Genomic DNA, 56,975 nt, shown 5'->3' on the forward strand with positions numbered 1-56,975 from the left:
CTGGTGCTGGCCTGGCGCAAGGGTCTGAGCTTGCACAGCCCACAGGATCTGCGCGGCGCGCAGGTGACCAAAATCGGCCATCCGGACGCCAAGGCCGCCATCTACGGCCGGGCCGCCGTGGCTTTTCTCAAAGGCAGCGGACTCATGCCCACGGTCAAGGACAAAGTGGCCATGTTCTCCACCGTGCCACAGGTCTTCTCCTATCTGGTTTCGGGTGATCTGGACGCGGGCTTTGTGAACGAGGCCATTGTACGCAAACAAGGCCAAAAGATCGGCGGCTGGATGGAGATCCGCAAGGATTATGAACCGCTGCTGCTGGTGGCCGGCGTGGTGCAGGGACAGGAAGACGCCCCAGGCGTGCGCGCCTTTATGGAATTTTTGGCCACGCCGGAGGCCCTGGCCGTCTGCCGCAAGCACGGCCTGCGGCCTGAAGCCCGCCCGTGAACGAAATCTGGGCTGTGCTCGGCACGCCGGAGGTCCGCTTCTCTCTGCTGCTGACCCTGCGCGTCTGCACGGCCTGTCTGCTTTTGCACGGCCTCACAGCCATCCCCCTGGCCGCCCTGGCCCAGAGCCCTAAGCCCGCTCTGCGCCGGGCGGTCAATTTTCTGGTGACCCTGCCGCTGGTCTTTCCGCCCATGGCCATGGGCTTTTTGCTGCTCATGTTTCTGGGCCGCAACGGCTGGGGAGGACTGTTGCTGTGGAAGACCCTGGGCGTACGCCTGGTTTTTTCTGAAGGAGGCATCATTCTGGCCGCCTGGTTGGCTGGTCTGCCCCTGGTGGTCAAGCCAGTGCAAACGGCCCTGGGCCATCCGGAGCTGCAGCGCCTGCGCCAGGCCGCCCGCGTTTGCGGGGCCGGACCCGCCTCCTGTTTTTTCCGCGTCACCGTGCCCCTTATCCGGCACGGGCTGGGCGCGGGCCTGTTGCTGGGCCTCACCCGCGCCCTGGGTGAGGTGGGCATGAGCCTCATGCTGGGCGGCAATATTGCAGGCCGCACCAATACCTTGTCCCTGGAAGTGTTCAACGCCGTCTCCAGCGGCGAATTTGAACGCGCCGGGCTGCTCTGCGCCTTGCTGGCCGTGGTCAGCCTGCTGCTCTATCTGGGCATGGATTGGTGTCAGCGCCGGACCTTCTGAGGGCCTTGCAGCCCGACAGGCGCAAAGACCCCGCGCCGGACGCCCTTGACGCCCCAAAACCAGAGGCGCAAGCTGGACTCCATCCAATGAAGGCGTCACGCGGCCACGGCCCTAGAGCAGTTAACGAATGAAATGAGCTAACTGCTCTGCAAGGATTTTCTTGAAAATCCTTGCCACAAAATGCGAGAAGGCAGGCTTTTGCCTGCCGTAAGCGAGCATTTCAAGTGTTAAATGCTCTAACGGACGGCACGGCCTGCAACCGAAACTGTCCAGACTTTGGAACGCGCGACACGGGGGAAACAACGAACCCGGAGCAGACGCAGGTCTGCTCCGTGAGGACGCGGGGGCGCGTTGTCACGGCCGTGCCGACGGCGGGTTCTGGAGGCGGTTTCCGCCATTTTACAACATCCACCGGTATTCAAAGGAGTTGTTTATGTATCTGCCTCCCGATCCCCAATGGCTGCGGGCTCTGCTCAACGAGGATTGTCCCGGTCTGGACCTGACCGTAGACCTCCTGCGCATAGGCGCACAGCGCGGGGTTATGACCTTTGCGCCCAAAGCGGACTGCGTGCTCGGCGGCGCGGACGAAGCGGCCTGGCTGCTCCGCGACCAGGGTCTGGCGGTCACGGCCACGGCCGGCAACGGCGCACGCCCGCGCGGCGGCGAAGTTTTTCTTACGGCCCGCGGGGCCGCCGCCGATCTGCACCGCTGCTGGAAGGCCTGCCAGAGCCTCATGGAATATATGAGCGGCATTGCCGGACGCGCCGCCCTCATGGTGGAGCGGGCCCGGGCCGCCAACCCGCGCGTGCAGGTGGCCGTGACCCGCAAAAACCTGCCGGGGGCCAAGCGCGTCTGCCTGGAAGCCGCCTGCTGCGGCGGGGCCACGGTACACCGCCAGGGGCTTTCCGACTCCATCCTCATCTTTGCCCAGCACCGCGCCTTTCTGGCGGACGGCGGCGCCAAAGCTCTGGCAGCCCACTGGGAACAATGGCGGCAGGCCATGCCCGAACGCAAAATCGCCGTGGAGGTGGACACGCCCGAAGAAGCCCTGCTGCTGGCCAGGGCCGGCGCGGACGTCATCCAGTGCGAGAAATTCCCGCTGCCCGTACTGACGGAAACCGTGCGCGCCCTGCGGGCCGCAGCTCCGGCCATCACCATTCTGGCGGCGGGCGGCGTTAACGGCGACAATGCCGCCGCCTATGCCGCCACGGGCGTGGACGTGCTGGTAACCACCTGGCCCTACTTCGGCCGACCTGCGGACATCAAGGTCGTCATGCGGGCTGCCTGCGGGGCAGAGTAGCTTTAACGCGCCCTCGCCCTAATCCAGAAAACCACTCTGACGCACCAATTCCTGACCGTTGGCCAGAGAGGGAATCAGGGTGACGGCCATGACGGCATAGCGCACGACCGTGGGTTTCAGGCCATAGCGGGGCAGCACAAAAATAAAAATGAAACACAGCCCCGCTATGGCAAAAACCAGCACATTGGCCTGCTGCGAAGCCCAGGGAATGCCCGCCAGATAGATAAGGGCGTACATTCCCCAGGCGGCGGCCATAGCGCAGAGAAAACACATGTTGTACGCCGGGTGCGCGTGCCAGCTTGCCCCGTAAGCGCCGGGCATGTCAGCGCGCCCTTCCGTTCAGTCCCAGGCCTACAGCGACCATAGAGGCGACATTACGCGCGGCCATGCGCAGGTTTTCTCCGCCTTCGGCCAATGCTTCATCAATGCTGCAAGGGCGGTACAGCACGCTGGTAACGGCGTCGATGCCGTGCGCGAAAACAGCGCCCACGTCGCTTCGCAGTGAACCGCCGATGGCAATAACGGGCTTGTTATGGCGTTTGGCAACGCGGGCCACGCCCACAGGCGTTTTGCCAAAGGCCGTCTGCCCGTCGATGCGCCCTTCGCCGGTGATGACCAGATCCGCGTCGCTGACCGCAGCGTCAAGCCCCACGGCCTCGGTGACGATTTCGCTGCCGGGGCGCAGACGCCCGCCCAGAAAGGCGTATATGGCGGCGCCCATGCCTCCGGCGGCTCCCGCACCGGGCATGTCCGCCATATTTACGCCCAGGTCGCGGAGGGTTATGGCGGCAAAGTTCCGCAGATAGCCGTCCAGCCGCTCCACCAGATCCGGCGTGGCGCCCTTCTGGGGGCCGAAAATGGCCGAAGCCCCGCGCGGACCGCACAGGGGGTTGTCCACATCACAGGCCACGTCGATCACGGCGTCTTGCAACCGGCTGTCAAAGTCGGACATATCAATGGCGGCCAGCTCACCCAAGCCTTGGCCAGTGGGCTCTATTTCCCGGCCGTCGGCCTTGAGCAGCCGCACGCCGAGCGCCTGCAGCATGCCGGCCCCACCCTCATTGGTGGCGCTACCGCCGATGCCGAGGATGAATTTGCGCGCTCCTGCGTCAAGGGCCGCGCGGATAAGCTGCCCCGTGCCGTAACTGGTGGTATAGAGCGGATTGCGCTTGGCAAGCGGCACAAGCCCAAGTCCGCTGGCGGCGGCCATTTCAATAACCGCCGTAGAGCCGTCGCCCGTCAGGCCGTAGCCGGCTTCGACGGGCGCCCCCAAGGGGCCCTTGACCGTCACGGTCTCGCGGCGGCCCTTGGTAGCCGCCACCATGGCGTCCACGGTGCCCTCCCCGCCGTCGGCCACGGGCACGGCAACAAAAACGGCGTCTGGAAAGATTTCACGGAAACCCTGTTCAATGGCCGCAGCCACTTGCACGGCTGACAGACATTCCTTGTACGAATCCGGCGCGATGACGATTTTCATATCTGTTCCTTGTGGAAAAGACAGATTGGCGGGAAGGGGCCCGTGCGTGTGTTTCCCGGTCCGGGGAGGAGACCGGGAAACAGGCTTACAGGAACATGGAAAGCAGCAACGTGCCGATAAGACCAAGCACTGCCGCTATGGTCGTTCCGGCGGTATAGGTAGCGTACATGGAGCCCATGGGAATGCCAAGGGACTCCTTGACGAACCAGAAGCCGGAATCTGTGACGTGTGAAGCGCCGATGGCCCCGGCGCCGATAACCAGCATAAGGGAAGCCAGGGGGGGCGTCTCTCCCCGGAAGGCCCCTTTGTCTTTGCGCCGATTTCTCGCTACAACAAGGCGGCACCCCTATGCCTTGACGGGAGGACGGCATGCTGACCAGCGATAAAAAAATATGTGTGGCCATGGCGGCGGGACGGGAAATCTGCCTTACGCCGGGCATGGGCAACCGGCACGGCCTGGTGACCGGGGCTACCGGCACGGGCAAAACCGTCACCCTCCAGACCCTGGCGGAAAATTTCAGCCTGCTGGGCACGCCTGTTTTTATGACTGACGTCAAAGGCGACCTGGGCGGCCTGAGCCAGGCCGGGCAGCCCACGGGCGGCATTGCCGCACGCGTGGCGGACCTGGGCCTGCGGGACAAGGGCTATGTCAACCAGGCCTATCCTGTCTGCTTCTGGGACGTGACCGGACAGCGCGGCCACCCCCTGCGCGCCACAGTAAGCGATATGGGCCCCCTGCTGCTCAGCCGTCTGCTGGACTGCAGCCCCGTACAGGCCGATGTTCTGCACTTGGTCTTCCGCATGGCCGATGACCAGGGCCTGCTGCTGCTGGATTTCAAAGATCTGCGCAGCATGGTGGCCTACGCCAGCGAAAACGCCGCTTCCTTCCGCAATACCTACGGCAATGTGAGCGCGGCCAGCATCGGGGCCATCCAGCGCGGCCTGCTGCGCCTGGAGGAAGAAGGCGGGGACAAATTCTTCGGCGAACCGGCCCTGCGCCTGGAAGACCTGCTGCTCCAGGATCTGCGGGGGCGCGGCCTGGTTCATATTCTGGACGCGCGGGAGCTCATGCAGCGGCCCCGCCTCTACGCCGCCGTGCTGCTCTGGCTGCTTTCAGAGCTGTTTGAGCAGCTGCCCGAAGTGGGCGACCCTGAAAGACCGCGCCTGGTACTGCTCTTTGACGAAGCCCATCTGCTGTTTGACGACGCGCCCGAAGCCCTGCTGGACAAAATGGCGCAGGTGGTACGGCTTATCCGCTCCAAGGGCGTGGGGGTCTATTTCAGCACCCAGAACCCTCTGGACGTGCCGGGCGCAGTGCTGGCCCAACTGGGCAACCGGGTGCAGCACGCCCTGCGCGCCTACACGCCGCAGGAACAGAAGGCCCTGCGCGCCGCAGCCCGGAGCTTTCGGGAAAATCCGGCCCTGGACCCCGAAGCGGTCATCCCGCAACTGGGCACGGGCGAAGCTCTGGTTTCCTTCCTAGACCCCAGGGGCAAGCCCGGCATGACGGAGCGGGCCCTCATTCTCCCGCCCGAAAGCCGGGTGGGGGCCGTTACGGACGCGGAACGGGAAGCAGTACTGCGGACCTCGCGTCTGGCAGGCCGCTATGATGCGCCCCTGGACCGGGAATCGGCCTACGAACGGCTGGAGGCCCACTTCCGACAAAAAGAGGCGGCCGTCCGGCAGGCGCAAGCGGCCAAAGCGGCGGAAAAGCAGGCTAGGGAAACAGAAAAACAGGAGCGCGAAGCGGAACGCCGGGCCCGGCGCGAAGCCAGAGAAAACCCGGATCTGGGCGATGTGGTCAGCGATTTGTCCCTGCGCATGGCCCGCACGGTCAGTACCACCATCGGCCGGGAAATCGGCAGAAAAATTCTGCGCGGTCTCATGGGCGGCATTCTGGGCTCGCGCCGCTGAAGCGCGCGCCCCTAGAGCATTTAACACTTGAAATGCTCGCTTACGGCAGGCAAAAGCCTGCCTTCTCGCATTTCGTGGCAAGGATTTTCAAGAAAATCCTTGCAGAGCAGTTAGCTCATTTCATTCGCTAACTGCTCTAACGTCCGTCGGCCCTCAGACGCATAGGGGCAGCACGTCCCTGGCTGTTGGCGGCAGTCAGCATACTGCCTTTTTGTCCTGCGCAGTTGCTTGTAATTTTTTTAACAACCCCGTTATACATATAACAAAATAAAATTATTACCTTATTCCCATCCATCTTCCCCTTTTGCGCCTATAGCCCCCACCACAGCCCTTTACTCCCCCGCACGGCAGGCGTATTTTTTTCTTGTGAAAAAAATATCAATTCATCAGGCGCCCAGGATCTGCCCTGCGCATATCCTGGACGCCCGGTGAAATAAGGAGGAAACCATGTGGGATGAGGCTTGCGACTACAATGCGGTACGGGAACTGCGCGTCAAGACTACAGCATACCTGGGCGTGGGCGCCATTGACAAGCTCGACGACATTCTGGCCCAATTCCGCCAGGAGGGCATCAACGCCCTGCTCTGCGTCACGGGCGGGCATGCCTACAAGGTCACGGGCGCCTGGGACAAGCTGGAGGCAGCGGCTTCCCGTCAGGGTATGGCCTTGGCCCTGTACAATAAGGTGACGCCCAACCCCACTACCGACAGCGTGGACGAGGCCACGGCCCTGGGCCGCGCACGGGGCGTGGGAGCGGTCCTGGCCATCGGCGGCGGCAGCCCCATCGACTGCGCCAAGAGCGCCGCCATTATGCTGGCCTATCCGGACAAGACCGCCGAAGACCTCTACTGCTTCCGCTTTACGCCTGAAAAGGCCCTGCCCATCGTGGCCGTCAACCTGACCCACGGCACGGGCAGTGAGGTCAACCGCTTTGCCGTGGCCACGGTGACGAAGCTCAATTATAAGCCCGCCATTGCCTACGACTGCATCTACCCGCGCTACGCCATCGACGATCCGGCCCTCATGGCGGCCCTGGCCCCAGACCAGACCCGCTATGTTTCCATTGACGCCGTCAATCATGTGATAGAGGCGGCCACCAGCACGGTCTCCAACCCTCTGGCCGTGCTGCTGGCGCGCGAAACCATCCGCCTGGTGCACACCTGGCTGCCCAAGGCGCTGGAAAATCCGGCCAACCTCAGGGCGCGCTACGAGTTGTGCTTTGCCGCCCTGCAGGCGGGCGTAGCCTTTGACAACGGCCTGCTGCACTTTACTCATGCCCTGGAGCACCCGCTGAGCGCCGTCTGCCCGCAGTTGGCCCACGGTCTGGGCCTGGCCGTACTGCTGCCCGCCGTGATTCTGGAATGTTACCCGGCCCGCCCCGGCCTGCTGGCCCATATCCTGCAGCCCTTGGCCCCCGACCTCCAGGGCGTGCCCGCAGAGGCCCACGAAGCCGCCCGTGCCGTGGAAGCCTGGCTCGCGGCCGTGGGCGTACCTCAGAAGCTGGAGGACATAGGCGTGCAGGAAACAGACGTGCCCCGCTTCTGCGACCTGGTGGAACAGACCCCGTCGCTGAGCCTGCTGCTCTCCGTGGCTCCGGTCAAGGCCTCCAGGGAGCGCGTGGCCCGCATCTACACCACCTCGCTGCGTCCACTGGCCTGACAGCCCGGAGGCGCGCAGCATGACAAAGGGGGCCGAAAGGCCCCCTTGCACTTGCGCCTCCACGGTGGGCGTCTGCGTAGGCAACCGCCAGGGCTTTTCAAAATTGAAATGCCCTAGAGTAGTTAACACTTGAAATGCTCGCTTACGGCAGGCAAAAGCCTGCCTTCTCGCATTTCGTGGCAAGGATTTTCAAGAAAATCCTTGCAGAGCAATTAACTCATTTCATTTGTAAACTGCTCTAGCGCCTGTACTGCTTGCGCCACTCATCCAAAAAAAGCAGGCCGGCTTCGGCTTCGTTCAGTACGCCGCTGCGGGCCCGCAGGGCGGCCACCACATCGGCAAAGCCCGCGTGGGGGCCCAGGCCCAGGCTGTGCACCATATTTTGCAGCCCTGCCGCTAGGTCTGGCGGCAGGGCTGCAGCGCCGCAGTCCGCCGCCTTTGGGGCCTCCGCCTCCGGCCAGGGGCCCAGGCAATCCGCCACAGCCGCAAGCAGGGTTTCCATGCGGCGGGCGTAGGTGTGCTCCGCCAGCACGCGCTCCCGGCCGCGCTGGGCTATGGCCCGGCGTTCTTCGGGGTGGGCCAGGTAATAATCAATGCCCAGCAGCATTTCCGGCAGGGAGGTGAAAGTGGCCAGCTCTCCGGGGGCGAACAATTCCGGCAAAAGAGCGCGCGCGTCCACCAGCTGAAAGGCCCCGGCGGCGGCCAGCTCAAAGGTGCGCGGATTGACAAAGTCACCCTGGGCGACCACATCCGCATCGCTCACGCTGGAATGCAGATTGAGGTTCACGCGGGTGGCGTTGTAGATTTTGACGCACTCCTCCTCCCCGATACGCGCGCCCTGGCGCTGCAAGTGCGGGGCAAGCAAGGGCTCGTTCTCCCAATCCGACCCCCAGATCCTGAAATCCCGCCCCACCAGGCTGCGGAAGGCCCGCCGCCGGTTGGGGTACCCCGCGCCCAGAAAGCCGATGTCCGCGCCGTATTCCCGCTGTTCCTCCGGGCTGAGTTCCTGGGGACGATGAAACTCCGGCAGAGCCGCCAGGGGCAGGTACAGGGCATTGGGCTGCCCCGCCCCGGCCAGCAGGGAGAAAAAAGGCGCCTTCTGGATGACCGCAAACAGGTCGTAAAGGGGAGCAAAGGCCCGCCAGTACTCAAAGACCTTGTAGTCCTCCACAAACCACATGGCCGTGCGCACCCCGGCCCGGCGCAGGCGCTGCAGCAGCCCGCGCCCCAGCGGGGCCTGGGCCAGAGCCAGCACCAGATGGGGTTCCTGCTCCCGCACCATAGCCCAGACGGCTTGCGAAACGAACTGCAGAAAGGCGTTTTCCAGCTGTCCGGCCGGGGCCGGGGCCAGCCCCAGACCGCGCACGCCGGTAAAGGCCGGGTACAGCAGCGGCGCGTCAAATACGCGCACCTGATGCCCCAGACCGCGCAGAGCGGCGGCGCAGTAGCGCCCGATGGGCAGAGATCCTCCGTACATGGGCAGCACCACAAGAATGCGCAACGACGTGGCGGACATCAGCAATACCTCCCTGGCGGCAACATCCAGCCCGCATCCGGGGCAAACCATTCCGGCGCGGGCGTATTCCCCTGTTCCGACGCATCCGGCAGCCGCAGACGCCGGAACAGCAAGGCCCGCCAGTGCGCCCGCGCTGCCGCGTGGGCGTCCTCACCGGCCAGCAGATCCAGACGGCCGCCCAGAACGTCCAGCCCTGTGCGCCAGACCTGCAGCCCCGGCGGCGGGGGCGGCACGGGCCCGCCCCGCAGCACAGCGGCCACGGAGCGCAGCACGTCCGCCGACGCCAAAGGTTTGCCGCAGGCCGTGCCCCTGGGACAGGGCGCGGACTCCAGACACGGCGCGCAGGGCAAAGCCGCCTGCCAGACATGGTGCCCCGGACCGTAGGGGCCGGTTTCGTGCGCCCAGGCCGAGGAGAGAAAAAAGGCCAGCACCGGCACGCCAAGGCGCGCGGCCAAATGCATGGTGCCCGTGTCTGGCGTGAGCAGCAGGTCCAGGCCAGTCAGCGCCGCCGTCAGCCCCGGCCAGTCCGTTTTGCCGCACAGGTCCCGGACGCGCTCCTGCACCTGCGTCGGCAACAGACGCCGCAGCCGCCGGGCGGCGGGCTGTTCCGCCGCCGTGCCCAGCAAGAACACCGCAGGGCCGCCCAACAGGCGAAAAACCGCCGGCAGCAGCTGGGTCAGCATCGGCAAAGACAGGGAACGGCGGGCTTCCCGCCCTGCCAGCACTACCCCGATGCCGCCGCCCCCCGGCAGGGGCCGGGGATTGACGGCTGCGGGCAAGGCCGGCTCCGCGCAGAAATGGCCCCAGAAGTCCACCAGGTTGAGGGGCGTTTCCGCCCGCCGGGCGCTCAGCCCGAAACCCAGGGCGGCCCAAGGCGAACGCAGCAGGCCGCCCGGCGTGGGCCGGTAGCCGTGTACCTGCTCCGGCGCGAAAACCCGACAGAGCGCCGCCGTCAACCCGGAATAATTGCAGTTGTAAACCGCCGCATAGTCCTGCCGCCGCCACTGGGCCAAAACTTCTCGATTGCGCGCCAGGGCCGCGCCCGTGGGCCGCCCGTGCAGGGCCAATTCCCAGACCTGGGCAAAGGGATAGAGCAGCCGGGCCAGAGGGGCCAAGCCCGCGTCCACGGCCAAGTGTGTTTCTCCCTGCGCCTGCAACCCGCGCAACAGCCGCCCGCTCTGAACCAGATCGCCGAAGCGCGCCGCCTGCAATACCAAAAATGCCGCCATGTCGCCCCACCATGGAACAGGTTGGAGGAGTTGCTTTTGCTGCGGAAAGGGGCGGCAAAAGCGCCCCACCTCCGCAACTTCTTTTATTTTCTGAGCACAGGCCGGGCATCCCCGGTCCGGAAACGCCCGGAAGAACGCGGCCCGTTCACGCTTGCCGGGCGCAACGCCTTTTGCACAAAAGAACTCTGCGCTGCGCGACTTCAGGGCAAGGCCGCGCCGTGGGCGGCAACCTGGTCGCCGCCGCGTTCCTGCAGATAGCGCCGCAGGGCCACGGCATTGTTGCACTCCACATCCTTGGCCGCATACAGCAGGACCAGCGCGGCGTGCCGGGCCAGCAGCCCCCGCAGTTCTTCCAGGGCCGCGCGGGCTGGGGCGTCGGCGTCCAGCTCCTGAAAATACCGCTCCTGGAAGGGCTCCCACCGGGCCCGGTCGTGGGCGAACCACTGCCGCAGGGCCGTAGAAGGGGCCAGCTCCTTGAGCCACACGTCCCAGGGCGCGCCGACGCGGGCCACTCCGCGCGGCCAGACCCTGTCCACCAGGACGCGAAAGCCCGCTTCTGGACCGGGCCGGTCGTACACGCGGGCAAGGGTTATCTGCACCATGCATTCCTCCGGGCAGGGATCCTGCCATTTTCTGCCGCCCGCGTCCGGGCGCTCGGAACCGGGGCCGCGCTCCCCACCACGCCTCCGGCCTCAGCGCCCCAGCACCAGCTCACGCAGACAGGCCGGGTCCGGGCAAAGCCAGTCCGCGCCGGCTTCCTGCAGCTCTTCACGGCTGCCGTAGCCGTAGAGCACGCCCGCACAGGCCAGGCCCACGCTGTGCGCACCCGCCACATCATATTTGCGGTCGCCCACCATAAGACCCGTGGCCGGGTCCGTCATGCCGCAAAGGGCGGCGGCGTAACGCAGCACCTCCGTCTTGCCCGTGCGGCGGCCGTCCAGCTCCGCGCCCGCCACCTGGCTGAAATAACCGTCCAGGCCGAAATGCTGCAGAATGCGACGGGCGAAAGGCTCCGGCTTGGAGGTGGCCAGGCAGAGCATGCGTCCGGCTTCCTGCAAGGTGCGCAGCAGGTCCTCCACGCCGTCATAGACTTTATTTTCGTAAATACCCGTAACCGTGTAATATTCCCGATACAGGCGGGTGGCCTCCCGCGCCAGGTCCGGATCCCCGCCCAACAGCTTGCCGAAGGATTCCTGCAAAGGCGGGCCGATGAGCGGCATAAGGGCTTCCGCTTCCGGCACGGGACGCCCCATCTGCCGCAAGGCGTACTGCACGGAGCGGATGATGCCCATGTGGGAGGCGGTGACGGTGCCGTCCAGATCAAAAAAAACATACTGCCACAAGGATTCCGGGCCGGAGGTCGCAAGGTTGCGCACAATGTTCTCCTGATGCGGCAGGATGGGCCGGAGGACCGCGCCGCAAGAGGGGCGCGCCCGCCGGGACCGGGCCGCAGAAATTGGGCCGAGGAATTGGGGGCTGCACGCCCCGGCCGCCTCAACGTCCGGTAAAGGGCGTGTGCCGCCCTGTGCCGTCCACGCCGAAGCGTCCATCCAGGGCGTGATTATCCCCCGGCACGGTAAAATAGCCGTCCGTGGTGCGCCGGGGCTCGCCCATGCGCAGCAGTCGGCTCACGGTCACAAAGCTGTAGCCCTGTGCTCGCAGGGCAGCCACCACGCCCCGCAGCAGCGCGGCCGAACCGTGGGGCACACGGTTGGCATGGAACAGCAGGATAGACCCCGGACGCACCCGCCGGGCCACTTCCAGCGCCTGCTTTGGCGCGCTGTTGTCCCCACCCCCTTCGGCCACCACATCCCACTGTACCACGGTCAGCCCCAGCCCGGCCAGCAGGTCCAGCGCCTGCGGCGAACAGCGGCCATAGGGCAGCCGAAAGAGCACGGGCACGGGCGGGATGGAAGGCTGCGGGCCGCCGACGGCCCGCGCCGCCGCCAGCGCGTCTTCGCGCAAAAGCTCGTACTGCGCCTGGGTCCAGAGCACCTGCGCCCGCATGCCCTCCGGCGAAAGCAGGGCAAAATTGCCGTGGCTCCAGGCATGGTTGCCCACCTCAAACAAGGGCTCCGTCAGCACTTGCCGCACCCGCGCGGCGTGGGTGCGCATCCATTTGCCGCCCATAAACAATGTGGCGGGCAGCTTTTCGGCCCGCAAAAAGTTGATAATGGCCGCGTTGTAGCCCGTGGTGACGGTGTCCAGCTCGCAAAGGTCGAAGGTCAGGGCCGCCACCTTGGGCCCGTCCGGCAAGGCCACCCGCCGGACCATGCCCACGGCGGCGGGGTCCGTGGGCAGGGGCGGCAGCATGTGCAAAGGCTCGCGCCGCTTCGGCGGACGGCTGTCATTGGGCAGGGCCCGACGCTGATCCCAGGGCTGTTCCGCCCAGGGGTCAACAACGACGGGCGCGGCAGGGGACGCCGCCACGGGCGCTCCGGCCGTTGCGGCAGAGGCGACAGGGGCAGCCCCCGCCGCAACGGACCAGAAGAACGTGCACAGGACCGCCGCCACGGCCCCCAGCGCCTTCATGGACGTCGCCTACGGGGCCACCGGCGCGAGGGGCATATCCGCCGGGGCGCTCAGGGTCAGTTCGTGCCGCACTGTGGCCTTGCCCCCGGCAGGGGCTTCCAGCTCCCAGACCAGCCGGTGTTCAGCGGGTTCTTCCTTGGCCTGGGGGGTGTTTTTGGTGTTCAGGCGCACGTCCTTGTCCACAATTTCGGGCAAGGGGCGTTCCAGCCGCACGGGCACGGCCTGTTTACGCGCGTTGATGATTTCGTAGGTCCAGGCCCAGGTCCAGGTACGGGTCTTGCCCACAAAGCCGCTTTCGCCGCGGCCCCGGCTGTCTGCCGTCACGCGCAGGCTGACGCGCGGGTCCGGGCCGAAAAAGAGTTCTGTGGTTGCGCCGCGCGGCTGGAACAGGCCGGAGCCCACCCGCTGCCCGTCCATGAAAAATTCCGCCGCGCCGTCGGGCCAGGCCGTGCCCGCAGGGGGCGTGGCCTGCGCCCGCAGCCAGACCAGGCCCTGCCCGCCGGTAGGCCGGGCCACCCACTGCAGGGGCGTCTTCCAGACGTCCTCCGCCAGCAGCAGGCGCGTCTTGCCCTGGTCCAGGCCGGGGGTTTTGGGCGTCCAGACGGCATAAACCCCGCCCGCGTCGTGGCGCACAGGGGCGGCGTCCGCCTTGGCGGCCCCCACCACCGGAAAGCTCAGCGTCTCACCCGTGCGGAGCGCGGCCAAAGGCTGGGGCTGGGGCCGGGCCTCCACTACCCAGCGCGGCAGGGGCGCGGGTTCGCGCGGGCCGGCAGCGCCATTGGCCAGGGTCAGCCGGGCTTTGCTCCAGTCCATGCCGGAATACTGCCAAACTTCGGCCAGCAGACGCACCTTTGTCTTGGCGTCCCTGACCGCGTCTGGCGTGGCTTCAAAGGTATACACGGGCCGCCAGCCGCAATTGGGAAGGCTGTAGCTGTAGCGCACGGGCAGGGCCGTTTCGCTCACCGGCGACTGCAGGACCACGGACACCAGCTGCCCCAGATCCGGAGCCTGGGGCAGTTGCTTAAGAGCCTCTTGCGCCAGGGTCAGACGGTATTCCAGATCGGCCTTTTCATAAGACAGGTTGGGCAGGGTATCACTCAGGCGCTTGTCGCGTTCGGCCAATTCCTGCACGGAAAGGCCGCGCGTGTCGCCCTGCCAGAGGGCCAGCCGAGCCTTGACGGCCTCCAGCTTGCCGGCCAGCGCGCGCACGCCGTGTTCCAGTTCCGCCCGCTGTTTGCCCAGCGCGCCGCCGGTCGCCAGCGGCAAGGGGCTCGTACTCCAGCTGGTCAGCACCTGCCCAGGCACGCGCACGTCCAGATCCCGCGCGCCACCGGGCAGGACGAACTGCAGCACGCTGCGGCCATTCTCTGTAAGGACGGGGGCCGTATGCGCCACCTCCAGCAGTGCGCCGGAAGGCGACAACAGCACGCTGGCGGGCGGCGTGGGGGCCGTGGGGCTTTCCACGGCAAAGGCGGGTGCGGCCCAGAGGAGCAGCGCGGCCAGGCCGCACGCAATGCGGCCCAGCGGGGAGCGGGCGCGACCGTTGCCGGGCCTTTGTGAGGGGAACAGGTGGGTCATGACGTTTCTCCTGTACGCCGCCGGTCCGGGCCGCGCCCGAAGCTCAGCGGGTCAGCTTGCGGAACTTGGGACGGTGGGGCGTGTCCGCTTCCTTACCAAGGCGCTTACGCCGGTCGTCCTCATAGTCCGTGTAGTTGCCTTCAAAAAAGACTACTTCGGCATTATCTTCAAAGGCCATGATGTGCGTGGCCACGCGGTCCAGGAACCAGCGGTCGTGGCTGATGACCAGCACGCAGCCCGCGAAGTTGTCCAGGGCGTCTTCCAGGGCGCGCATGGTGTTCACGTCAATATCATTGGTGGGTTCGTCCAGCAGCAGCACGTTGGCCCCGGATTTGAGCATGCGCGCCAGGTGCAGACGGTTGCGCTCTCCGCCGGAGAGCACGTCCACCTTTTTCTGCTGGTCCGCGCCGTGGAAGTTGAAGCGCGTGCAATAAGCCCTGGCGTTGACCTCGCGGCCGCCCAGGGTCACGGTTTCGCGGCCTTCACTGATGAGCTCGTACACGGTCTTGCCGGGGGTAAGGGATTCCCGTCCCTGGTCCACATAGGCGAAGCGCACGCTTTCGCCCACGCGCAACGTGCCGGCATCGGGCTGTTCCCGTCCGGCCAGCATGTTGAAAAGCGTGGTCTTGCCCGCGCCGTTGGGCCCCACAATGCCCACAATGGCTCCCGGCGGGATGACGGCCGTAAGCCCGTCCATAAGCACCCGGTCGCCCAGACTTTTACGCACGCCATCCAGCTCAATGACGCTCTTGCCCAGGCGCGGTCCCGGCGGAATGTAAATTTCAAGGTCGGGCGCGCGGCGTTCGCTTTCGTGGGAGAGCATAGCCTCGTAGGCATTGAGCCGGGCCTTGCCCTTGGCGTGCCGCCCCTTGGGCGACATGCGCACCCATTCCAGTTCGCGCTGCAGCGTTTTCTGGCGCTGGGCCTCGGTTTTGTCCTCATTGGCCAGGCGCTTCTGCTTCTGCTCCAGCCATGAGGAATAGTTGCCCTTCCAGGGGATGCCCCGGCCCCGGTCCAGCTCCAGAATCCAGCCCGCCACGTTGTCCAGAAAATACCGGTCGTGGGTCACGGCAATGACCGTGCCGGGGAAGGACGAAAGGTAGCGCTCCAGCCAGGCCACCGAGGCCGCGTCCAGGTGGTTGGTGGGTTCGTCCAGCAGCAAAATGTCGGGGTTCTGCAGCAGCAGCCGGCAAAGGGCTACGCGACGGCGCTCGCCGCCGGAGATGCGGTCCACGGGCATATCGCCGGGGGGGCAGCGCAGGGCGTCCATGGCCATTTCCAGCCGGGAATCCAGATCCCAGACGTTTTTGGCGTCCATGAGCTCCTGCACCTGCGCCTGACGGGCGATGAGGGCGTCCATTTCCTCCGGTTCCATAGGTTCGGCGAAACGAGCATTGATTTCTTCAAATTCGCGGGCAATGGCTACCAGGTCGGCCGCGCCCTCTTCCACCACTGCGCGCACGGTGCGCGTTTCACCGGCCAGAGGTTCCTGCTCCAGGTAGCCCAGGCTGTAGCCCGGGGCCAGCACGGTCTTGCCCTCAAAGGCCTGGTCCACCCCCGCCAGAATTTTCAGCAGGCTGGATTTGCCCGCTCCGTTGAGCCCCAGCACGCCGATCTTGGCCCCGTAGAAGTAGGAAAGGGAAATATCCTTCAATACTTCGCGTTGGCCGTGGCGTTTGCTGACGCGGATCATGGAATAGATGATCTTGTCCGGTTCGTTGCTCATGATGCTCCCTGTTTTCCGTCATCCGCCGTCCGCACGGGCGCGGCAGCGGTTTTGCCGACCATAGCCGCAGGCGCGCGCTTTTTCAAGGCCGCCGGAGCTTTGACTCCCGCGCCGGGCTGTGCGACTCTTGGGCGATGGCGGGCCGTGGCGACCCGACCCCATCGGGCCGAAGCGCGTTGGCAGCGCCCGCAGGACATACCCTTTTGCAGCAAGGAGCACACTATGAATAAGGAAGTGGTCAGCACCGCCGCAGCCCCCGCCGCCGTGGGGCCGTACAGTCAGGCCGTCTGCGCGGGCGGACTGATGTTTCTTTCGGGCCAGATCCCCCTGGACCCCGCCACCGGCAAACTGGCGGAAGGCGACGTGGCCGCCCAGACGGCCCAGGCCTGCAAAAACGTCATGGCCCTGCTCAAGGCGCGCGGGCTCGACGCCGCCCAGGTGGTCAAAACCACGGTGTTCATTACAGATATGAAGGACTTTTGCGCTGTTAACGAAGTCTACAAGCAATATTTCACCGCGCCCTGCCCGGCCCGCTCCTGCGTGCAGGTGGCCGCCCTGCCCCTGGGCGCACAGGTAGAAATAGAGGCCGTGGCCGCTCTGTAGGGGGCTCTGCGGCCGCGCGCGGGGCTTGCCATTTGGCCCCGCGTGCCCCATACTACGGCAGTATGGCCTACAGGGACCAGCAAGGCGGCAGCGATGAAATCTTTGGACGCAGCGCCCGCGCGCGGCTTTGTGCGCAACGCCCAGAAAGACCTTCTCCAGCACAGTCTGGCCGTCTGGCCACGCCGGGAACACCAGCTGCTGGAGGTCAACTGCGGCGACGGCGTTTTTTTGCCCCTGCTCTGGAACTGCGGCTTTGACGTCACCGCCACAGAACGCGCCCCGGAACTGCGGGCTGCGGCCTGCGCCCGCCTGGGCCCGCGTGTGGAAGTGCTGGCCGCCGCCGCCGACCACCTGCCCTTTGAGAACGACGCTTTCCACTGGTGCGTACTGCACCTGGACGCGGCAGCCCTGGCCGACACGGCCCCAATGCTGGCCGAAGCCCTGCGCGTCACGGCCCGCGGGCTGGCCGTAACCTTCTGGAATGCAGCCTCACCGGCCTACGCCGTGCACCGTCTTACGGGACGCAAACAGCCCTGGCCCGGCACGGCCCGCTGCTGGTGGTCGCTGTGGCGCCAGATGCGCAGGCTGGCTGCGGGGCGCCTGCACGGCGGCAGCGCCCTGGTCCTGCCGCGCGGCTTCTGGCGAGGGGGCTGCTGCGAGGCCGTACAACGCGGCTCTGGCCCACGCTGGCTGCCCCTGGGGGCCTGGGGCGTCATCCGCCTGGACCTGGCCCCGCCCGGCCGCGTCACGCCTCTGCCTTTGCGGCTCAAGCCCGGCCGCCTGCCCAGGCCGGAACCGGTTATGGAATATGGCCCCCGCACGTCCCTGCCCTCCAACCCCCGGACGCGCACACCATGAAGCTGCCCCACCTGTCGCCTCCGGCTTTTGTCCACGATGCCGCCGCCGTTGTGCGGCGGCACCTTCTGCCCCTGACCATTGCGCTTACGGTGCTGGTGACGGCCCTGGGCGGCTATATCGGTTGGAATTACTGGCAGTTCCGTCAGACGGCCGCGCATGCCTTTGAAGAATTAAAGGGCGCCCTGCACCCGGCAGACCTGTCGGCCCTGGCCAACCTGGTGGATTTCAACGCTCTGGGCAACCAGCTGGCCGTGGTGGCGGCGCAGAGCTATCCCTTCGCGCGGCCGGGGCCGGCACAGATCACCGACCTGAGCGACCTGATCCAGACGGCGCTGCTCCGCCAGGCCCGGATCAAGGAAGAGCCCCTAAAGGAAACTCCGGACCTGGCCCAGCGGCTGAAAACGCCGCTCTATGTGCTGCCGCAGGACTTTTACACCCAGCTGGCCGCGAGCTGCAGCCTGCAGACAGCAGGCGATACCGTCGCCCTGGTGCGGGCCACCGTGCACCACCCTCTGCTGGACCGCACGTTTACCCTGCTTATGGAACTGGAGCGCACCCCTGTGGAGAGCTGGAAAATCCGCCGTATTGTCAACAGCGCTCAACTGGTGCGGGAGTTCCGCGCCGCGCAGCTGGAACGCATGGCGGCCCGGCGCAAGAAGGTGGAGGAAAAAAACGCCGCCGTTACCGCGCGTTTTTACCAGGATTTTCCTATTCAGGACTGCACGGCCGAGGCGGGTACGCTTTCGGACGGCAAGACGCTGCTGCTGGTGCTGCACCTGCGGGCCCGCAACAACGGCGCCACGCGCGTCAACAACATGAATTTTGAGGCTGCGGTGCTGGATCTGGACGGGCGGGAACTGCTGCGCCGCCAGTGCAACGTCGTACAGCCCACCCCCCCCGGCGAAGCCCTGGACCACCGCTGGACCATAGAACTGGACGCCGCAAGCCCCACGGGGCAGAACGTGCGCGCGGCGGGCGCACTGACCTGCAGGCCTATCTGGAAGACCTTAGGCCTGGCCAACGGCGAGGTGCTGCATATCACGGATCTGCCGGACCAGGAGGAAGAACTGCGCTGATCGCGGGTGCGCGTCGCCCCATTGCCGCAGAGAGGACGCCGGCCCGTCACCGGGGCGGGCCACCCTGACGGAGCGGACGGAACGCGGCTTTTATTTTTAAAGGCGGGGCAGCGCGACTTTCCTCCCGCTGGCTTCTGTGCCATACTCCATGCCGCCCGGCGCGCCGGGCCCTTACCGCCGCCGCGCAGGAAAGCCCCCGGCAACAATCAAATTTTCAAGGAGCTGTCAACATGTCGGGCCTCAGCCGTTCCATCCACCTGACGGTGCACATCCATAAAGACCCGGCCGCCATGGCCGAACGCGCGGCCCACATTCTGGCCGCAGCCTGCGAAGAAGCCGTGGCCGAGCGGGGCGTGTTCAAAATCGCCCTTTCGGGCGGGCAGACGCCCATCCCCCTCTTTCGCCTGCTTTCAGGCCGGGACTGGGCCGACCGCCTGCCCTGGGACAAAATGACCTTCTTCTGGGTGGACGAACGCTGCGTCAGCCCCGAACACCAGGACAGCAACTATGGCCTGGCCCGCCGCGAACTGCTGGGGCATGTGCCCGCCACCCACTTTTTCCGCATGCGCGGCGAAGAAGATCCCGTGGAGGCCGCCCGCAAATACGAACAGCTGCTGCGCACGGACTTCAGCCTGGGCCCGCAGGATCTGCCCCGCTTTGACTTCATGCTGCTGGGCATGGGCGAAGACGGGCACACGGGCTCCATCTTCCCCAACTCTCCGGCGCTGGCCGAACGCAAGCGCCTGGTCATTGACCAGTATGTGCCGGAACGCAAGGCCGACCGGCTCACCCTGACCCTGCCGGTCATCAACAATGCCCGCTGCTGCATGTTCCTGGTTACGGGCGGCGAAAAACACGACGTGCTCTCCCGCGCCCTCAACCTGCTGGCCCAGCCCACGCTGCCCGCCCAGATGGTCCGGCCAGGCTTCGGCGACCTGATCTGGGTTGTGGACGAAGCGGCCGCCACGGGCGCGTAGCCTCATTGCCGCACAAAAATAACGGATGGGGCCGCAACCGGCCCCTTCCGGCCCCCACCCTCGCGCAACCCTTCTGGCCAACCTCCCTGGCCAACCCCTTTGGACCTGTCGCCTCTTACGGCCCCACCGCCGGTGCCGGTCAGTGCCGTCCCGTACAACGGAACCGGGCCGGAAGGCTGCTTCCGGCCGCCACGCAACGCCCGCCGGGCTTGCAGAGCCCCCATACACAGACCGCCCAACAAGACCTTGGCGGACGCACCGCCTTCCAGATTCAAAAAAAATAATCAAATATTTCCCATATATTACTGAAGAAGTTGGCGCGGGGCGCGGGTTTGCCGCACATGCCGCAGCCTTGAAAAACCCGCTCCGTCGCGCTATGGTGCTCCCTGTCAAAAGGATTTTTGCCTGCGGCCCCAAAACAACCGCAGACACAGGGGCGGTCCCCAAACCCGCCCCGTTTTTTGTGCAAGAACGAACAAGACTATGGACGCAAAAAAAATTATCAAAGAAACAACACTGTTCCTTTGAGCCTTGGAAGGCTTTTTTGCGGACCTGCATTGACAGAACGGTATTCTTTTGAAACTTTCTAGACATTGAAAGCGCTCGTGAGCTTAATAGGGAATCCCGTGTAAAGCGGGAGCGGACCCGCCGCCGTAAGCCGCTGTAAACGCCGCCTTTCCTCGTGCGCCACTGGATTTTTTCCGGGAAGGCCGAAGGGCGGCCGGCAAGCCGGAAGACCTGCTTTCAACCCACTATCCCCCCTGGCAACGGGCCTTTGCCAGAGGCGAAGAAGAGCCGTCACGGCGGGGAGCTCTTCCTCCCGCCCGCACCATGCGGACCGGACTTTTTTCATGGCTCATTCATTTGGGAGCGTGTGCATGCCCGCCTGCATCATCAAACGTGACGGCACGGAAGTGCCGTTTGATTCGGTCAAAATTCTTAACGCCATTACCAAAGCCAACAAGGCCGTGGGCGGGGAGGACATGTCCCCCACGGACCTGCTTTTCGTGACGGAAAAGGTCTGCAAAAAACTGGAAGACCGCGACCTCAAACATGTGGAAGAAATCCAGGACGTGGTGGAAGAAAGCCTCATTCAGTACGACTACGCCAAAACCGCCAAGGCCTACATCCTCTACCGCGCCGAGCATACGAAAATCCGCAATGCGGAAACGTATCTCATGGACATCTATAAAAAGCTGACCTATTCCCCGGCCCTCAAAGAGGACATCAAGCGCGAAAACGCCAATATCGACGGCGACACGGCCATGGGCACCATGCTCAAGTACGGCTCCGAGGGCTCCAAATTCTTTATCGACAACTACATCCTGCCCAAGGACGCCTCGGCCGCCCACATCAACGGCGATATCCACATCCATGACAAAGATTTTTACATGCTCACGGAAACGTGCTGCCAGATAGACCTCATCCCCCTGTTCAAAAACGGCTTTTCCACAGGGCACGGCTACCTGCGCGAGCCCAATTCCATTGAAAGCTACTCAGCCCTGGCCTGCATCGCCATCCAGGCCAACCAGAACGAAATGCACGGCGGCCAGAGCGTGCCCCACTTCGACTTTGCCATGGCTGGCGGCATTATCAAAACCTTTCGCAAGGAATACAGCCGCGCCCTGCGCGCCTATGTGCGCATTGCCGCCGGGCTGGACGCCGAAGCGGCCCGCGAGCTGGTGGAGACCCTCCAGACCGGGCTGGGCGAAGGCCCCCGCATGGGCTCCATTGAGGACTACGGCCGCCGCATGGCCGCGGCTGCGCCGGACCAGGCCGAAATGCTGGCCAAGGCCCACGCCTACGCCGCACAAGAGGCCCTGCGCTATACCGACCGCCGCACCTACCAGGCCATGGAAGCCCTCATCCACAACCTCAACACCATGAACTCCCGCGCCGGCGCGCAGGTGCCCTTCAGTTCCATCAACTACGGCACCGACGTTTCCGCCGAAGGCCGCATGACCACCAGAAACCTGCTGCTGGCCACCAAGGCGGGCCTCGGCAACGGCGAAACCTCCATCTTCCCCGTGCAGATCTTCAAGGTCAAGGAAGGCGTCAACTATAATCCGCAAGACCCCAACTACGATCTTTTCAAGCTGGCCATGGAGGTTTCCGCCCTGCGACTCTTCCCCAACTTCAGTTTTCTGGACGCGCCCTACAACCTGCAGTACTACAAAGCGGGCGACTACAACACCGAAGTAGCCTACATGGGCTGCCGCACCCGCGTGCTCGGCAACGTGCACGACAAAAATCGCCAGACCACCTGCGGCCGCGGCAACCTCAGCTTCACTTCCGTCAACCTGCCCCGTCTGGGCCTCGAAGCCCACGGCGATGTGGACCGCTTCTTCGCCCTGCTGGATGACAAAATCGACCTGGTCTTCCGCCAACTGCTGCACCGCTTCAAAATCCAGTGCGCCAAAAAAGTCCGCAACTACCCCTTCCTCATGGGCGAAGGCATCTGGATCGATTCGGACAAACTGGACTGGGACGACAGCATCGGCGAAGTGCTTAAGCACGGCACCCTCACCATCGGCTTTATCGGCCTGGCCGAAACCCTCAAGGCCCTCATGGGCGTGCACCACGGCGAAAGCGAAGACGCCCAGGCCCTGGGCCTCAAAATCATCGGCCGCATGCGTCAGCGCTGCGACCAGGAGTCGGAAAAAACCGGCCTCAACTTCACCCTCATCGCCACCCCGGCCGAAAGCCTCAGCGGCCGCTTCGTGGCCCTGGACAAAGCCCGCTACGGCAGCATCCCCGGCATTACAGACAGGGACTACTACACCAATTCCTTCCATGTACCCGTGTACTTCCCCATCAAGGCCTTCAAAAAAATCCAGATTGAAGCCCCTTACCATGCCATGACCAACGCCGGCCACATCACTTATGTGGAACTGGACGGCGACACCTGCAAAAACCCCGAAGCCTTTGAAAGCATCATTCGCTACATGCACGACCAGGGCGTGGGCTACGGCTCCATCAACCACCCCCTGGACCGCGACCCCGTCTGCGGCTACGTGGGCGTCATCAACGATTGCTGCCCCCGTTGCGGCCGCAAAGAAGGCGAGGGCGTAAGCCTTGATAAGCTCAACCAACTGCGCAGAAAATACCCGCACATGCCCCATTGGGACTGATGCGGCCGTCCCCTCCGGGCAGGGCCCAGGGGACGCACATACCCTACCCTCACCCTTAGTGCAGACCAAGGAGAATACATATGCTGATGAAATCGCGCTTGTTCGAGGAAGTAAAACCCGCCCAGAAACTCGTGGGCCAGGGCCTGGGCTTTGAACGCACCCGCCGCATCACCGGTTACCTCGTGGGCACCCTCGACCGCTTCAACAACGCCAAACGCGCCGAAGAACGCGACCGTGTCAAGCATGCCTGAACCACACGCAGCGCAGCCCCTACGCCTCTCCGGCATTGTGGAGGAATCCATAGTGGACGGGCCGGGGCTGCGCTATGTGCTCTTTACCCAGGGGTGCCCGCACCATTGCAAAGGCTGCCATAACCCCCAGACCCACAGCTTTGAGGGCGGCTTCCTCTTCACCGCCGAAGCCGCCCTCGACCAGATGGGCCAAAACCCCCTACTGGCCGGCGTCACCCTCTCCGGCGGCGAACCCTTCTGCCAGGCCAACGCCCTCTGCCCCGTGGCCGCCGGCGCCCACGCCCTGGGCAAATCCGTGGTCACCTTCACGGGCTACACCTTTGAAGAACTCCACCGCCGCGCCGCCGCCGACCCCTGGACGGCCCGCCTCCTGGACCTCACCGACCTGCTCATCGACGGCCCCTATGTGGAAGAACTGCGCGACCTGGAACTCCAGTTCCGCGGCAGCTCCAACCAACGCCTCCTGGACCACGCCGCCCGCGCCCGCCTGGCGGCGAAGCTGTAAGGGGGAAATTTGGATTTTGTGGGGGGAAGGGAACTTTTGTGAACAAAAGTTCCCTTCCCCCCACGCCCCCCATCCTTCAAAAAACTTTTCTCCTCAGCGCTGCAGGCATCCCCCTGAACGGAAAACAGCAAGAGCGCGATGGGGATTGCTGGACCGCGCCCTTCTTGCAGGGGCGTTCCTGCCCCGACCAAGAGAAGTCCGGCGCATAACCTGAAGGAAGAAAAAAGGGGAATCACGAGATGCATTTTATTCCCTGGCAAGGAAAAAGTCTGTGCCGGGGCGGGGATAGTACGCTTTTGGTACAGACCCGGTCCGGCGCGGGCTCTTGCGCCGCCAGGGGGCAAAAGACGCTGCCAACCCGGCGCGGGGATAGTACGCTTTTGGTACAGACCCGGTCCGGCGCAGGCTCTTGACGCCRCCAGGGGGCAAAAGACGCTGCCAACCCGGCGCGGGGCGGACTTTGTTCCCTGGCAAGAAAAAAGTCTGCGCCGGGGCGGGGATAGTACGCTTTTGGTACAGACCCGGTCCGGCGCAGGCTCTTGACGCCGCCAGGGGGCAAAAGACGCCCCGCGCCGACCATCTAAAAAAAATCTTGAATATAACCCCAAGCTGGGCCAATATGCCGCCAATGCGGTTCGAACTCTTTGTAGCCCTGCGCTACCTCTTTTCCAGGCGCAAGCAAACCTTCATCTCGGTCATCTCGGTCATGTCCATTTTGGGCGTGGCGCTGGGGGTGGGCGCGCTGGTGGTGGTGTTGGGCGTGTACAACGGCCTGACCACGGACATGCGCGACAAAATTTTGGGGGCCAATGCGCACGCCATTGTGCTTTCCTATGTGCCTTCGGCCTTTGAAAACGCTCCGGATCTGCTGCAGCGCGTGCGCGCCGTAGAGGGCGTTACCGGGGCCACGCCTTTTATTTATACGGAGGTCATGCTTTCCGGCGCGGGGGGGGTCAAGGGCATTGTGCTGCGCGGCATAGACCCGCAGAGCGCGCCTTCGGTGCTCTCCATGCTGCGGCAGATGCGCGCGGGCTCGGTGGACAATCTGCAGAAAAAGGACGACGCGCCCGGCATTATTGTGGGGGATGAGCTGGCCAAACGCCTGGGCCTGGGCCTGGGCAGCCGGGTCAACCTGCTTTCCCCTTCGGGGCAGAAGACGGCTTCGGGCTATGCCCCGCGCATCCGGCCATTTGCCGTGGCGGGCATTTTCAAAACCGGCATGTTTGAGTACGATTCCTCCTTGGCCTTTGTAAGCCTGGCGGCCGCACGTGACGTGCTGGGCCTGCCCGAAGGCTACCTTTCCGGAGTGGAGATCACTGTAGCCGACCTTTTTGCAGCGGACAAAACCGCCGCCCGCATCGGCACGGAGCTGGGCTCGCCCTTCTACGCCCGTTCCTGGATGGAAATGAACGCCAACCTTTTTGCGGCGCTCAAGCTGGAAAAAATCGGCATGTTCATCCTTCTGGCTATGGTGGTGCTCATCGGCTCCTTCTCCATTGTCACGACCCTGGTCATGCTGGTTATGGAAAAAACGCGGGACATTGCCATAATGATGTCCATGGGGGCCACACGGGGCATGATCCGGCGCATCTTCATGCTGCAGGGCAGCATCATCGGCGTCATCGGCACATTGCTGGGTTACGCCATGGGCCTGAGCCTGGGTTGGCTGCTCAAGCGCTACCAATTCATCAAACTGCCGGAAAATGTCTACACCCTGGACCACCTGCCCATCAGCATCAGTCTCACGGACGTGCTCATTATCGGCGCAAGCGCCATGCTGCTCTGTTTTCTGGCCACCCTCTACCCGGCCCGCCAGGCTGCCCGCCTGGAACCGGCCGAAGCCTTGCGGTACGAATAGCATGGGCGCTCTCTACACTTTTTCACACGTGGGCAAAACCTTTGCCGCGCCCGGCGGCTCTCTGGAAATTCTCAAAGATATCAGCCTGACGGTAGAAGAAGGCTCCACCATGGCCATTGTGGGGGCTTCCGGTTCGGGCAAGAGCACCCTGCTGCACCTCATGGGGGCCCTTGATTCTCCCACGACGGGTGCGGTATGCTTTGACGGTGCGGACATGGCCCACATGAGCCCGGACCAGAAGGCGGCCTTCCGCAATCGGACGTTGGGCTTTGTGTTTCAATTTCACCACCTGCTGCCGGAATTTTCGGCACTGGAAAACGTCGCCATGCCGGCCATCATCGGCGGCCGGTCGCGGGGCGAAGTGCTGCCCCAGGCCCGCGCCATGCTGGAACGTGTGGGGCTGGCCGAGCGCCAGGAAAGCAAAATCGCCACCCTCTCCGGCGGCGAACGTCAGCGCGTGGCTCTGGCCCGCGCTGTGCTGCTGCGCCCGCGCGTACTTTTGGCCGACGAACCCACCGGCAACCTGGACGAAACCACCGGGGCGCAGGTGGGCTCCCTTATGAACGAACTCAACCGCGAACTGGGCATGACCCTGGTGGTGGTGACCCACAATCGGGAACTGGCCGCGGGTATGGGCAGAATCCTGGAACTGAAAGCGGGGAATCTGTATGAAAAAACGTTTGCCTGAGCTTCTTGCCGTCTCCTGCCTCGCTTTACTGGCTTGGACGGTGCTTGCGCCCCATGCGGCCAGGGCGGCAGAGCCGCCCTTGGTACTGGTGCTGCCCTTCCAGGTCAATGCCGGGCCGGACATGCCCGACGCCGCTGACCATGTACCCCAGGCCATTGCCACCCAGATGGAACAGCACGGCATGAAGGTGGTGCCCCTGGCCGCCGCCGCACAGCTGCAACGCAAGAACGGCGAGACCATTGACCTGGCCGCGGCCCGCGCCCTGGGGCGCGAGGCCGGGGCCACGCTGGTGGTCTATGGCAATTTCAATCAGCTGGGCAACGGCTTCAGTATGGACACGCGCCTGGTGCCCCTTAACGGCGCGGCCGTGCCCGCGGCTTTTGAGCGCAACAGCCTGCTGGCCCTGGACGAGTGTGCGGCTACTCTGGCCACGCGCGCGGCCCAGCTTACCGGGGCGGGCGCATCTGCAGCGCCAACCGCGACAGCCGCGCCCGCAGACGGTGGCCCGGACCTGGTGCCCATGAGCACGCCGGCTGCGGCCAAGGGCGGCATTGCCGACGTGCAGGTGCGCGGCATGAACGTTATGGACCCGGACACGGTGCTCATGCGCCTGACTATCCGCAAGGGCGACACCCCGGACGCCAACGCCATCAACGAAGAAGTGAAGCGTATCTGGGATATGGGCTACTTCAGCGACGTACAGGCTGCCATGGAAGGCAACGTGCTGGTCTTTACGGTGGTGGAAAAGCCGCGCATTGACAACATCCAGGTGGAAGGCTCCAAGGATATTGACAAAGACGACGTGCTGGCCGCCATGGGCACCAAACCCGGCAGCGTGCTCAACGAGCAGGTGCTTTCCGACGACTTGCAGAAGGTTACGGAGCTCTACCGCAAGGAAGGCTACTACCTCGCCAAGGTCAACTACCGGCTGGAGGACCGCCAAGGCGGCCGTGGGGCGGTGCTTATCCTCACCGTGGAAGAAGGCCACAAGCTCTACATCAAAGAAGTGAAAATCGACGGTCTGGAAAAGCTGGACCGCGGCGATCTGGACAAATACATGGCCCTGAAGCCGCGGGGCATTTTTTCCTGGCTTACGGGCACCGGCGTACTCAAAGAAGAGTACCTGGAACGCGATACCAACGCCATTGCAGCTTATGGCCTTAACGAAGGTTATATCGATATCCAGGTGGGCGCGCCCACAGTGGAATACAAGGACGACGGCATCCACATCACCTTCACGGTGCATGAAGGACCGCGCTACACAGTCCGGAATGTGGTTTTTGCGGGCGACGTCATCGACAGCGAGGACAAGATGCTTCAGGTCGTCAAAATGGACGACTGGAAGAAGTCCAACAAGTATTTCTCGCTGACGGTCATGCAGGAGGACTCCAAACGCCTTACGGACTACTATGCCGATTACGGTTACGCCTTCGCCGAGGTGGATACCCGCCTCATCAAGGCCGATGACGGCAGCGATCAAGTGGACGTGGGGTATGTGGTCAACAAAAAACAGAAAGTCTTCATCCGTCGCGTCATGGTGGAAGGCAACACCAAAACCCGCGACAACGTCATCCTGCGTGAAATGCGCCTGGGCGACGGCGATATGTATGAAGGCGCCAAACTGCGCCGCTCCAACGAGCGCCTGAACCGCCTGCGTTACTTCTCCGCCGTGGATATGGACCTCATCCCCACCGAAAAAGAAGATGAGGTGGACCTCAAGGTGCGCGTTAAAGAAAGCAACACCGGGGCCATCATGGGCGGTATCGGCTATTCCAGCTACTATGACGTGGGCGTGTCCGCCTCCATCATGGAGCGCAACCTCTTTGGCCGCGGCTACCTGCTGCAGCTGCAGGGCTTCTTCTCCTGGCGGCGCACTTCGGGCGTGCTTTCCTTTACCAACCCGCGCCTCTATGACACGGACCTTTCCGTGGGCAACGACCTCTACTACACCCACGACTACTGGGACGATTTCACCAAGGACACCATCGGCGATACGATCCGTCTGGCCTACCCCATCGGCGAATACACCTCTGTGGGCCTGTCCTACCGTCTGGAGCGCTACGAACTCTATGACGTGGACGACAACGCCTCACCGTACATCAGCGACTACAAGGGCATTAACTGGACCAGCGCCGTTTCCGGCCGCATCCTGCGCGACACCACGGATAACAAGGAACGCCCCACCAAGGGCACCATTGCCCGGCTTTGGGCCGAATACGGCGGCGGCGGCCTGGGCGGCACGGACAACTTTGTCAAGGCCGTGGCCGACTGGCAGGGCTTCTGGTCCTTTAACCCGCAGAACACCGTGCATGTGCGCGGCCGCCTGGGCGGCGTCTTCCAGAACACCAACGACAAGGTGCCTGTATTTGAACGCTTCTGGGTCGGCGGTATGGATACCATCCGCGGTTATTCCTACTCCGACATTTCGCCCCGCGACTACAAATACCAGGGCGAACAGATCGGCGGCGACCGCATGGGCGTGGCCAACGTGGAATACATCTGGACCTTCCAGAAAGATCTGGGCCTGGCTCTGGTGCCCTTCTTCGACGCGGGCTTCAATATCGACAGCAAGACCATGGGCAACGACCTGGACAAGTACTTTGTCTGCTCCACGGGCCTGGAGCTGCGCTGGCGTTCACCCATGGGTGACCTGCGCATAGCCTACGGCGTCCCCCTGGTGCAGGATTATGACAAGGAAATGGAATCGGGGCGCTTTGAATTCAGCATGGGCCAGTTCTTTTAAAAAAAGGTTATGGCACGCTCGGTTCAGGGCCTTGCAAAATTGCAAGGCCCTGAACCGGCCTGACGCCTGCTGACGACAAACGGCGCGGATCATACGATCCGCGCCGTTCTTTTTGTTCCGCCCAGGTGCGCCGTCACAGGCTGCGGCCCGTCACTCCGGGCTCGTCCCGTTCAAAACACGCCCATCACTCAGGGCACCCCCGGCGTGGGCTGCAGAAAAAAGTTTTTTGCAAGGGCGGAGGCATGGGGGAGGAGAAACTTTTGTTCACAAAAATTTCCCCTCCCCCATATTCTCATTTCCCCGCCTACCGTCTAATACGTTGTGGCGGCGGCGCGTTCCAGACGGGCGAGGGTTTCGTCCCGGCCCAAAAACGCCATGATTTCATTGAGGTGTGAGCCGCCCATAAAACCCATGAGGGCCGTGCGCAAAGGCGGCGCCACGGCTTTGAATTTGAGGCCGTTGTCAGCCACATAGGCGTTGAGGGCGGCCTCAAGGTTTTCAGCGGAAAAGGGTTGGCAGGCAGCAAAGATGGGGGCCAGGGCACGCAAATGAACCCTGCCGGCTTCGATCAGGTGTTTGGCGGCGTCCTTTTCCACGTATTCCAGCTCTGCCGCGGGCAACAGCAGGGGGCGGAAGCTCTGGGCCAGGGTTTTAAGGTTGTTGGCCCGTTCGCGGAACATGAGGCAGAGGGGTTCCAGACGCTCCTGAGGCAGGTCGCCCAGGCCGGTTTCGGCCACAAAGGGGGCGGTAAGGCGAGCCAGCTCATCCAGGGGCATGGTGCGCATGAAATGGGCATTGCACCATTCGAGCTTGGCGGGGTCAAAGGCGGCGGCGGCGGGGTTAAGATTGGAGCCGTCGAAATAGGCAATGAGTTCTTCTTTAGAGAAGAGCTCCTGATCGCCGTGGGACCAGCCCAGGCGCACCAGGTAGTTAACCAGGGCCTGGGGCAGCAGGCCGTCCTGTTTGTACTCGATGACGGCGCGCGCGCCGTGGCGTTTGGAGAGCTTCTGACGGTCGGGGCCAAGAATCATGGGCACATGGCCGAAGCGCGGCACGGGCAGGCCCAGGGCTTCGTAGATGAGGATCTGGCGAGGGGTGTTGGAGACGTGATCGTCGCCGCGAATGACGTGGGTGATGCCCATGCTGTGATCGTCCACCACCACGGCCATGTTGTAGGTGGGCATGCCGTCCGCACGGCGAATGACCATGTCGTCCAGCTCGCTCACGTCTACAGCTATACGGCCTTTGACCATATCGTCAAAGACCACTTTGCCGCTGAGGGGCGTTTTAAGGCGCACGCAGCGGCCTTCGCCGGGGCCCAGGTCGCGGGTGCGGCAACGGCCGTTGTAGCGCGGCTTGCGGCCGGCCTGGCGGGCTTCTTCGCGCATGGCCTCCACTTCTTCGGGCGTGCAAGAGCACCAGTAGGCGTGGCCGGCTTGCAGCAGCTTGTCCACATAACTGTTGTAGAGCTCGGTGCGGTTGGTCTGGTAAACGGGCTCGCCGTCCCAGTCCAGGCCCAGCCAGCGCATGGAGGCCAGGATGGAGTCGGTGTATTCCTGCTTGGAGCGGAGGAGGTCCGTATCCTCTATGCGCAGGTGAAAGCGGCCATTGAAATGACGGGCCAGCAGCCAGCAGAAAATGGCTGTGCGCGCGCCGCCGATGTGCAGATGTCCCGTAGGGCTGGGGGCGAATCGGGTTACCACTTGGGTCATGACGTTATCCTTGCTGAAGAATGGACAGGTTCACCGTTACAACGACGCTCAGCAACGGCGGCGCGCCGCGCAAGCGGCGGTCGCAGCCTGACGCAACCGCGCGACGGCGTAAGAAATATTTTCTGAAGGGCGGTCTTCGGCCCGGACAGGCGAAGTAGGCACAGGCCGCCGCCTGTGTCAAGCATGGTCGCCTGTGCCCCGCCCAAGTGCGGCGCTGCTTGCCCCCGAAGCCGCACCGGAACCTGAGTTTGAAGCTGGGGCTGCGCTCCTTCCCGAAGCTGCGGCCAAACCCGCACGCGGGGTGGGCGGCATAATGCGGGCCAGGGCACGGGTCAGATCGTCCACCTTGAGGGGCTTGGTCAGGTGGGCGTTCATGCCGGCCTCGCGGCTGCGCTCGGCGTCACCGCGCATGGCGTAGGCCGTCAAGGCCACAATAGGCACCTCCAGAGCGCGGGGCAGGCCGCTTTCACGGATGCGCCTGGTGGCCGTGTAGCCGTCCATGGTGGGCATTTGCACGTCCATAAGGATGGCGTCGATCTCCGCGTGCCGGGCCTGCCAAAGATCAAGGGCCTCCTGGCCGTTGACTGCGGCGAGGCAGGTGACGCCCATGCCCGAGAGCAGCACTTCCAGGATCTCGCGGTTGATGTCGCCGTCCTCGGCCACCAGCACGCAACGTCCGTGCAGACGGGCGGCGTTGGCGGCAGTGTCGCCCGCATCACCTGCGGCCGCGGCCCGCGCCAAGTCGTCCGCGCATGGGGCAAAGGGCAGCTCCACCCGAAACACGCTGCCTTTGCCCGGTTCGCTCTGCACGCTGATGGCCCCGCCCATGAGGTCAGTAAGTCGGCGGCAGAGGGCCAGACCCAGGCCCGTGCCGCCAAAGCGGCGGGTAATAGAGGTATCCGCCTGCATAAAGGGCGTAAAAATGCGGGAGAGCTCTTCCCGGCTCATGCCGATGCCCTCGTCGCTGATGGAACAGCGTATCCACACCTGACCGCCCTGGCGGCGCAAAAAGTCCAGAGAAATACAGACCCGGCCTTTTTGAGAAAATTTGACGGCATTGCCGCCCAGGTTGAGCAGAATCTGTCTGAGGCGCAGGGCATCGCCGGTGAGAAAGGCAGGCAGACGCGGGTCCATATGGCTTTCCAGGCTGACATGATTGGAGGCCCGCGGCCGCAGCAGCACCATAACGGCCTCCAGCTCCTGCGCAGGGCAAAAAGGCTGCTGCTCCAGCTCCAGCCGGTCGGCTTCTATTTTGGAAAAATCCAGCAAATCGTTAACAATCTGCAGCAATGAATCGCAGGTGCCGTAAATTTTTTCCACATAATCGCGCTGCTGGGGGGTAAGGTCTGTATTGAGCACCAGGTGGGCCATGCCCATAATGCCGTTCATGGGGGTACGGATCTCGTGGCTCATGTTGGCGAGAAAGATACTTTTGGCGGCATTGGCGGCCTCGGCGCTTTCCTTGGCCTCGCGCAGCACGCGCTCGTTCTGGCGCTGTTCGGTTTCGTCGCTCACATAGCCGGTGACGCGGGCTCCCCCCTTGCCGCCGGTCACTTCATAGACCAGGGCGCACCAGCGCAGGCCCCGGCGGGGATGCACCACGCGCAGCTGCAGGTGGATCTGTCGGCCGGGCAGCCAGTTGTCGGGGTTGCAGAGGACGCGCCAATCGGCCCTGTCTTCGGGCAGGATGCGTTCGGTAATGGTGGCCAGGCGCTCTTCTGGCCCGGCGCCTTCGTGCAGGCCGAACTGTTCGTAAAAAACGTCGTTACCCGTGCAGTCCACCTGCCCGTGGACGCTGCGCATTTCAAAAACGCCCAGCCAGCCCAGCCGACAGGCCAGAGAAAGGCGCAGCAGGCTCTCGCGCAGGGCCTGGTGGGCGGAGTGCAGCTCGCTCATATCCTGGTGGTAGCCGGTGACGCGCACCAGGGGATCGTCGTCGGCAGAAACGCGCCGCCCGCCGCAACGCACGTGCACCACGCCCCAGCGGGGGTGGTTGTAGGGGTAACGCACTTCGTGCATGCGGCTGTCACGCCTCAGGTCGGTCAGGGTGGCTTCCACCGAGGCGCGGTAGCGGCTGTCCACCCGCTCCAGCCAGAAGCGGGCGCAGGCTTCGGGCGTCATGCCCGCGTCCGCACCCAGCAATCGGCAGGTAACGCCATCAGCGCGCAGGCGCAAAACGCCCGTACGGGTATCAAGCTCAATGATCCACAGCCCCACATTGGCAGCCGTAAGAGCCTCCCGCATCCAGGCGCTGTCCTCTTGCCATTCCTGCCCGCCGTTTTCGGCCATCCGTTATACTCCTCAGGGTGGAAATGGTACTATATCGATTTTGTTTCCGCAGCACAATCGGTGCGAGGCCGCGGACGTTATCATATATTCACTGTTTTGACGCCCGGTTGCCACGCCCGCCCCTGCCCTGCCCTTGCGTTGAGGGGCCGGGAGTGCTAGGCAGGACTGGCAAAAATGGAGAGAAAAAATATGCACGCAGCTTCAGTTGTGATCAAGTATGGCGGGCACGCCATGACCCAGCCGGACCTACAGGCGGCCTTTGCCGCCGACCTTGCCCAACTTGCCGCCCAGGGCATGGACTTTGCGCTGGTGCACGGGGGCGGGCCGCAGATTTCGGCCCTGCTGGACCGCCTGCACATTGCAAGCCGCTTTGTAGACGGCCTGCGCGTTACGGACGCCGCCACCCTGGAAGTGGTGGAAATGGTCCTCTGCGGCCAGGTAAACAAGGCTGTGGTCAGCGAACTGGCAGGGCACGGCGTGCGCGCCGTGGGCATTTCCGGCAGGGACGGCGGGCTGTTGCGGGCGCGGGTACAAAGGCCGGAGCTGGGCATGGTGGGCACGGTGGAAGGGGTGGACCCTGCCCTGGTGCGTTGCCTGCTGGCGGCGGGCTTTGTGCCGGTGGTGGCGCCCCTGGCCAACAGCCCCGAGGGGCAGGCCCTGAACATCAACGCCGACACGGCCGCCGGGGCTCTGGCGGGCGCTCTCAAGGCGGAGTATTTTGTACTGGTTTCGGACGTGCCCGGAGTGCTGGACGCCCAGGGCCGGCTTATCCCCAGCCTGAACCGGCAGGAGATTGCAGCCCTGCAGCGCGAAGGCGTCATCAGCGGAGGCATGATCCCCAAGGTGCTGGCCTGCCTGGACGCCCTGGACGCGGGCTGCCAGCGCGCGCTTATCCTTGACGGCCGCGCGCCCTCCAGCCTGCGGCGCTACCTGCTGGACGACGCGCCCCTGGGGACAGTGGTAGCCTAGGGGCAGTTTCCAAGTGCGGCTGTTTCGGCGGGACTTCAGCGGCCGCGCCGCACCCACCAGGCTTCGTCCACCCCGCCGTGCCACCAACGGTTGTGGTCCGCGCGCAGCACGGCTTCCGCCAGTTGTCTGGCCGACGGGGTGTGCAGCCGCTGCACAGCGCTTTTGAGCCAGTCCGCCGCAAAGGCATTGCCCTTATCGAGCTCTTCTTTCAGGCTGCAGATAAGGTCCAGCTGGTCCGCATCGTGAGCCAGGGCGGCTTCGGGGCTTTGGCGGGCCTCCAGCTCGTCCCAGAGGGGCAGCAGGGCGTCTTCCAGGCCTGTGCCCGCCAGGCAGTCCTCCAGAGCGCGGCGCGGCTCCAGGCGGGCATAGCGGTGGTTCACATAGTTGAGGTCGCCCGTGCGGGCCTCGTGCAAATCGTGAAACAGGCAGAGCAGGGTCACCCGAGCGGGGTCGGCCCCGGCCAGACGCGCCAGCACATAGCCCAAGGCGCTGACCCTGTAGGAATGCTCCGCCACGCTCTCGCCGCCGCTGCCCAGGAAAGCAAAACCCGAACGCGGCGTTCGCCGCAACATGCCCAGCTCGTGACAAAAATCCGCCAACCGATCCCAGCGGGCCCCCTCCGGATCCGGCGGGGAGTTTTTTTCTTCGCTCATGGTTTTCCTTTTATTCCATCCCGTATTTGCGCAGCTTGTTGTGCAGGGTGGCGCGTGTAATGCCCAGTTGACGGGCGGCCTCGCTCTTGTTGTCACCGGTACAGCGCAGGGTTTCGCCTATGGCCCGGCGCTCCAGCTCATCCAGGGGCAGGCCCGCCAGGGCGCCCACGGCAGCGGAAGAGGCTTCTTCGGGGGAGGCGGCTTCAGTAATGGCGGCGGGCAGCTCGCGGCGGGTGATCAGGTCGCCGTTACAAAGGATGACGGCACGCTCCACAGCGTTTTCCAGCTCCCGCACGTTGCCGGGCCAGGCATAGCGCAGCAGGCTGTCCACGGCCTGCGGAGAGAAGCCGCGGATGCTCTTGCGATTGCGCCCGGCGAAACGCTCCAGAAAATGGGCCGCCAGCACAGGGATGTCCTCGCCTCTGTCCCGCAGGGGGGGCACCTCCAGACTGATGACGTTGAGCCGGAAGTAAAGATCCTCGCGAAAGCGCCGACGGGCCACTTCTTCGCGCAGGTCTCGGTTGGTGGCGGCCAGCACGCGCACGTCCACAGTAAGGGGCGCGTCCGAACCCACCCGCTGCACCTCGCCTTCCTGCAGCGCCCGCAGCAGCTTGGCCTGGAGTGGCAGGGGCATTTCACCAATTTCGTCCAGAAACAGCGTGCCCCCGTTGGCCTGGACAAAGCGCCCTTCGCGCCGCCTGTCCGCCCCGGTAAAGGAGCCCTTTTCATGACCAAAAAGCTCCGACTCCAGAAGATTTTCTGCCAGGGCCGCACAGTTGACCGTCACCATGGGCTTGTCCGCCCTGGCGCTGCCGCTGTGCAGGGCGCGGGCCACCAGTTCCTTGCCCGTGCCCGATTCGCCGGTGATGAGCACCGTAGCCTCAGTGGGGGCCACGGTGGCGATGGTTTCCTGCATGGCCAGCATGGCGGGGCTGCGCCCCAGAATGCCCGGCCGGGCCGCCGCTTCGCTCAGCTGGCGGCGCAGTTCGCGGTTTTCCACGCTCAGGCGGGAATGCTCGATGGCCTGCCGCAGGGTGTGGCGTAAGATCTCGAAATCCAGGGGTTTGACCAGATAGTCGTAGGCCCCCAGGCGCAGGGCCTCCACCGCTGTTTCCACAGAGGAATAGGCCGTCATGAGCACCACCGGCAAGGCCGGATTGTACTCCAGAACACTTTTGAGAGTATGGATGCCGTCCATTCTGGCCATGCGCACGTCTGTGAGCACCGCGTCAAAGGCCCGCTCCCGCACCAGGTTCAGGGCCTCGTCGCCGTCTGCGGCCTCGCTCACCGCATAGCCCCAGGAACGGAGCATGGTGCGGAGCATGCCCCGATGGGCCTGGTCGTCATCCACCACAAGGATGCTGTTGCTCAAAACCTGTCTCCTTGTGGGGGCGGCGGCCGCACGGCAAACGTGCGCCTGCGGCCGGGGCGTTTACGTCCCCGCCGCATCGGAGGTTCCGCCCCCCAAGTCTTTTCGCCCGCAGTGCGGGCGTTCAGTCCCGCCGCCGGCGGCGGCGCTCTACAAAGGACTGCGCGCCCTGCGGCGCGCAGGACAGCCAGACGCGAAAAATGGTTTCGCCCGGCTGCCCCTCCCTGGCCAAGTGGGAGCTCACGCCGATTTCGCCGCCGTGGGCCTCCACAATCTTATGGACCATGGCGAGGCCCAACCCCGTGCCCTGCCCTTTTGTTGTAAAATAAGGATCAAAAATGTGCGGCAACTGCCGGGGCACAATGCCCGTACCCGTATCGCGCACCATAAGGCAGACGCGCTGCCGGCTCCGGCCCACGGCCAGGGTAAGCACGCCGCCCTGAGGCATGGCGTCCAGGGCGTTGAGACAGAGGTTAAGCAGGGCCTGGCCCATGCGTTCGGGGTCCACCAGAGCCAGAGGCACGCGCGGGGCCTTGCGGCAGACAATTGTTACGCCGCGCTTTTCCGCGTCCTGTCGAATAAGCTGCGCAACGTGCTCCACCACAGCTTCCAGGCTGACGGGGCGGGGGCAGACGTCGCTGGGCCGCGACAGGCCGATGAGGTCCATGATGACGCGGTTGAGCCTGTCCACCTCGCTGACCATGACCAGTGCAGCCTCGCGGTCTTCGCTGCCTTCGGGAAAGCGCTGGCCGAAGTAGGTGGCATACCCCTTGATGGAGCTCAAAGGATTGCGTATCTCGTGGGCCACGCCCGCCGCCAGATTGCCCACGGCGGCCATTTTTTCCTTGCGGCGGACTTCTTCTTCCAGCCGGCGCACTTCGCCTTCAGCCCGGCGCTGCCCCAGGCGCGACTCCCGCGCCCGTTCGGCGTAGTACAACGCCAGCAGACAGGCCAGGCCCACCAGCAGCGTAACGGCCGCCAGCATGGCAATGTAACCCCGGTTCTGACTGCGGGTCATCTCAAAAGGTGAGATGTCCAGCCCCAGAAAAATGATGGGCAGAGACGGCCCGCCGACCGCGTGCGGCAGTCCCGGCGAAAAACGGCGATAGACCACAAAAACGCGCTGCCCTTCCATGTTCATGACCCGCCAGCGGGCCTGGGCGTCGACGTGGAGCTCCCGCATATGGGCCTCATCCATCTCAGCCCCGTCGGCTTGCAGGATTTCGCCCAGCCGGGCCCGGTAGCTGTGGGCCACAATGGTGCCGTCCGGCATGGTCACGGCCACGAAATCGATGCCGGGGCTGTCGGCCATTTCTTCCAGCAGCGCCTGCAGGCGCACGCCCACCTCGCTGCGCAGACCGGAACGCAGAATATTTTCAAAGGCCATGATCAGAGAGGAACCTTTCTCGGCCAGCAAACGCGCCATGCCCGCCTCGCTGCGTTCCAGCGAAAGAAAGGCCAGCAGGCCGATCATCATGGCCAGCACCACGGCAGCGGCACTGAGCAGCAGCACCACGGGAGCGCGGCCGGGCCACGGCGGTATGGGGCGGGTTTCGCCCTGGCCGCCCGCAACGGAAGAGGGCTCTTTGACGCTGCACATACCGGGAGTATAGCCTTACAAGGCGTCGCTTGTCACCAGAGCATATGCGCGCTGCGGCTGTGCCGCCGCAAAGGTTGCGGCAAGCCAGCGGCAACGCCTGCCGCAGCTGCCGCCGGAACAATGACGCAGCGCCGTTGCCGCCGCCGAACGGCCTCAGGGCAGACATTACGGCAGAACTTTACTGCAGGGCAGCACAAACATGCCGCTACGCCACCAGAAAACTCAATATTGGCGCATTTTTTGCATATAAAATGAACAAACCGCCGCGCCCGTTTCCTGCGGGAGTGGAGCGCGGCAATGTATACACCTCTCCGATTGAGGTCAGGTATGCTCAAAGCCTGTTTTGCCCTCTGTGTGCTCGCCACTCTGTACCTGCCGGACGCTGCGGTAAACCGGCAGGCCTCAGATCCCGTGGCCGCCGTCAGCCAGTGGGAAGCCTCCCCAGTTCCGGGGCTGGGCTCTTGGCTGGAGGGGCTTTCTCCGGCCCAGCGCATCCCGGCGCAGCAGGTGGTGGAAGACTACCTGCCCCGCGTACAGGCTCTGCGCCAGCGTATTTTGCTGAAAAAAAATGAACTGGCCCAACTGCGCTACGACCTGGAAACCCCTCCGGACACCCTGCCCAAACTGGGGCGCGAACTGCAGTTTCTGCGCGACGAACTGCGCACCCTGCTGCTGCACGCTGATGCGGACATGCGTCGCCAGGCCGGCGTTTCTCTGGGTACGCCCCTAAGTCGCGGCTGCGGCATGGAAGTTTCCGGTCTGCCGCCCATGCCGGGCCAATAAACCAATCCGGCACCGCGCTGAAAAAGATTGTCTTTGAGAATAGCCCTCTCAAAGGCAATCTTTTTTTGCCGACCTCCCTGGCCCGTGACCAGCGCGGCCATCTTTGCCGATAACTTCCTTCACCGTAACGGGCCAGACTTCTGTATCACAACGATCCAAGCCCGCACCGGCGCTTAACCGCGCAAATACATAGTACTTGCCTCCACGGCGGACGGCTGCTTGCGCCGATGCGCACAACCGCCCTCCCCTCTGCATCTAAGGCTTGCACAAGGGCCTGCCCCGACGAATAAATTCTGCCAAAGGATAATTTCTGGACAATTGTATAAAAATTATCCACAAACCTGCTGCAACTGTAAAAAAAATATACAGATTCCTGCTCCAGCAAGGGCCTCATCCGCAGACCTTCAACACAACACACTAAAATAATTTATTTAATTAATATTGGCACACCGATTGCTATATAAAAAACATCGGTTAGCGCAGAGCAAAACCGGCATGTGAACAAATTCTGTAAGGAGCGCATAACCCTCCGTCACGGCAGCTGACAGCAGCCTATCCCAGTCAATCCGCCGACGGGCGGTACAAATATAAAAACAAATTTCCGCGATGCTCTCCGCCCCCATTGAGGGCATTACGGATTCCCTCCTCAAAACCTCCTCCTTAAGAACAGAACCTCTAACCATCGGAACATCCTCCCTCTCTCGGCCGCCGGACCCTCCGGCGGCCGCCTCTCTTTTTGGGGTCCGCCACAGAAGGGGCCAGCCTACAGAGCCTCCAGCAACAGGCCGCTCCTTGCGCTGAAATGCAGGCGACGCAGGCCCAGATCCTCCCAGGCCGGCCGCAGTTCGCCCTTGTGCCCCCAGAAAAACCCCTGACAGGCGTGGGGGGCCTCCAAGGCAAAACCGGCTTCGGCACGGCACGTCGCCTCCAGAGCCCGCCGTACGGCCAGGAGCAAGGCACGGCCCTGCACCCGCGCCCCCAGAGCGGCATGGCGGGGACCGTCCAGCACGGCCGCGTCCAGGCCCGGTTCCGGAGCAAGACCCATGCGGATGACGGCCACGCCCGCCTCCCGTGCACGCAGCCAGCCCACGGCCAGGGCCGTAAGGGTCGCGTCCAACGGCCAGGGCCGATAGCGTCCGCTGCGCCACAGCTCGGCCAGGCCCGTACCGCGCAGCACCAGGCAGGGATAGAACCGCAAAGCCTGTGCGCCCGCCGCCAGGCTGCACGCCACATCGGCGGCAAAGTCTGCAGGACTGTGGCCGGGCATGCCCGGCAAGAGCTGCACAGTAAGCTGCAGCCCCGCCTGCCGCACCAGAGCACAGCCGGTTTGCGCCATCGCCCCCGTATAGCCGCGCCGCGCCGCTGCCAGCGCGTGGTCGGCAAAACTCTGCACCCCCAGCTCCACCGTACGGCAGCCCGCCTCGCGCAGAAGGGCCAACCCGGTCGCGTCCACCCTGTCCGGCCGGGTGGAGCAGCGAAACCCGGTGGCCCAGCCCCGCTCCCTGGCCTTGCCCGCCCAGCGCAGGCAGGCAGCCAGGGCCGCCTTGGGCAGGGCAGTGAAGGTGCCTCCGTAAAAGGCCGGTTCCACTGGGGGCAGCCCCCTGGCGGCGCGTTCGGCAAGGGCTGCGGAGGCCGATGTCAGCGCGGCGCGCACCGCCGCCACCGGGTCAGAAAACGGCAGAAGGCCGGTCTGCACGTCCTGCGCACAGAACACGCAACGCACAGGGCAGCCCTGGAAGGGTAAAAATATGGGAAAAACAGGGGGCCCCGCCGCACCGCCGACGGGCCAGGGCACCAGGAGGCTCCAGACCGGCCTCGCGGCTGTGCCGGAACCGGAAACAGACATGGCGCGCGCCGCATATCGGCCACCGCGGGAAGCGGCGCTCATACCTTGCGCCACGGGCAAGGGCGCCCGGCGGCTGGCCAAGCTCTGGACATACGCTTTGCTTTATATAGGATATCAACAAAATGGACAGGCCGCTGCGGCCAATACGTCGCTTTCACAAGAAAAACCTTGCTCTACCTTGATGTTGTGTGTATTTTACACAAAAGCTCCGTTCATGTGAAGCAGTCCGGAGCAGGCCGTGTTTCCACGGCGTAAGCGGCTGTATCCGGACAGCCCAACCCGCGCGCTCTGCGCCGGAGGACCCCTATGAAAAAAACCCTGACCAAAGCGGACATCGTGGAGGCCATTTACGAAGAAACGGACAAAAACCGCGTTGACGTCAAAAACGTGGTGGAAAAACTGCTGGACATCATGAAGGGCGCCATCAAAAAAGACCGCGCCCTGCTTATCAGCGGCTTTGGCAAGTTTGAATGTTATGACAAGGCCTCCCGCAAAGGCCGCAACCCCAAAACCGACGAAACCATCACCCTGCCCCCGCGCAAGGTCATGGTCTTTCGGCTTTCCCGCAAATTCCGCGCGGAACTGAACTCCTGATCTCCGGATCGGGAGACGGCGGCCCCGCCGCCCTCCGCGTCGCCTGCGGCGGCTTTCCGTTTGCTGCGCCTACGGCAACGGACGTCCGTTGGGCTGACGTGTGTTTGGACTTGCGCCTGTGCCCACGAGGCCCGGACGTGGTCCTCTCCCGTTGCGGGGGGCGGGGGGATGCAAAATGCTTTAGATTCTGCCTGCCGCCCGCACGGAGCAGCGCTTAATCATAGTTGACCGGCAACGCCACGGACCTGTCCGCCGTCTGCACGGATTCCCGCGCCGCGCTACAGGCCGGTTTTGCCGCTTTCCCGGCCCCTAACCGCCGGACCCCTTCACGGGAGACGCGCATGCTTTTTAATTCCTACAGTTTTCTCCTGCTTTTTCTACCGCTTCTGCTGGTCAGCTGGCGGCTGGCGGCAACCTACGCGCCGGCCCGCCTGGGACTTGTTCTGCTGCTGTTTTCCGTGGTCTTTTACGGGCTTTGGGGCCTGCCCTTTCTGGTGCTGCTGGCGGTCATCCTGGGCATGAACTACATGTTTGCCCAGGCTCTTGCGCCTGCCCCCGCGCCCCAGGAGGACGACCCTGCGGCCGCCTGCTCCACAGGGGACGGCCCCGCCGCCTGCCCGCGTTGCCACCTGAGCCGTCGGGCGCTGCTGGTCACAGCCTTGATCTGCAACCTGCTGCCCCTGCTCTGGTTCAAGTATTCGGGCTTTTTCGCCCACAACCTGGCTGCTCTGCTGCATGTGCAATGGCAGTTCACGCCGCCGGGCCTGCCCCTCGGCATTTCATTCTATACCTTCATCCAGATTGCCTGGCTGGTAAGCGTCTACCGGGGGCAGGTGCGGCCCGCCGGTCTGGGACGGCACTTGCTGTTTTCCTCCTGCTTTCCCTATGTCATTTCCGGCCCCATCGTGCGCTATGAACAGCTGGGGCCGCAGCTGGACGCTCTGCACGGCTCTACGGCCGAAGGTCTGGCCAGGGGCTTCAGCCTGTTCACCCTGGGGCTGGTCAAAAAAGCGCTCTTGGCCGACACCCTGGCCCTCTGGGCCGACGCCGTGTTCAACGCGGCGGAAAAGGGCTTTCCCTTAAGCGGGGCCGAAGCCTGGCTGGGCTCGCTCTGCTATACCTTTCAGCTCTATTTCGACTTTTCCGGCTATACGGATATGGCCCTGGGTCTGGGCCTTATGCTGGGCCTGCGCCTGCCGGAAAACTTCGACTCCCCCTACAAATCCACGGGCATCGTGGACTTCTGGCGGCGCTGGCACATTACGCTGGGCGCATGGCTGCGCGATTTTCTCTACATTCCCCTGGGCGGCAACCGCCACGGCAAACTCAAGCAGTACCGCAACCTCTTCCTGACCATGCTTATCGGCGGGGCCTGGCACGGAGCGGGCTGGACCTTCATTATCTGGGGCGCGCTGCACGGGGCCATGCTGAGCGTCAACCATTTCTTCCGCGCACGCATTAAAGGACGGCCCCTGGAACGGATCATGGCCTCGCCGCCCCTGCGGGTCTGCTGCATTGCAGTGACCTTTTTCTGCCTCAATTTCTGCTGGGTGATTTTCCGCGCCGTAAGCCTGGAAGGGGCCGGGCGCGTTTACACGGCCATGTTCCGTGGCCCCTTTACCCGCGCCGCCGCCGGGCTGGATCCAGACCTGACGGGGCTCACGGGGCTGGCGGCCGTGACGGCGCGCTGGCTGCCCAACAATTACTTTCAGGGCTGGCTGCCCCTGGTCATGCTGCTGCTCTGTTTTGTGCTGGTCTGGGCCTTTCCCAACAGCGGCGAGATGCTTCACGGCCGCCGCGACGGCTCCTTGCCCCGTCCAGCCTGGCGGCCTTCTGCCGGCTGGGCCGCAGGGTTGGCCGTGCTGGCTTTTGCCGCGCTTATTCTGGTTTCGCGCAAGGCCACCTTTCTCTACTTCCAATTCTAGGGGCGCCGCACCATGAGATTGCTTACCGAGGCCGCCTTTCTCAAACGTTTTTTTGCCCTGTTGCTGGGTCTGGTGCTGGCCGCCTGCCTGCTGGTCGTGCCCTACACCTGTTGGTGGCTGCACAGCAGCGGCGACCTGGCCGTGGAACGCGCTGTAAAAAATCAGGCCGCCGGGCGTTTTGCCCTGTTCGGTTCGGGCGTTTCCCAGGACTTTGTGGACTACAAACTCCAGCTCTATGCCGCCGTCAAGCCGCAGGTGGTGGCCCTGGGCTCCTCGCGGGTCATGCAGTTCCGGGGGGCCTATTTCCGCCGCCCCTTCCTCAATGTGGGCGGCACGGCGGGCAATTTGCCCGTGCTCCGCTCCACGCTGGACGCCATGCTGCGCCTGCACCGGCCCGAAGCCGTCATTCTGGGCCTGGATTTCTGGTGGTTCATGCCCCGGTGGAATCCCGACCCTTTTAAGGAAGAGCCCCCCACCAGCGGTTCCTATGGCTACAATCTGGACAGTCTCAAAAAGCCCTGGACCTGGCTTCTGGAAGGCAAAATCTCCTGGCGCGACCTGCTGGGCCCCGTGCTGCCGCGCTCCCTGGGCGGCTTCCGTGATGACCGCTACGGCATCATGGCCCAGCAGACCGACGATGGCTTCGGCTCTGACGGCTCCTGGTACTACACGGGCGAAATCACCGGGCAGAAACGCCCCTTTGACTACCGTTTTGAAGACACGCTCAAGCAGGTGCGCTACGGCATCAAGGCCTTTGCGCCTTCGCCGCCCCTCAAGGACAGCCGCGATGTGGGCGGCATCAGCACGGCCCATCTGGACGCCTTTGCCGAAATCTACTGCCGGCTCAAAGCCCGCGGCATCGCCACCTACGTCTTCATCGCGCCCCTCTCGATAACGGCTCTGGACGCCCTGCGCGCCCGCGAGGAGGATTACCCCCACCTTTTCCGCCTGCGCGACGCCCTGCTGGCCCGCGGCATCGAAGTCATGGACTTTACAGACCCGCGCACCTTTGCCGCCACGGACTGCGAATTTGTGGACGGCTTCCACGGCGGCGAGGTGGTCTACGCCCGCATTCTGCGGGATATGGCCGATCGCTGGTCCAGCCTGCTGGCCTATGTGGATATGGACAAGATCAACGCCGTCATCCGCGACTGGCGCGGCCATGCTCTGGTGCCGGACCCTCGCCTTACGGACCGGCCCGAGGTGGACTTTATGCGTTCTGACTGCCCCAAACGGCGCTAGAGACACGCCATGCGGTTGCTCCATCACGCTACGAAGGACCACCTGCCGGTTACGGCTCTGGTCTTGACCGTTGCCCTGACCGCCGCCCTGGTCATGACCCCGCACGCCGCTCCGGCGCTGACCGCGCCCGCTGTCGCCCAGCCCACACTGGCCTCCCCGGCCGTGCCCGCGCCCCGCGCGCCCGCAACCGCCGCCCCTGGCGCTCCCGCCACGCCGCAAAGGGCAAACGTCGCCACGCCCACGGCTCCCGACGCGCCCGGTCAGACAGCCCCGGCCGCCGTATCCGGCCCCACTGCGCCCCGCGCCGTGGCCCTGCAAACCCCGACCCAGCCCACAAGACCCAAGGGCACCAAAAAGCGCTCCCAGGGACGAAAGCAGAACAAAGCCGCCGCTGCCGCCGCGGGCACAGCGGGAGCCGTGGGCGCGGGCGCTCAGGTCAAAGAACCCAAAGAGGCCCCCGCCACCCCAGCCCAAAAGGCCGTACAGGCCTATGCCGAAGGCGACTACGCCACGGCCCGCCGCATCTGGGAAAATCTGGCCGCCGCCGGCGACGGTCTGGCCATGAACAATCTTGGCGTCCTCTACGATCAGGGACAGGGAGTGGAACCGGATACAGGCCGCGCCCTGCACTGGTTTGCGCAGTCCGCCAAAACCGGCGATCCCGCAGGCATGAGCAACTACGGTCGCGTGCTGGAACAGGGGCGGGGCATTCCCGCCAATCCCGAAGAAGCCGCCCGCTGGTTTGACCTGGCCGCCCGCAAGGGCCAGCCCGTGGCCCAGTACAATCTGGGCATGCTTTACGAACTGGGACGCGGCGTGCCCAAAGACCTCAAGGCTGCCGCAGCCTGGTACAGCCGGGCGGCGGCCCAGCAGCAGACCGAGGCCCTTTCCCGACTCGGTCAGTTCTATCGCGCGGGGCTGGGGGTGCCCCAAAACCGTATGCGGGCCACCCTCCTGCTCTACGCCGCAGCCATGCAGGGCGAGGCCGGGGCCGTGCGCGCCCTGGAGGAAATGGCCGCTGAAGAGCCTGCGCGCCCGGCCGCCGTACTTTTTGGCCTGCGCCTGGACGCCACAGACCGCCCGACCGTACGCGACGCCCTGCGCCGCGCGGGCGCAACACCCAAACGCGAAGACGACGCCCATATCTGCGATATCTACGCCGCCGAACGGGTGGCCCCCGGCGCGTCGCAGCTGGCCGTATGCTACGGCCCCGGCGACCCGGCCCCCCTGGGTTTTCTGGAGCTGGACTACCTGGCCCCCAACAAAAAAACCGCCAGACAGATTGTCAGCATGGTCAGCCAACGCATGGGACAGCCCTCGGCCAGCGAAGGGGAGGACGCCCAGCTCTGGAACCTGGGCACGGTGGTGGTGGCCACCCGCTACGAACCCGCCCGCCGGCTCATGAGCCTCATGTACATGGTGCCCAAAGTCTACCACCTGACCCGGCAGGACTGACGCCTTTGCCAGAGTCGGACTCGCCCCACGAGGGCCAACCGGCAGCGCCCACGCGCAGCCCCTGCCAAAACCCCGCCCGATTCTGCGACCCCAGCTAGAGCATTTAACACTTGAAATGCTCGCTTACGGCAGGCAAAAGCCAGCCTTCTCGCATTTCGTGGCAAGGATTTTCAAGAAAATCCTTGCAGAGCAGTTAGCTCATTTCATTCGCTAACTGCTCTCGCCGCCCCGGACAAACGCTGCGTCGGGGCAGATCACGCTTGACAACAGCGCGCCAAAACTATATCAATTTATCCGGATATTGTGATAAGAAACGGAAAACGGTGCAAATCCGTTGCGGGCGCGCCACTGTAACCGGCACACCCCGCGCCGCGCCACTGCTGCCTGCCGGCGGGAAGGAGCGACGCTTCCGCGCACGCGGCGCCCTCGGCGTCACCCGCGCGGAATGCGCACGGCCAAATGCCGTGCGCCGGGGCCGGAAGCCAGGAGACGCCTTGTCACATGGCCGCCTGGGCTTGTCGCGCCCCGGCGGCGCGGCAGCACTGTCTCGCGTACAGGCACGAGCCCCCACCCGCGAAAAGGGTTTTTCGCGGGTCTGCGTGACGTGGACTGCCTTTCACCGCCGCGTGGGCCGCACGGCCCCCGCCGCAAGTCTGAAAGGATCTTCCATGCGAACCCACATCCTCGGTTTTCCCTCCATCGGCAAAGCGCGTGAACTCAAACGCGCCCTGGAATCCTTCTGGCAAGGCCAGTCGGACGCCGCAGCCCTTGACGCCGTACGTCGCGACCTGGAAGCCCGCCATTGGGGCATCCAGCAGGCCGCCGGGCTGGATATGGTAGTCTGCGGCGATTTTTCGTTCTATGACCGCATGCTGGACACGACCCTCATGCTCGGCGCCCTGCCCGCCCGCTTTGCGCCCTGCGCGGAGGACGCGCCCTTGGACCGCTACTTCGCCCTGGCGCGCGGCCACGCGGGACGCAACCTTCCGGCTCTGGAAATGACCAAGTGGTTTGACACCAACTACCACTACCTGACCCCGGAACTGGAAGCTGATACCCCCTGGACGCCGGGCGCGCACCCCGTGCTGGAATCCGTGCGCCGGGCCCGCGCGCTGGGTTTCACGCCCAAGGCGGCCCTTATCGGCCCCTTTACCTGGCTGGCTTTGGGCAAGGCACGGCAGGGCACGGACCCCTGGGCCCTGCTGGAACGCATTTTGCCCGTCTATGCGGCGCTGCTGCGGCAACTGGCCCCGCTCTGCCCCTTGATCCAGGTGGAGGAACCCGTGCTCTGCACGGAACTTCTGCCCGCACGCGCCGCCGATCTTTTCAAGAACGCCTACGCCGCACTCAACACCGCCGCGCCGGACAAAATCCTGCTGACCACCTACTTCGGCCCCCTGACCCGCCACCTGCCCCTGGCCCTGGGCAGCGGCTGCGCCGCCCTGCACCTGGACCTGACGCGCGGCCCCGGCCAGCTGGAACCCGTGCTGGCCGGCCTGCCCGAAAACATGACCCTCTCCCTAGGCCTGGTGGACGGCCGCAACATCTGGAAGACCGATTACGCCCGCGCCGCCGCCCCGCTGGAACGGGTCGCAAGCGCCTTGGGACCGGAGCGCGTGCTGCTGGGCTCCTCCTGCTCACTGCTGCACTGCCCCGTGGACGCCACGGACGAAACGGCTCTGCCCCCGCAGGTGCGCGACCGGCTGGCCTTTGCTGTGCAGAAGTGCACGGAACTTTCTGAGCTTAAAGCCGTGGCCTTGGGCCGGGGCGCAGATCTGCTGGCGGCCAACGCCGCCGTGCTGCGGCAATGGCGGGCACATCCCGAAGCCGTATTGCCCGCCGTGCGGGAACGGGCCGCCGCCGTGACTCCGGACATGCTGCGCCGGGCCGCGCCCGCACCGGAACGCCGCGCGGCGCAGGCGGCCTGGCTCAGGCTGCCCCTTCTGCCCACCACCACCATCGGATCCTTTCCGCAGACTGCCGCTATCCGCCAGACGCGCCGGGCCTGGAAACGGGGAGAAATAAACCCAGAGGCTTACGAGGCCGCCATCCGCGCCGAAATCGCCCACTGCATCCGCAAACAGGAAGAACTGGGCCTGGACGTGCTGGTGCACGGCGAGGCGGAACGCAACGACATGGTGGAATACTTCGGCCAACAGTTAGGGGGCTTCTGCTTTACCCAGAACGGCTGGGTGCAGAGCTACGGCAGCCGCTGCGTTAAACCGCCGGTTATCTACGGCGACATCTACCGCAAGGCTCCCATGACTGTGAGCTGGTCCACCTACGCCCAGTCCCTGACCAGCAAGCCCATGAAGGGCATGCTCACCGGCCCCGTGACCATTCTGTGCTGGAGTTTTGTGCGCGACGACCTGCCCCGTGACCAGGTCTGCCGCCAGATAGCCCTGGCCCTGCGCGACGAGGTGGCCGACCTGGAGGCGGCGGGCATCCGAATCATCCAGATCGACGAGGCCGCCTTGCGGGAAGGCATGCCCGGCAACAGCGCCGACGCCGCAGTCTACCTGCAATGGGCCGTGGACGCCTTTCTGCTGGCTTCGTGCGGCGCGGCCCCGGCCACCCAGATCCACAGTCACATGTGCTACAGCGAGTTCAACGCCATTTTGCCGGCCATTGCCCGCATGGATGCGGACGTCATCAGCATCGAATCCAGCCGCAGCGGCATGGAACTGCTGGACGCCTTTGCCCGCTACGACTACAGAAACCAGGTGGGCCCTGGCGTGTACGACATCCACAGCCCGCGCGTGCCAGACACGGAAGAAATAGCTGGTCTGCTGCGTCTTGCCCTGCGCCACATCCCCAAAGAGCGGCTCTGGGGCAATCCGGATTGCGGGCTCAAGACCCGCCGCTGGGAAGAAGCCTGGCCCGCCCTGCAGCACATGGTGGCCGCCGCGCGGCAAGTGCGGGCGGAACTGGGTTGAAGCCCCGCGGGCTCAGAAAAACTACCGTTCCGTAAAGAATTATATCTTCTATACTATGTTGATATAAATCAATAAAATAACAAAGCAGCCCTTTCCCGGCCGTACAGCTCTGTTAAAATCGACATTTATGTCGTTTGTTTCAGACAAGCGTGCCGAAGAACACCACGTCCCGCCCCATGCCGTCCTACCCGGCCTGTGGCGGGACGTCTTTTTTACGCTTCTTCCCTCTACAGATACGCCACAAGCGTTGCTGTGGGGCAGGTCCAAATTTTTTTGCCGCCTCCCCAGTCGGAAGCCGGATTTTTTCAGAACAGCCGCCAGATGCGCTCTGCGCAGCCCTTCCCCGGCACGCAGGCCCAAACCGCCACGCCGGCGGCCCCAAGGGGCCTGCATCCTCTCCGCCCAAGCCTTTCAGGGCTGCGCTGTACGTAGAAAAAAACCCGAAACGCATCCAGTTCCTCCCCAGAAAAATTGACTTGCATTGCGCTTTATGACAAAAGAAAAGGACACTTGTTTCTGGCATATTTCCAACTTTTCGGTAGACTTTCTTGAGGCGAAGTTACCAAAATGTGTTTTTTGGTAAGGGCTGGCAGACAATTTCTTTAATTTTTTTCCGTAGTTATTAGTTCGGAATACTTTTTGCTGTAGGCTGTCTTGTGGTAGGGAATACTGTTTATACCGTGTCCGTCAAAACAATCGGGAGGCCTTCATGAAGTTGTTGCAAGTTGCCACTGCCTGCGCCCTGTCCCTGTTTGTGGGGCATGCGGCCATTGCCGCAGAAGCGCCCATCAAAATCGGTTTCCCCATCCCCCTCACGGGTGAAATCCCCAAGGTGGGCGAGGGCTCCAAGTACGCCGCCGAAATGCTGAAGGAAGAAATCAACGCCAAAGGCGGCCTGCAGGTGGGCGACAAGAAGTACCCCCTGGATTTCATTTACGAAGACAATGAATCCAAACCCGAATCAGCCGTCAACGTCACCCTTAAGCTCATTGAGCGTGACAAGGTGCTGGCCATTGTGGGCCCGCAGTCCTCCCGGCAGGCCGTGCCCGCCGGCGGCGTGGCCAACGACGAGGAAGTGCCCCTGATCACCCCCTGGTCCACCAACCCGGAAGCCACCAAAGACCGCCCCTGGGTCTTCCGCGGAGCCTTCCTTGATCCCTTCCAGGCTCCGGTGGCCGTGGACTTTGCCTCCAAGACCTTCAAGGCCAAAAAGGCCGCCGTGGTCTTTGAGGTTTCCAACGACTACTCCAAAGGCCTGGCCGACAACTTCAAGGAAGCCTTTGAAAAGGTGCACGGCAAGGGCTCTGTGGTGGCTATGGAATCCCACGGCCCCAAGGACCAGGACTTTTCCGCCCAGCTCACCAAGGTCATCGCGGCCAAGCCCGATTTCATCTTTGTGCCGGAGAACTACAGCTTCGCGGCCCTCATTGTGCCGCAGGCTCGTGACCTGGGCTACAAGGGCCCCTTCATGGGCTCCGACGCCTGGGGTTCGGCCGAGCTCTTTAACCTCTGCGGCAAAGACTGTGTGGGCCAGTACTTCTCCACCCACTACACGGCTGAAGGAGCTACGGGCAAGACCAAGGAATTTATCGACAAATACCAGGCTAAATACGGCTATGTGCCGGACGATGTGGCCGCCCTTACCTGGGATTCCATTAATATCGTGCTCAACGCCATCCAGCAGGCCGGCAAGATTGACCCGGACCTGAAAAAAGAGCGTAAGATCATCCGCGACAACATGGCCAACATGGCCAAATTCGACGGCATCACCGGCAGCATGAAGTTTGACGCCAACCGCGACCCCATCAAGTGCGCGGTTATCGTGCGCGTAACGGACAAAGGCTCCTTTGCCTTTGTGGAATCGGTCTGCCCCAAATAACCTTTCAGCCAGCACTCAAGCGCGGCCCGCCCCGGCGGGCCGCGCTGCGTTGCAACGGCGGGGGCCCCCTGCCGCACCGCCGCTTCCAACCGCCAGTCCAATGGGGATGCCATGGATTTTCTGCTGCAACAAATGCTCAACGCCCTGCAGTGGGGCAGCTTTTATGCCCTCATCGCCTTGGGCTACACGCTGGTGTACGGCGTACTGCGCCTCATCAACTTCGCCCACGGCGACATCTTTATGGTAGGCGCGTATATTTCCTTCTTCGTCGCCACCTATCTGCTCTCACCGGCCATAGGCCTCTCCAAGCCCGTCACCCTGTGGCTGACCATTGTGCTGACCATGCTGCTCACGGCCCTGGTGGGCGTCACTCTGGAGCGCATCGCCTACCGGCCCCTGCGGCGCAAGGGGGCGCACCGCCTGTATGTGGTCATCACGGCCCTCATGTGCGGTCTGATTCTGGAAAACGGCAACCTGGCCCTTCTGGGCGCCACCAAGCGCAAGCTGCCCGATCTGGTGGATAAGGTCGTCTACTCCATCGGGCCCCTGGTGGTCACCAACCTCAAGCTCTGGGTCATCCTGGCCGCCATTGTGGTCTTTGCACTGCTGCAGACCGTGGTCACGCGCACCAAGGTGGGCATGGCCATGCGGGCCGTTTCCTGGGACCGCTTCGCCCTGCCGCTCATGGGCATCCCCCTGGACAGCGTCATTGTGGTGACCTTTGTACTGGGATCGGGCATTGCGGGCTTGGGGGGCATGCTCTTTGCCATGTGCTACCCCAATCTGGAGCCCTACATGGGGGCCATGTTGGGCTGGAAGGCCTTTATCGCCGCCGTGGTGGGCGGCATAGGCGACATCCGCGGGGCCTTTGTGGGCGGTTTCCTCCTGGCCTTTGTGGAAATTATGGTGGTGGCCTTTTTGCCTTCCACCTATATGGATTTGTTTTCATTCACCATTCTGCTGCTGATCCTGTGGGTGCGGCCCACGGGTATTTTCGGCATGCCGCAGACGACCAAAATCTAGCCGGAGCGTCCGATGCTGACAGTGTTTGTACAAGCGGCTCTTCTGATCCTTGCCGTGCTCTGCTTCGGTTACGCCGTCAAACGCGCCCTGCGGCAGAAAAAGATCGACTGCCTCATTTTCCTTCTGGGCGGCACGTTACTGGTGCTGGCCGAATACTTTTCCTGGATTGACGGCTACTGGCTTTCAGTCATCAAGTTCATGGGCCTCAACGTCATTTTTGCCGCCAGTCTCAACCTGGTCAACGGCTATATGGGCGAATTTTCCTGTGGGCACGCGGGCTTCATGTGCGTGGGGGCCTATGTGGGCGGGCTTTTGACCATCCTGCTCTTTACCAAAAACAAGCTGCTCGGCGCGCCCCTGCTGCCGCCGGAACTGGCCCCCCTGCTCTTTCCCGGCGTCCTGGCTGTGGCGGGCCTGGTGGCCGCGCTGTTTGGTCTGCTGGTGGCGCTGCCCTCCTTCAAAACCCGTGACGACTACCTGGCCATCATCACTATCGCAGCCAACTATATTATCATTGCGCTGATCATCAATATAGACGCCGTGGGCGGCCCGCGGGGCCTTTCCGGCATGCGCGGGGCCGTGCGCGCCATGGAGCGCGTGGCCGACATCCCCTGGATGATGATCTGGATTGTGCTCTCGGTCATGGCCAGCGTCATGCTGCTTTACCGGCTGGTCAACAGCACCCTGGGCAAGGGCATCCCTGCTGTCTGTCAGAACGAGGTGGCTGCGGAAATTATGAGCGTCAACACCAAGAAGGTGAAGCTCACGGCCTTTATGGTTTCGGCCGGCATCGCCGGGGTGGCCGGGGCGCTCTACGCCCACCTCTTCAGCTCCATCTACGCCAACAGCTTTGGCATCATGAAGTCCACGGAAGCCATGGTCATGGTCTATCTGGGCGGCATGGGCTCCCTTTCCGGTTCGGTGCTGGCGGCCATCATGTTCACGCTGCTCATCGAGCTGCTGCGCTTTGCCCTGCCGGCCCTGAGCGACGTTCTGCAGCATGTGCCCTTTGTTCCGGACTCCTTCGTCATCAGCCAGGAATGGAAGTGGGTCATCATCCCCCTCATCCTTATCCTGCTCATGCAGTTCCGCCCCGAAGGCCTTCTGGGCAACAGGGAGCTGACGCAGGCCTTTCCCCGGCTGAAGCGCCTGCTGACTATCGGCAAGGCGGACTAGCCCCCTTCCCCATCGCACTGACAACTATTGCGGGAGCTGACCTTGGCACTGTTTGAAATGAAAGAAGTCACGCAACGCTTCGGCGGGCTTATCGCGCTGACGGATTTTTCCATCGCCATTGAAGACCACACCCTGGTGGGCCTTATCGGCCCCAACGGCGCGGGCAAAACCACGGTCTTCAACCTGGCCTCGGGCTTCTACCACCCCACCGAGGGGCAGATCGTCTTTGACGGCCACGTTTACAACCACAAGCTGGAGCCCCACCAGGTCACAGCCATGGGTATGGCCCGCACCTTCCAGAATATCCGCCTCTGGAACGACATGACCGTGACAGACAACATCTGCGTTTCACAGTACTCCCGCCTGGGCTACAACCTGCTGGACGTCTGGAGCAACAACGCGCGCTATGGCCGCGAAGAACAGCGCGTGCGCCACAAAGCAGCGAAAATACTTGAAATAATGGAGCTGACCGACGTGGCCCAGGAATGTCCCAAAAACCTGCCCTACGGCCTGCAGCGCCGGGTGGAGCTGGCCCGCGCCCTTTCCACCGACCCCAAGCTGCTTTTGCTGGACGAACCGGCCGCGGGGCTCAACTCTGCCGACGTGGACGGGCTCATCAAGCACATCCGCTGGATTTACGACGAATTCAAAATCGCCATCTGGATGATCGAACACCAGATGAAGGTAGTCATGTCCTTGTGTCAGGACATTATGGTGGTGGAATTTGGCAAGACCATCGCCCAGGGCACGCCGCAGGAAATCCAGTCCAACCCCGAAGTCATCAAAGCCTACCTGGGCGACGAGAACGTATAATGCTGTTGGAAGTTGAAAATCTGTACGCCGGCTATGGCAAGATCGAAGCCCTTCACGGCATCTCTTTTCATGTGGAAAAGGGCGAAATTGTCACCCTTATCGGCGCCAACGGCGCGGGAAAATCCACCACGCTCAAGGCCATTATGCGCCTGCCGCCGCCGGAATCGCCCACAGTGCTCAACGGCGACATCCGCTTCAACGGCGCTTCCATTCTCAAGACCGAGCCGCACCATGTGGTGGCCCATCTACGCATGGACCTGGTGCCTGAAGGACGCCACATCTTCGGCAATCTTACGGTGAACGAAAACCTCAAACTTGCCACCTGGACCCGCAAGGACGACGATATCCAGAAGGATATGGAGCGCGTGTTTGAGCTGTTTCCCCGCCTGCGCGAACGCATGCACCAGCGCAGCGACACGCTTTCGGGCGGTGAACAGCAGATGCTGGCCGTGGGCCGCGCCCTCATGACCCGCTGCTCCGTGCTGCTGCTGGACGAACCCTCCATGGGGCTCTCGCCCCTGCTCATGTACGACATGTTCCGCACCCTCAAAAAGCTCAACAGCGAGGGCCTCACCGTGGTGGTGGTGGAACAGAACGCCCGCCTGGCCCTGCAGGTGGCCGACCGGGGCTATGTGCTGGACACGGGTTCTATTGTGGCTTCGGGTACCGCCGCCGAACTGGCCGCCACGCCGGAAATCAAGGCCGCCTATCTGGGGGCGTGAGGACACACACCCAGAGCCGTTCGTGCAAGGCAGCCCAGGACAAAGCCAGGGACGGAGCCGGGGGCGCAGCGCGTGCGGCGCTCTCGCCCCCCAACCGTTCTTCCTTCCGCATTATGTTGCGTTTGCACCGCACTCCACACGGTTGCGCTGACCAAAGGCACGCGCAACGCTTTCTGCAAAAGGCCTGGGCTCCTCACCGGGCAACACGCAATAGTGATGTTGACGGGCAGGCTGCAGCGTTGCTGCACGGCAACGGTATTTTTTGAGGGGTCTTGTACTGCCGCAAGGTTTATGGCGGTCGTGGCCCGGCAGGAAGAGACTGCAGGTCTTGGCGGGGAAAAAGCGTTCAGTCGGCCGCATCCACAGTCCGTACGCAGATGGCCGCCCCGTTGCTCACACCGGCCAGGGCGGCACAGAAGGCGCTTTCCTGCTCCTCCGGCAAGCGCAGGGTCAGGCTGGCCGCCACGGCATAGTCCTCGTCCACAATGCTTACTTCATGGACAGGCAGCAGACGACGCAGGGCGTCCAGGCAAGCGTAGTCCACGGTCACCATCAGCCGGATTTGCGGTACCCGTTCACATAGGACCAGACTTTCCAGGTTTTGCCGCACGCTGTCCTGGTAGGCGCGCACCAGACCGCCCGTGCCCAGCTTTACGCCACCAAACCAGCGGCTGACCACGACACAGATTTCGCCCACAGGACTGTGCAGCAAAACCTGCAGCATGGGCCGTCCGGCCGTGCCGTGGGGCTCGCCGTCGTCCGAAGAACCGATCTGCGCCGTATGCCCCGGCGGGCCCGCCACATAGGCCCAGCAATTGTGGGTTGCATCGGTGTGGCGACGTCGCAGCGCCTCCACAAAGGCCCGCGCCGCAGTCGGCCCCGACGTATGCGCGCTTTGAGCCAAAAAACGGCTGCGGCGAATGACAAGCTCGGTGCAGTGGGGCGCGTCTGGCGCAGCCGCAGGCACGGGATACCGGCTGCGAGGGGCGCTCATGCCCAGGCCCGGAAACAATGGGAAGCAGTGCAAAGCATGTCTTTTTGTAGCGGGGCCAGCAAATTATGGCAATGGCGCTGCCGATAAATTTTTTACTGAAAACGCTTTACAAACGGAATATTCTTCGTTAAATAGGAATCGTTCTCAATCAATAGCAACCTTAAGCAAATAAGGAGAAGACAATGAGCAAGACGCAGGACAATCTCATGGCGGCTTTCGCGGGCGAATCGCAGGCCAACCGCAAGTACCTGGCTTTCGCCCAGGTGGCGGACAAGGAAGGCCTGCCCCAGGTAGCCAAACTTTTCCGCGCCGCTGCGGCCGCCGAGACGGTTCACGCACACGCCCACCTGCGCAATGCCGGCAAAATCGGCGACACCGCCGCCAATCTCAAGTCCGCCATTGAGGGTGAAACGTACGAATTTACCCAGATGTACCCAGAAATGGTGAAGGAAGCCAAAGACGAAGGCCAGAACGCCATTGCCAAGTACTTCGGCTTTGCCAATGAGGTGGAAGGCGTGCATGCAGAGCTGTACAAAAAGGCGCTGGAGAACCCCGGTGGCCTGCCTGCTACGGACTACTACGTCTGCAAGATCTGCGGCTACACCCACGAAGGGCCCTGTGACGCCTGTCCCGTGTGTGGCGGCGGCGCGGCGGCTTTCTTTAAGGTTGATTAAGCCCGCACCGACAGTGCTGCAGGATTTTTATTCCTGATTGTGCTAACGCCCCTTTCTGCCAGAACTCTCCGGCAGGGAGGGGCTTTTAGCTGTGTTCTCCCCGCTTGGGAGAGGCCTAGAGCAGTTAGCGAATGAAATGAGCTAACTGCTCTGCAAGGATTTTCTTGAAAATCCTTGCCACGAAATGCAAGAAGGCAGGCTTTTGCCTGCCGTAAGCGAGCATTTCAAGCGTTAAATGCTCTAGTAAAGACGAATACCTTTAAAAATATGTAGTCTCAAAGTTTATGGCACGCTCGTTCCGGCGCTTAAGCGCAAAAATAAATTGTGCTTGCACCTCCACGACGGGCGTCTGCTTACGCGACCGCCAGGCATTTCAAACTTGAAAGGCCCTGGGCGTTGCAGTCTCCATGGCTGGTCGTGGTCGCAGCTGGACAACATAATAATCAAACGACGTTGGCGCGCACTCAAGTGCGCATGCGCATGTCTGTACGCTGGTGAACCGGCTCGGGAGCTCGTGCGGCGCCGACAAAGGGATCAACGTTTATAACCGGCTCCGCCCACACGGCAGCCCAGACAGATTTCTGCCGGACCGTTATCACAAACAAGCGAGTGTGACAGCAGTCTGATACGGGGAAAACCGCCAACAAAATGCCTGGTGCGGCCAGGATAAACCGGGACCACTTCACCCATTGCCGAGCCCCCGGGGAAGTTGCAGAATCCCCTTGTCCAGATGGCATTTCCTCCGTGGGCCGCACACCGGCATTGCGCCCGATCCGGCTTTCCGGCGGCAAAGGCTCATGCGCGTGGGCGAAGAATCTGTTATTAACACAACCAGGCAGAATGACAAATGAAACCCGGCATTACCTATACCTTTCACCACACCGGCATTCCCACCCACGAAATCAGGGACAACGAACTTTATAGCCCGCAGGCGGGCATGTATACTTCCGACAATCCTGGGAAATTCAAAATTCAATGGCACAGATTTGATGCGGATTCGCCCTTGCACCCCCTGCTGCGCACACTGCCGCATGTGGCCTTTGCTGTCAGCGACCTGCACGCGGCCATTGCGGGTGAAGAGGTCATCCTCGGTCCCTATGAACCCATTGATGACTACTGGGTCGCGGTAATTAACGATGCCGGCGTTCCGGTGGAGCTTATCCAGACCTCGCTTTCCGATGCCGAGCTCTGGGCACGGGCCAGGGCTGGCCAGGGCGCGCTATATGGCAATAAAAAACTCTTTTTGCGGTAGCGGCCGGGATTTTTACGCAGCCTACTTTCCCACATGACGTCGCCTTTAGCCGTTGCCGGGTGGCGGCTTACGGGCAAGGACAGCCGGTCAGTGCGCGGGCAGCGCACAACCGCAACGAGAACAGCGCGCAAAAACAAACGCCCCTCGCGCTGTTGAGCGGCGAGGGGCGTTTATGAGCAATCTTTGGCGACGGCCTACTTTCCCACATGACGTTATGCAGTATCATCGGCGATGGAGAGCTTAACTACCGAGTTCGGAATGGGTTCGGGTGTACCCTCTCCTCCATGGTCACCAAAGAAATTTGTCAAAAATATA

Annotated in this window: 46 protein-coding genes, 1 rRNA gene and 2 riboswitches (1 of these 49 only partly in view); of the genes, 29 read left to right on the forward strand and 18 right to left on the reverse strand. The window is 63.5% G+C overall.

Going from position 1 to position 56,975, the window contains the following annotated elements:
* The 3 genes from modA to modD form a co-directional block, all read left to right on the forward strand.
* On the forward strand, positions 1-444 hold the 3' portion of the coding sequence (gene modA / locus EB812_RS08385) for a molybdate ABC transporter substrate-binding protein (protein WP_118230067.1). It extends 354 nt beyond the left edge of the window; the window shows 444 of its 798 coding nt (coding positions 355-798); its start codon lies off the left edge, out of view; it ends in the stop codon at positions 442-444.
* Positions 441-1,133 carry a molybdate ABC transporter permease subunit gene (locus EB812_RS08390; protein ID WP_242621247.1) on the forward strand — a complete coding sequence of 231 codons (693 nt, stop codon included), beginning with the start codon at positions 441-443 and terminating at the stop codon, positions 1,131-1,133. The genes modA and EB812_RS08390 overlap by 4 nt, the downstream gene beginning before the upstream one ends.
* Positions 1,134-1,566: 433 nt before the next feature.
* Complete coding sequence (gene modD, locus EB812_RS08395) at positions 1,567-2,433, forward strand: ModD protein (protein ID WP_118230066.1); 867 nt, start codon at positions 1,567-1,569, stop codon at positions 2,431-2,433.
* 18 nt (positions 2,434-2,451) lie between these two features.
* Here the strand turns inward: modD and EB812_RS08400 are convergent, their stop codons facing one another.
* The 3 genes from EB812_RS08400 to EB812_RS08410 all read right to left on the reverse strand — a co-directional run bounded on the left by EB812_RS08400 (position 2,452) and on the right by EB812_RS08410 (position 4,175).
* Positions 2,452-2,706, reverse strand: coding sequence for a hypothetical protein (locus EB812_RS08400; RefSeq protein ID WP_130958077.1), 255 nt, complete (start codon positions 2,704-2,706; stop codon positions 2,452-2,454).
* A 49-nt stretch (positions 2,707-2,755) separates the two neighbouring features.
* Positions 2,756-3,910, reverse strand: a complete 1,155-nt coding sequence (locus tag EB812_RS08405) for a glycerate kinase (protein WP_118230064.1) — start codon at positions 3,908-3,910, stop codon at positions 2,756-2,758.
* Positions 3,911-3,995: 85 nt separating this feature from the next.
* On the reverse strand, positions 3,996-4,175 hold the full coding sequence (locus EB812_RS08410; RefSeq protein WP_118230063.1) for a GntT/GntP/DsdX family permease: 180 nt from the start codon (positions 4,173-4,175) through the stop codon (positions 3,996-3,998).
* A gap of 104 nt (positions 4,176-4,279) precedes the next feature.
* On the opposite strand from EB812_RS08410, the gene EB812_RS08415 reads away from it, so the two are divergent.
* Together EB812_RS08415 and EB812_RS08420 are read left to right on the forward strand one after the other, a co-directional pair.
* On the forward strand, positions 4,280-5,824 hold the full coding sequence (locus tag EB812_RS08415) for a helicase HerA-like domain-containing protein (protein WP_118230062.1): 1,545 nt from the start codon (positions 4,280-4,282) through the stop codon (positions 5,822-5,824).
* 447 nt (positions 5,825-6,271) lie between these two features.
* Positions 6,272-7,483, forward strand: a complete 1,212-nt coding sequence (locus EB812_RS08420; RefSeq protein WP_118230061.1) for an iron-containing alcohol dehydrogenase — start codon at positions 6,272-6,274, stop codon at positions 7,481-7,483.
* A gap of 238 nt (positions 7,484-7,721) precedes the next feature.
* Here EB812_RS08420 and EB812_RS08425 read toward each other — a convergent pair whose 3' ends face one another.
* From EB812_RS08425 to ettA, 7 genes are all read right to left on the reverse strand, one after another.
* Positions 7,722-8,999 carry a CgeB family protein gene (locus tag EB812_RS08425; RefSeq protein WP_118230060.1) on the reverse strand — a complete coding sequence of 426 codons (1,278 nt, stop codon included), beginning with the start codon at positions 8,997-8,999 and terminating at the stop codon, positions 7,722-7,724.
* Complete coding sequence (locus tag EB812_RS08430) at positions 8,999-10,228, reverse strand: glycosyltransferase family 9 protein (protein ID WP_118230059.1); 1,230 nt, start codon at positions 10,226-10,228, stop codon at positions 8,999-9,001. The genes EB812_RS08425 and EB812_RS08430 overlap by 1 nt, the downstream gene beginning before the upstream one ends.
* Positions 10,229-10,428: 200 nt before the next feature.
* Entirely contained in the window at positions 10,429-10,830 is a 402-nt protein-coding gene (locus EB812_RS08435) for a DUF488 domain-containing protein (protein ID WP_118230058.1), read from the reverse strand.
* A 90-nt stretch (positions 10,831-10,920) separates the two neighbouring features.
* Positions 10,921-11,604, reverse strand: a complete 684-nt coding sequence (locus tag EB812_RS08440; RefSeq protein ID WP_242621248.1) for an HAD hydrolase-like protein — start codon at positions 11,602-11,604, stop codon at positions 10,921-10,923.
* Between the two features lie 118 nt (positions 11,605-11,722).
* A complete protein-coding gene (locus EB812_RS08445; RefSeq protein WP_130958078.1) occupies positions 11,723-12,760 on the reverse strand; it encodes a polysaccharide deacetylase family protein in 1,038 nt (345 codons plus the stop codon).
* A 9-nt stretch (positions 12,761-12,769) separates the two neighbouring features.
* Complete coding sequence (locus EB812_RS08450) at positions 12,770-14,338, reverse strand: DUF4139 domain-containing protein (protein ID WP_118230055.1); 1,569 nt, start codon at positions 14,336-14,338, stop codon at positions 12,770-12,772.
* A 43-nt stretch (positions 14,339-14,381) separates the two neighbouring features.
* A complete protein-coding gene (ettA, locus tag EB812_RS08455; protein ID WP_118230054.1) occupies positions 14,382-16,064 on the reverse strand; it encodes an energy-dependent translational throttle protein EttA in 1,683 nt (560 codons plus the stop codon).
* A gap of 222 nt (positions 16,065-16,286) precedes the next feature.
* On the opposite strand from ettA, the gene EB812_RS08460 reads away from it, so the two are divergent.
* The 10 genes from EB812_RS08460 to bamA all read left to right on the forward strand — a co-directional run bounded on the left by EB812_RS08460 (position 16,287) and on the right by bamA (position 28,754).
* Positions 16,287-16,667, forward strand: coding sequence for a RidA family protein (locus EB812_RS08460; protein WP_118230053.1), 381 nt, complete (start codon positions 16,287-16,289; stop codon positions 16,665-16,667).
* A 93-nt stretch (positions 16,668-16,760) separates the two neighbouring features.
* Complete coding sequence (locus EB812_RS08465) at positions 16,761-17,525, forward strand: class I SAM-dependent methyltransferase (RefSeq protein ID WP_118230052.1); 765 nt, start codon at positions 16,761-16,763, stop codon at positions 17,523-17,525.
* Positions 17,522-18,601 (forward strand): YfgM family protein, encoded by a 1,080-nt coding sequence (locus EB812_RS08470; RefSeq protein ID WP_118230051.1) that lies wholly within the window; start codon positions 17,522-17,524, stop codon positions 18,599-18,601. The genes EB812_RS08465 and EB812_RS08470 overlap by 4 nt, the downstream gene beginning before the upstream one ends.
* Before the next feature lie 230 nt (positions 18,602-18,831).
* Entirely contained in the window at positions 18,832-19,578 is a 747-nt protein-coding gene (gene pgl, locus EB812_RS08475) for a 6-phosphogluconolactonase (RefSeq protein WP_118230050.1), read from the forward strand.
* A 580-nt stretch (positions 19,579-20,158) separates the two neighbouring features.
* Positions 20,159-20,338, forward strand: a riboswitch (cobalamin riboswitch).
* Between the two features lie 91 nt (positions 20,339-20,429).
* Positions 20,430-22,709 carry an anaerobic ribonucleoside triphosphate reductase gene (locus EB812_RS08480; protein WP_242621249.1) on the forward strand — a complete coding sequence of 760 codons (2,280 nt, stop codon included), beginning with the start codon at positions 20,430-20,432 and terminating at the stop codon, positions 22,707-22,709.
* Positions 22,710-22,789: 80 nt separating this feature from the next.
* Positions 22,790-22,960 carry an anaerobic ribonucleoside-triphosphate reductase gene (gene nrdD, locus EB812_RS08485; protein WP_118230048.1) on the forward strand — a complete coding sequence of 57 codons (171 nt, stop codon included), beginning with the start codon at positions 22,790-22,792 and terminating at the stop codon, positions 22,958-22,960.
* On the forward strand, positions 22,953-23,465 hold the full coding sequence (nrdG, locus tag EB812_RS08490) for an anaerobic ribonucleoside-triphosphate reductase activating protein (RefSeq protein WP_118230047.1): 513 nt from the start codon (positions 22,953-22,955) through the stop codon (positions 23,463-23,465). Before nrdD ends, nrdG begins: the two co-directional genes overlap by 8 nt.
* 628 nt (positions 23,466-24,093) lie before the next feature.
* Complete coding sequence (locus EB812_RS08495) at positions 24,094-25,323, forward strand: lipoprotein-releasing ABC transporter permease subunit (RefSeq protein ID WP_165450925.1); 1,230 nt, start codon at positions 24,094-24,096, stop codon at positions 25,321-25,323.
* 1 nt (position 25,324) lies between these two features.
* Complete coding sequence (locus tag EB812_RS08500; protein ID WP_118230491.1) at positions 25,325-26,011, forward strand: ABC transporter ATP-binding protein; 687 nt, start codon at positions 25,325-25,327, stop codon at positions 26,009-26,011.
* The gene (bamA, locus tag EB812_RS08505) at positions 25,992-28,754 is read left to right on the forward strand and encodes an outer membrane protein assembly factor BamA (RefSeq protein ID WP_118230492.1); all 2,763 of its coding nucleotides are present in this window, start codon (positions 25,992-25,994) and stop codon (positions 28,752-28,754) included. Before EB812_RS08500 ends, bamA begins: the two co-directional genes overlap by 20 nt.
* Positions 28,755-29,065: 311 nt before the next feature.
* Here the strand turns inward: bamA and gltX are convergent, their stop codons facing one another.
* Both gltX and EB812_RS08515 read right to left on the reverse strand, forming a co-directional pair.
* Positions 29,066-30,466, reverse strand: a complete 1,401-nt coding sequence (gene gltX / locus EB812_RS08510) for a glutamate--tRNA ligase (RefSeq protein ID WP_130958079.1) — start codon at positions 30,464-30,466, stop codon at positions 29,066-29,068.
* A gap of 177 nt (positions 30,467-30,643) precedes the next feature.
* Positions 30,644-32,755: an ATP-binding protein gene (locus tag EB812_RS08515; protein ID WP_130958080.1), complete on the reverse strand. Its 2,112-nt coding sequence runs from the start codon at positions 32,753-32,755 to the stop codon at positions 30,644-30,646.
* Between the two features lie 189 nt (positions 32,756-32,944).
* Here EB812_RS08515 and argB point away from each other — a divergent pair, with 189 nt between their 5' ends.
* Positions 32,945-33,724 carry an acetylglutamate kinase gene (argB, locus tag EB812_RS08520; protein WP_118230518.1) on the forward strand — a complete coding sequence of 260 codons (780 nt, stop codon included), beginning with the start codon at positions 32,945-32,947 and terminating at the stop codon, positions 33,722-33,724.
* Between the two features lie 35 nt (positions 33,725-33,759).
* On the opposite strand, the gene EB812_RS08525 is transcribed toward argB, so the two are convergent.
* The 3 genes from EB812_RS08525 to zraS all read right to left on the reverse strand — a co-directional run bounded on the left by EB812_RS08525 (position 33,760) and on the right by zraS (position 37,346).
* Positions 33,760-34,377, reverse strand: a complete 618-nt coding sequence (locus EB812_RS08525) for an HD domain-containing protein (protein ID WP_242621250.1) — start codon at positions 34,375-34,377, stop codon at positions 33,760-33,762.
* Between the two features lie 10 nt (positions 34,378-34,387).
* Positions 34,388-35,749, reverse strand: a complete 1,362-nt coding sequence (locus EB812_RS08530; RefSeq protein ID WP_130958081.1) for a sigma-54-dependent transcriptional regulator — start codon at positions 35,747-35,749, stop codon at positions 34,388-34,390.
* Positions 35,750-35,870: 121 nt separating this feature from the next.
* The gene (gene zraS / locus EB812_RS08535) at positions 35,871-37,346 is read right to left on the reverse strand and encodes a two-component system sensor histidine kinase ZraS (RefSeq protein WP_118230496.1); all 1,476 of its coding nucleotides are present in this window, start codon (positions 37,344-37,346) and stop codon (positions 35,871-35,873) included.
* Between the two features lie 327 nt (positions 37,347-37,673).
* Here zraS and EB812_RS08540 point away from each other — a divergent pair, with 327 nt between their 5' ends.
* A complete protein-coding gene (locus tag EB812_RS08540; RefSeq protein WP_118230497.1) occupies positions 37,674-38,129 on the forward strand; it encodes a zinc resistance protein in 456 nt (151 codons plus the stop codon).
* 763 nt (positions 38,130-38,892) lie between these two features.
* Here EB812_RS08540 and EB812_RS08545 read toward each other — a convergent pair.
* Positions 38,893-39,975, reverse strand: coding sequence for a radical SAM protein (locus tag EB812_RS08545; protein ID WP_118230498.1), 1,083 nt, complete (start codon positions 39,973-39,975; stop codon positions 38,893-38,895).
* A gap of 306 nt (positions 39,976-40,281) precedes the next feature.
* Between EB812_RS08545 and EB812_RS08550 the strand changes: the two genes are divergently transcribed.
* From EB812_RS08550 to EB812_RS08595, 10 genes are all read left to right on the forward strand, one after another.
* Positions 40,282-40,569: an integration host factor subunit alpha gene (locus EB812_RS08550; RefSeq protein WP_118230499.1), complete on the forward strand. Its 288-nt coding sequence runs from the start codon at positions 40,282-40,284 to the stop codon at positions 40,567-40,569.
* A 341-nt stretch (positions 40,570-40,910) separates the two neighbouring features.
* Complete coding sequence (locus EB812_RS08555) at positions 40,911-42,494, forward strand: MBOAT family O-acyltransferase (RefSeq protein ID WP_118230520.1); 1,584 nt, start codon at positions 40,911-40,913, stop codon at positions 42,492-42,494.
* A gap of 12 nt (positions 42,495-42,506) precedes the next feature.
* Positions 42,507-43,736, forward strand: coding sequence for a hypothetical protein (locus EB812_RS08560; protein ID WP_130958082.1), 1,230 nt, complete (start codon positions 42,507-42,509; stop codon positions 43,734-43,736).
* A 9-nt stretch (positions 43,737-43,745) separates the two neighbouring features.
* Positions 43,746-45,191 carry a tetratricopeptide repeat protein gene (locus tag EB812_RS08565; RefSeq protein ID WP_242621251.1) on the forward strand — a complete coding sequence of 482 codons (1,446 nt, stop codon included), beginning with the start codon at positions 43,746-43,748 and terminating at the stop codon, positions 45,189-45,191.
* Positions 45,192-45,469: 278 nt separating this feature from the next.
* Positions 45,470-45,703: riboswitch (cobalamin riboswitch) on the forward strand.
* A gap of 156 nt (positions 45,704-45,859) precedes the next feature.
* Positions 45,860-48,127: a 5-methyltetrahydropteroyltriglutamate--homocysteine S-methyltransferase gene (gene metE / locus EB812_RS08570; RefSeq protein WP_130958083.1), complete on the forward strand. Its 2,268-nt coding sequence runs from the start codon at positions 45,860-45,862 to the stop codon at positions 48,125-48,127.
* Positions 48,128-48,836: 709 nt separating this feature from the next.
* Positions 48,837-50,006: an ABC transporter substrate-binding protein gene (locus EB812_RS08575; protein WP_130958084.1), complete on the forward strand. Its 1,170-nt coding sequence runs from the start codon at positions 48,837-48,839 to the stop codon at positions 50,004-50,006.
* A 111-nt stretch (positions 50,007-50,117) separates the two neighbouring features.
* Positions 50,118-51,029, forward strand: coding sequence for a branched-chain amino acid ABC transporter permease (locus EB812_RS08580; RefSeq protein WP_118230504.1), 912 nt, complete (start codon positions 50,118-50,120; stop codon positions 51,027-51,029).
* Between the two features lie 12 nt (positions 51,030-51,041).
* Complete coding sequence (locus EB812_RS08585) at positions 51,042-52,205, forward strand: branched-chain amino acid ABC transporter permease (protein ID WP_118230505.1); 1,164 nt, start codon at positions 51,042-51,044, stop codon at positions 52,203-52,205.
* Between the two features lie 42 nt (positions 52,206-52,247).
* A complete protein-coding gene (locus EB812_RS08590) occupies positions 52,248-53,018 on the forward strand; it encodes an ABC transporter ATP-binding protein (protein ID WP_118230522.1) in 771 nt (256 codons plus the stop codon).
* Positions 53,018-53,740 carry an ABC transporter ATP-binding protein gene (locus EB812_RS08595; protein WP_118230506.1) on the forward strand — a complete coding sequence of 241 codons (723 nt, stop codon included), beginning with the start codon at positions 53,018-53,020 and terminating at the stop codon, positions 53,738-53,740. Before EB812_RS08590 ends, EB812_RS08595 begins: the two co-directional genes overlap by 1 nt.
* Before the next feature lie 346 nt (positions 53,741-54,086).
* Here the strand turns inward: EB812_RS08595 and EB812_RS08600 are convergent, their stop codons facing one another.
* Entirely contained in the window at positions 54,087-54,734 is a 648-nt protein-coding gene (locus EB812_RS08600; RefSeq protein ID WP_118230523.1) for a YigZ family protein, read from the reverse strand.
* A 182-nt stretch (positions 54,735-54,916) separates the two neighbouring features.
* Between EB812_RS08600 and EB812_RS08605 the strand changes: the two genes are divergently transcribed.
* Together EB812_RS08605 and EB812_RS08610 are read left to right on the forward strand one after the other, a co-directional pair.
* On the forward strand, positions 54,917-55,408 hold the full coding sequence (locus EB812_RS08605; RefSeq protein ID WP_118230507.1) for a rubrerythrin family protein: 492 nt from the start codon (positions 54,917-54,919) through the stop codon (positions 55,406-55,408).
* Between the two features lie 847 nt (positions 55,409-56,255).
* The gene (locus tag EB812_RS08610) at positions 56,256-56,660 is read left to right on the forward strand and encodes a VOC family protein (protein ID WP_118230508.1); all 405 of its coding nucleotides are present in this window, start codon (positions 56,256-56,258) and stop codon (positions 56,658-56,660) included.
* A gap of 181 nt (positions 56,661-56,841) precedes the next feature.
* On the opposite strand, the gene rrf is transcribed toward EB812_RS08610, so the two are convergent.
* Positions 56,842-56,956: ribosomal RNA gene (gene rrf / locus EB812_RS08615) — 5S ribosomal RNA — on the reverse strand.
* Positions 56,957-56,975 lie beyond the last annotated feature (19 nt).

Source organism: Desulfovibrio legallii, from assembly GCF_004309735.1.
Lineage (GTDB): Bacteria > Desulfobacterota > Desulfovibrionia > Desulfovibrionales > Desulfovibrionaceae > Desulfovibrio > Desulfovibrio legallii.

Bases quoted from the DNA above. Each gene is read 5' to 3' on its own strand.
- EB812_RS08560 (WP_130958082.1), top strand. From the start codon at position 42,507: ATGAGATTGCTTACCGAGGCCGCCTTTCTCAAACGTTTTTTTGCCCTG.
- EB812_RS08580 (WP_118230504.1), top strand. From the start codon at position 50,118: ATGGATTTTCTGCTGCAACAAATGCTCAACGCCCTGCAGTGGGGCAGC.
- EB812_RS08610 (WP_118230508.1), top strand. From the start codon at position 56,256: ATGAAACCCGGCATTACCTATACCTTTCACCACACCGGCATTCCCACC.
- EB812_RS08465 (WP_118230052.1), top strand. From the start codon at position 16,761: ATGAAATCTTTGGACGCAGCGCCCGCGCGCGGCTTTGTGCGCAACGCC.
- EB812_RS08450 (WP_118230055.1), bottom strand. From the start codon at position 14,338: ATGACCCACCTGTTCCCCTCACAAAGGCCCGGCAACGGTCGCGCCCGC.
- EB812_RS08555 (WP_118230520.1), top strand. From the start codon at position 40,911: ATGCTTTTTAATTCCTACAGTTTTCTCCTGCTTTTTCTACCGCTTCTG.
- EB812_RS08470 (WP_118230051.1), top strand. From the start codon at position 17,522: ATGAAGCTGCCCCACCTGTCGCCTCCGGCTTTTGTCCACGATGCCGCC.
- ettA (WP_118230054.1), bottom strand. From the start codon at position 16,064: ATGAGCAACGAACCGGACAAGATCATCTATTCCATGATCCGCGTCAGC.
- metE (WP_130958083.1), top strand. From the start codon at position 45,860: ATGCGAACCCACATCCTCGGTTTTCCCTCCATCGGCAAAGCGCGTGAA.
- nrdD (WP_118230048.1), top strand. From the start codon at position 22,790: ATGCTGATGAAATCGCGCTTGTTCGAGGAAGTAAAACCCGCCCAGAAA.
- modD (WP_118230066.1), top strand. From the start codon at position 1,567: ATGTATCTGCCTCCCGATCCCCAATGGCTGCGGGCTCTGCTCAACGAG.
- EB812_RS08410 (WP_118230063.1), bottom strand. From the start codon at position 4,175: ATGCTGGTTATCGGCGCCGGGGCCATCGGCGCTTCACACGTCACAGAT.
- EB812_RS08405 (WP_118230064.1), bottom strand. From the start codon at position 3,910: ATGAAAATCGTCATCGCGCCGGATTCGTACAAGGAATGTCTGTCAGCC.
- EB812_RS08495 (WP_165450925.1), top strand. From the start codon at position 24,094: ATGCGGTTCGAACTCTTTGTAGCCCTGCGCTACCTCTTTTCCAGGCGC.
- EB812_RS08595 (WP_118230506.1), top strand. From the start codon at position 53,018: ATGCTGTTGGAAGTTGAAAATCTGTACGCCGGCTATGGCAAGATCGAA.
- EB812_RS08500 (WP_118230491.1), top strand. From the start codon at position 25,325: ATGGGCGCTCTCTACACTTTTTCACACGTGGGCAAAACCTTTGCCGCG.
- EB812_RS08575 (WP_130958084.1), top strand. From the start codon at position 48,837: ATGAAGTTGTTGCAAGTTGCCACTGCCTGCGCCCTGTCCCTGTTTGTG.
- zraS (WP_118230496.1), bottom strand. From the start codon at position 37,346: ATGTGCAGCGTCAAAGAGCCCTCTTCCGTTGCGGGCGGCCAGGGCGAA.
- EB812_RS08585 (WP_118230505.1), top strand. From the start codon at position 51,042: ATGCTGACAGTGTTTGTACAAGCGGCTCTTCTGATCCTTGCCGTGCTC.
- EB812_RS08605 (WP_118230507.1), top strand. From the start codon at position 54,917: ATGAGCAAGACGCAGGACAATCTCATGGCGGCTTTCGCGGGCGAATCG.
- bamA (WP_118230492.1), top strand. From the start codon at position 25,992: ATGAAAAAACGTTTGCCTGAGCTTCTTGCCGTCTCCTGCCTCGCTTTA.
- EB812_RS08525 (WP_242621250.1), bottom strand. From the start codon at position 34,377: ATGAGCGAAGAAAAAAACTCCCCGCCGGATCCGGAGGGGGCCCGCTGG.
- EB812_RS08540 (WP_118230497.1), top strand. From the start codon at position 37,674: ATGCTCAAAGCCTGTTTTGCCCTCTGTGTGCTCGCCACTCTGTACCTG.
- EB812_RS08420 (WP_118230061.1), top strand. From the start codon at position 6,272: ATGTGGGATGAGGCTTGCGACTACAATGCGGTACGGGAACTGCGCGTC.
- EB812_RS08480 (WP_242621249.1), top strand. From the start codon at position 20,430: ATGGCTCATTCATTTGGGAGCGTGTGCATGCCCGCCTGCATCATCAAA.
- EB812_RS08600 (WP_118230523.1), bottom strand. From the start codon at position 54,734: ATGAGCGCCCCTCGCAGCCGGTATCCCGTGCCTGCGGCTGCGCCAGAC.
- EB812_RS08550 (WP_118230499.1), top strand. From the start codon at position 40,282: ATGAAAAAAACCCTGACCAAAGCGGACATCGTGGAGGCCATTTACGAA.
- argB (WP_118230518.1), top strand. From the start codon at position 32,945: ATGCACGCAGCTTCAGTTGTGATCAAGTATGGCGGGCACGCCATGACC.
- EB812_RS08430 (WP_118230059.1), bottom strand. From the start codon at position 10,228: ATGGCGGCATTTTTGGTATTGCAGGCGGCGCGCTTCGGCGATCTGGTT.
- EB812_RS08460 (WP_118230053.1), top strand. From the start codon at position 16,287: ATGAATAAGGAAGTGGTCAGCACCGCCGCAGCCCCCGCCGCCGTGGGG.
- EB812_RS08515 (WP_130958080.1), bottom strand. From the start codon at position 32,755: ATGGCCGAAAACGGCGGGCAGGAATGGCAAGAGGACAGCGCCTGGATG.
- EB812_RS08415 (WP_118230062.1), top strand. From the start codon at position 4,280: ATGCTGACCAGCGATAAAAAAATATGTGTGGCCATGGCGGCGGGACGG.
- EB812_RS08565 (WP_242621251.1), top strand. From the start codon at position 43,746: ATGCGGTTGCTCCATCACGCTACGAAGGACCACCTGCCGGTTACGGCT.
- pgl (WP_118230050.1), top strand. From the start codon at position 18,832: ATGTCGGGCCTCAGCCGTTCCATCCACCTGACGGTGCACATCCATAAA.
- EB812_RS08445 (WP_130958078.1), bottom strand. From the start codon at position 12,760: ATGAAGGCGCTGGGGGCCGTGGCGGCGGTCCTGTGCACGTTCTTCTGG.
- EB812_RS08425 (WP_118230060.1), bottom strand. From the start codon at position 8,999: ATGTCCGCCACGTCGTTGCGCATTCTTGTGGTGCTGCCCATGTACGGA.
- gltX (WP_130958079.1), bottom strand. From the start codon at position 30,466: ATGACCCAAGTGGTAACCCGATTCGCCCCCAGCCCTACGGGACATCTG.
- EB812_RS08400 (WP_130958077.1), bottom strand. From the start codon at position 2,706: ATGTGTTTTCTCTGCGCTATGGCCGCCGCCTGGGGAATGTACGCCCTT.
- EB812_RS08435 (WP_118230058.1), bottom strand. From the start codon at position 10,830: ATGGTGCAGATAACCCTTGCCCGCGTGTACGACCGGCCCGGTCCAGAA.
- nrdG (WP_118230047.1), top strand. From the start codon at position 22,953: ATGCCTGAACCACACGCAGCGCAGCCCCTACGCCTCTCCGGCATTGTG.
- EB812_RS08545 (WP_118230498.1), bottom strand. From the start codon at position 39,975: ATGTCTGTTTCCGGTTCCGGCACAGCCGCGAGGCCGGTCTGGAGCCTC.